Annotated in this window: 46 protein-coding genes and 3 pseudogenes (1 of these 49 running past the window's edge); 23 read left to right on the plus strand and 26 right to left on the minus strand. The window is 58.3% G+C overall.

The genetic code is table 11. The annotated features are described in order from the left end of the window. The 4 genes and pseudogenes from BSG20_RS27490 to BSG20_RS27520 all read right to left on the minus strand — a co-directional run. Window positions 1–436 (minus strand): annotated as a pseudogene (locus tag BSG20_RS27490) (IS110 family transposase); the annotation flags it as partial. A gap of 322 nt (window positions 437–758) precedes the next feature. Beyond that, the gene (locus BSG20_RS27495; RefSeq protein ID WP_072380539.1) at window positions 759–1,124 is read right to left on the minus strand and encodes a VOC family protein; all 366 of its coding nucleotides are present in this window, start codon (window positions 1,122–1,124) and stop codon (window positions 759–761) included. 1,571 nt (window positions 1,125–2,695) lie between these two features. Next, a complete protein-coding gene (eco, locus tag BSG20_RS27515) occupies window positions 2,696–3,196 on the minus strand; it encodes a serine protease inhibitor ecotin (protein ID WP_072380531.1) in 501 nt (166 codons plus the stop codon). A 245-nt stretch (window positions 3,197–3,441) separates the two neighbouring features. Next, entirely contained in the window at window positions 3,442–4,233 is a 792-nt protein-coding gene (locus tag BSG20_RS27520) for an SDR family NAD(P)-dependent oxidoreductase (protein ID WP_072380529.1), read from the minus strand. A gap of 187 nt (window positions 4,234–4,420) precedes the next feature. Here BSG20_RS27520 and BSG20_RS27525 point away from each other — a divergent pair. The 3 genes and pseudogenes from BSG20_RS27525 to BSG20_RS27540 form a co-directional block, all read left to right on the plus strand. After that, window positions 4,421–4,688, plus strand: a pseudogene (locus BSG20_RS27525) (transposase); the annotation flags it as partial. Window positions 4,689–4,778: 90 nt separating this feature from the next. Further along, the gene (locus BSG20_RS27530) at window positions 4,779–5,594 is read left to right on the plus strand and encodes a class I SAM-dependent methyltransferase (RefSeq protein ID WP_072380549.1); all 816 of its coding nucleotides are present in this window, start codon (window positions 4,779–4,781) and stop codon (window positions 5,592–5,594) included. A 614-nt stretch (window positions 5,595–6,208) separates the two neighbouring features. Continuing rightward, complete coding sequence (locus BSG20_RS27540) at window positions 6,209–7,072, plus strand: serine hydrolase domain-containing protein (protein ID WP_244541457.1); 864 nt, start codon at window positions 6,209–6,211, stop codon at window positions 7,070–7,072. 394 nt (window positions 7,073–7,466) lie between these two features. Here BSG20_RS27540 and BSG20_RS37810 read toward each other — a convergent pair whose 3' ends face one another. Together BSG20_RS37810 and BSG20_RS27550 are read right to left on the minus strand one after the other, a co-directional pair. Continuing rightward, entirely contained in the window at window positions 7,467–7,733 is a 267-nt protein-coding gene (locus BSG20_RS37810; protein WP_072380526.1) for a hypothetical protein, read from the minus strand. Window positions 7,734–8,084: 351 nt separating this feature from the next. Beyond that, window positions 8,085–8,372, minus strand: a complete 288-nt coding sequence (locus BSG20_RS27550; RefSeq protein WP_072380524.1) for a DUF982 domain-containing protein — start codon at window positions 8,370–8,372, stop codon at window positions 8,085–8,087. A gap of 263 nt (window positions 8,373–8,635) precedes the next feature. Between BSG20_RS27550 and BSG20_RS27555 the strand changes: the two genes are divergently transcribed. From BSG20_RS27555 to BSG20_RS36675, 4 genes are all read left to right on the plus strand, one after another. Then, window positions 8,636–8,908 carry a BON domain-containing protein gene (locus BSG20_RS27555; protein WP_072380522.1) on the plus strand — a complete coding sequence of 91 codons (273 nt, stop codon included), beginning with the start codon at window positions 8,636–8,638 and terminating at the stop codon, window positions 8,906–8,908. A gap of 129 nt (window positions 8,909–9,037) precedes the next feature. After that, window positions 9,038–9,433: a DUF1236 domain-containing protein gene (locus BSG20_RS27560; protein ID WP_072380520.1), complete on the plus strand. Its 396-nt coding sequence runs from the start codon at window positions 9,038–9,040 to the stop codon at window positions 9,431–9,433. A gap of 98 nt (window positions 9,434–9,531) precedes the next feature. Then, a complete protein-coding gene (locus BSG20_RS27565; RefSeq protein ID WP_072380518.1) occupies window positions 9,532–10,359 on the plus strand; it encodes a DUF1236 domain-containing protein in 828 nt (275 codons plus the stop codon). Between the two features lie 51 nt (window positions 10,360–10,410). Next, window positions 10,411–10,563: a hypothetical protein gene (locus BSG20_RS36675; protein ID WP_167371610.1), complete on the plus strand. Its 153-nt coding sequence runs from the start codon at window positions 10,411–10,413 to the stop codon at window positions 10,561–10,563. Window positions 10,564–10,757: 194 nt separating this feature from the next. Here the strand turns inward: BSG20_RS36675 and BSG20_RS27570 are convergent, their stop codons facing one another. From BSG20_RS27570 to BSG20_RS27585, 4 genes are all read right to left on the minus strand, one after another. Beyond that, entirely contained in the window at window positions 10,758–12,062 is a 1,305-nt protein-coding gene (locus BSG20_RS27570) for an HlyD family type I secretion periplasmic adaptor subunit (RefSeq protein WP_072380516.1), read from the minus strand. Window positions 12,063–12,117: 55 nt separating this feature from the next. Next, window positions 12,118–14,760: a calcium-binding protein gene (locus BSG20_RS27575; RefSeq protein WP_072380547.1), complete on the minus strand. Its 2,643-nt coding sequence runs from the start codon at window positions 14,758–14,760 to the stop codon at window positions 12,118–12,120. 24 nt (window positions 14,761–14,784) lie between these two features. After that, a complete protein-coding gene (locus BSG20_RS27580) occupies window positions 14,785–16,524 on the minus strand; it encodes a type I secretion system permease/ATPase (RefSeq protein WP_072380514.1) in 1,740 nt (579 codons plus the stop codon). A gap of 75 nt (window positions 16,525–16,599) precedes the next feature. Then, window positions 16,600–24,759, minus strand: coding sequence for a peroxidase family protein (locus BSG20_RS27585; RefSeq protein WP_072380511.1), 8,160 nt, complete (start codon window positions 24,757–24,759; stop codon window positions 16,600–16,602). 317 nt (window positions 24,760–25,076) lie between these two features. Between BSG20_RS27585 and BSG20_RS27590 the strand changes: the two genes are divergently transcribed. From BSG20_RS27590 to BSG20_RS27600, 3 genes are all read left to right on the plus strand, one after another. Next, a complete protein-coding gene (locus tag BSG20_RS27590; protein WP_072380509.1) occupies window positions 25,077–26,465 on the plus strand; it encodes a sensor histidine kinase in 1,389 nt (462 codons plus the stop codon). Window positions 26,466–26,604: 139 nt separating this feature from the next. Next, window positions 26,605–27,267, plus strand: a complete 663-nt coding sequence (locus BSG20_RS27595) for a LuxR C-terminal-related transcriptional regulator (protein WP_072380507.1) — start codon at window positions 26,605–26,607, stop codon at window positions 27,265–27,267. Window positions 27,268–27,493: 226 nt separating this feature from the next. Continuing rightward, the gene (locus tag BSG20_RS27600) at window positions 27,494–27,988 is read left to right on the plus strand and encodes a YciE/YciF ferroxidase family protein (RefSeq protein WP_072380504.1); all 495 of its coding nucleotides are present in this window, start codon (window positions 27,494–27,496) and stop codon (window positions 27,986–27,988) included. 204 nt (window positions 27,989–28,192) lie between these two features. Here BSG20_RS27600 and BSG20_RS27605 read toward each other — a convergent pair whose 3' ends face one another. The 4 genes from BSG20_RS27605 to BSG20_RS27620 form a co-directional block, all read right to left on the minus strand. After that, window positions 28,193–28,354, minus strand: a complete 162-nt coding sequence (locus tag BSG20_RS27605) for a DUF1328 domain-containing protein (protein WP_072380545.1) — start codon at window positions 28,352–28,354, stop codon at window positions 28,193–28,195. Window positions 28,355–28,528: 174 nt separating this feature from the next. Further along, window positions 28,529–29,815, minus strand: coding sequence for a type II toxin-antitoxin system HipA family toxin (locus tag BSG20_RS27610; RefSeq protein ID WP_072380501.1), 1,287 nt, complete (start codon window positions 29,813–29,815; stop codon window positions 28,529–28,531). Further along, window positions 29,815–30,165 (minus strand): helix-turn-helix domain-containing protein, encoded by a 351-nt coding sequence (locus BSG20_RS27615; protein WP_072380499.1) that lies wholly within the window; start codon window positions 30,163–30,165, stop codon window positions 29,815–29,817. Before BSG20_RS27615 ends, BSG20_RS27610 begins: the two co-directional genes overlap by 1 nt. Before the next feature lie 474 nt (window positions 30,166–30,639). Then, window positions 30,640–31,170: a hypothetical protein gene (locus BSG20_RS27620; RefSeq protein WP_072380497.1), complete on the minus strand. Its 531-nt coding sequence runs from the start codon at window positions 31,168–31,170 to the stop codon at window positions 30,640–30,642. 652 nt (window positions 31,171–31,822) lie between these two features. On the opposite strand from BSG20_RS27620, the gene glgX reads away from it, so the two are divergent. Together glgX and BSG20_RS38960 are read left to right on the plus strand one after the other, a co-directional pair. Next, window positions 31,823–33,895: a glycogen debranching protein GlgX gene (glgX, locus tag BSG20_RS27625; protein WP_072380495.1), complete on the plus strand. Its 2,073-nt coding sequence runs from the start codon at window positions 31,823–31,825 to the stop codon at window positions 33,893–33,895. A 31-nt stretch (window positions 33,896–33,926) separates the two neighbouring features. Beyond that, window positions 33,927–34,109 (plus strand): annotated as a pseudogene (locus BSG20_RS38960) (metallophosphoesterase); the annotation flags it as partial. 53 nt (window positions 34,110–34,162) lie between these two features. Here BSG20_RS38960 and BSG20_RS27630 read toward each other — a convergent pair. Both BSG20_RS27630 and BSG20_RS27635 read right to left on the minus strand, forming a co-directional pair. After that, the gene (locus tag BSG20_RS27630; protein WP_244541455.1) at window positions 34,163–34,585 is read right to left on the minus strand and encodes a cytochrome b; all 423 of its coding nucleotides are present in this window, start codon (window positions 34,583–34,585) and stop codon (window positions 34,163–34,165) included. 90 nt (window positions 34,586–34,675) lie between these two features. Beyond that, on the minus strand, window positions 34,676–35,152 hold the full coding sequence (locus BSG20_RS27635) for a MarR family winged helix-turn-helix transcriptional regulator (protein WP_072380493.1): 477 nt from the start codon (window positions 35,150–35,152) through the stop codon (window positions 34,676–34,678). A 96-nt stretch (window positions 35,153–35,248) separates the two neighbouring features. Between BSG20_RS27635 and BSG20_RS27640 the strand changes: the two genes are divergently transcribed. Together BSG20_RS27640 and BSG20_RS27645 are read left to right on the plus strand one after the other, a co-directional pair. Further along, a complete protein-coding gene (locus BSG20_RS27640; protein WP_072380491.1) occupies window positions 35,249–35,617 on the plus strand; it encodes an antibiotic biosynthesis monooxygenase family protein in 369 nt (122 codons plus the stop codon). 493 nt (window positions 35,618–36,110) lie between these two features. After that, window positions 36,111–37,637: a phospholipase D-like domain-containing protein gene (locus tag BSG20_RS27645; protein WP_072380489.1), complete on the plus strand. Its 1,527-nt coding sequence runs from the start codon at window positions 36,111–36,113 to the stop codon at window positions 37,635–37,637. On the opposite strand, the gene BSG20_RS27650 is transcribed toward BSG20_RS27645, so the two are convergent. Then, complete coding sequence (locus BSG20_RS27650) at window positions 37,587–38,558, minus strand: lysylphosphatidylglycerol synthase domain-containing protein (RefSeq protein WP_072380487.1); 972 nt, start codon at window positions 38,556–38,558, stop codon at window positions 37,587–37,589. The two genes, BSG20_RS27645 and BSG20_RS27650, sit on opposite strands and share 51 nt — an antisense overlap. Before the next feature lie 69 nt (window positions 38,559–38,627). Here BSG20_RS27650 and BSG20_RS27655 point away from each other — a divergent pair, with 69 nt between their 5' ends. Then, entirely contained in the window at window positions 38,628–39,437 is an 810-nt protein-coding gene (locus BSG20_RS27655) for an endonuclease/exonuclease/phosphatase family protein (protein WP_072380485.1), read from the plus strand. 155 nt (window positions 39,438–39,592) lie between these two features. Beyond that, window positions 39,593–39,898, plus strand: a complete 306-nt coding sequence (locus tag BSG20_RS27660) for a hypothetical protein (RefSeq protein ID WP_072380483.1) — start codon at window positions 39,593–39,595, stop codon at window positions 39,896–39,898. A gap of 68 nt (window positions 39,899–39,966) precedes the next feature. On the opposite strand, the gene BSG20_RS27665 is transcribed toward BSG20_RS27660, so the two are convergent. From BSG20_RS27665 to BSG20_RS27675, 3 genes are all read right to left on the minus strand, one after another. After that, window positions 39,967–40,329 (minus strand): hypothetical protein, encoded by a 363-nt coding sequence (locus BSG20_RS27665; protein WP_072380482.1) that lies wholly within the window; start codon window positions 40,327–40,329, stop codon window positions 39,967–39,969. Window positions 40,330–40,517: 188 nt separating this feature from the next. Then, on the minus strand, window positions 40,518–40,940 hold the full coding sequence (locus BSG20_RS27670) for a DUF4174 domain-containing protein (RefSeq protein WP_072380480.1): 423 nt from the start codon (window positions 40,938–40,940) through the stop codon (window positions 40,518–40,520). A 126-nt stretch (window positions 40,941–41,066) separates the two neighbouring features. Beyond that, the gene (locus tag BSG20_RS27675) at window positions 41,067–41,252 is read right to left on the minus strand and encodes a DUF3008 family protein (RefSeq protein ID WP_024316330.1); all 186 of its coding nucleotides are present in this window, start codon (window positions 41,250–41,252) and stop codon (window positions 41,067–41,069) included. Between the two features lie 455 nt (window positions 41,253–41,707). On the opposite strand from BSG20_RS27675, the gene BSG20_RS27680 reads away from it, so the two are divergent. The 4 genes from BSG20_RS27680 (at window position 41,708) to treY (ending at window position 46,195) form a co-directional block, all read left to right on the plus strand. Then, window positions 41,708–42,517, plus strand: coding sequence for a mechanosensitive ion channel family protein (locus tag BSG20_RS27680; RefSeq protein WP_072380477.1), 810 nt, complete (start codon window positions 41,708–41,710; stop codon window positions 42,515–42,517). A gap of 383 nt (window positions 42,518–42,900) precedes the next feature. After that, window positions 42,901–43,158, plus strand: a complete 258-nt coding sequence (locus BSG20_RS27685) for a YMGG-like glycine zipper-containing protein (RefSeq protein ID WP_072380475.1) — start codon at window positions 42,901–42,903, stop codon at window positions 43,156–43,158. An 18-nt stretch (window positions 43,159–43,176) separates the two neighbouring features. Beyond that, window positions 43,177–43,506, plus strand: a complete 330-nt coding sequence (locus tag BSG20_RS27690; protein ID WP_244541454.1) for a helix-turn-helix domain-containing protein — start codon at window positions 43,177–43,179, stop codon at window positions 43,504–43,506. 187 nt (window positions 43,507–43,693) lie between these two features. Further along, entirely contained in the window at window positions 43,694–46,195 is a 2,502-nt protein-coding gene (gene treY / locus BSG20_RS27695; protein WP_072380471.1) for a malto-oligosyltrehalose synthase, read from the plus strand. 15 nt (window positions 46,196–46,210) lie between these two features. Here the strand turns inward: treY and treZ are convergent, their stop codons facing one another. From treZ to BSG20_RS27730, 5 genes are all read right to left on the minus strand, one after another. Then, window positions 46,211–48,013 (minus strand): malto-oligosyltrehalose trehalohydrolase, encoded by a 1,803-nt coding sequence (treZ, locus tag BSG20_RS27700; RefSeq protein WP_072380469.1) that lies wholly within the window; start codon window positions 48,011–48,013, stop codon window positions 46,211–46,213. Window positions 48,014–48,104: 91 nt separating this feature from the next. After that, window positions 48,105–50,036 (minus strand): hybrid sensor histidine kinase/response regulator, encoded by a 1,932-nt coding sequence (locus tag BSG20_RS27705; RefSeq protein WP_072380543.1) that lies wholly within the window; start codon window positions 50,034–50,036, stop codon window positions 48,105–48,107. Between the two features lie 683 nt (window positions 50,037–50,719). Next, window positions 50,720–51,676, minus strand: a complete 957-nt coding sequence (locus BSG20_RS27715) for an SDR family oxidoreductase (RefSeq protein WP_072380465.1) — start codon at window positions 51,674–51,676, stop codon at window positions 50,720–50,722. A gap of 389 nt (window positions 51,677–52,065) precedes the next feature. Beyond that, a complete protein-coding gene (locus BSG20_RS27725; RefSeq protein ID WP_072380461.1) occupies window positions 52,066–52,674 on the minus strand; it encodes a cysteine hydrolase family protein in 609 nt (202 codons plus the stop codon). Next, on the minus strand, window positions 52,674–53,753 hold the full coding sequence (locus tag BSG20_RS27730; protein WP_072380459.1) for a DNA topoisomerase IB: 1,080 nt from the start codon (window positions 53,751–53,753) through the stop codon (window positions 52,674–52,676). The genes BSG20_RS27725 and BSG20_RS27730 overlap by 1 nt, the downstream gene beginning before the upstream one ends. 641 nt (window positions 53,754–54,394) lie before the next feature. On the opposite strand from BSG20_RS27730, the gene BSG20_RS27735 reads away from it, so the two are divergent. Both BSG20_RS27735 and BSG20_RS27745 read left to right on the plus strand, forming a co-directional pair. Next, window positions 54,395–55,060, plus strand: coding sequence for a Crp/Fnr family transcriptional regulator (locus BSG20_RS27735; RefSeq protein WP_167371609.1), 666 nt, complete (start codon window positions 54,395–54,397; stop codon window positions 55,058–55,060). Window positions 55,061–55,524: 464 nt separating this feature from the next. Further along, a complete protein-coding gene (locus BSG20_RS27745; protein ID WP_072380454.1) occupies window positions 55,525–55,809 on the plus strand; it encodes a hypothetical protein in 285 nt (94 codons plus the stop codon). 791 nt (window positions 55,810–56,600) lie between these two features. Here the strand turns inward: BSG20_RS27745 and BSG20_RS27755 are convergent. Beyond that, on the minus strand, window positions 56,601–57,194 hold the full coding sequence (locus tag BSG20_RS27755) for a TetR/AcrR family transcriptional regulator (protein ID WP_072380451.1): 594 nt from the start codon (window positions 57,192–57,194) through the stop codon (window positions 56,601–56,603). 152 nt (window positions 57,195–57,346) lie between these two features. Here BSG20_RS27755 and BSG20_RS27760 point away from each other — a divergent pair, with 152 nt between their 5' ends. Next, window positions 57,347–57,671, plus strand: the 5' portion of a protein-coding gene (locus BSG20_RS27760) for a RidA family protein (RefSeq protein WP_072380449.1). The gene runs 74 nt beyond the window's last position; the window shows 325 of its 399 coding nt (coding positions 1–325); its start codon is at window positions 57,347–57,349; its stop codon lies off the right edge, out of view.

Consider the following 57,671-nt stretch of genomic DNA (forward strand, 5'->3'; position numbering starts at 1 on the left):
CCGCGGATCTGGTTCTCCAGCGTGACCCGCTGACCAACCAGTTTCTTCCTGGCAATCAGCAGTGAACGAACCGCATGCGCAGGCAAAGACTTCACATGCACGACCTTGAAGAAGCCGGTCCGGGCAAGATGGGCGAGACCAGGAGCATCGTTGCGATCGGTCTTGTGTGTCGCAAGCGACTTCAGCGCCTGGTGAGCCTGACGGCTTTCGATGCACACTACGGGAACGCCGCGTTCGACCAAACCATGATAAAGCATCGGCGCCATTCGCCCGGTCTCAAACACGACGCGGCTGCAAATCGGCGCCTTGGCCAGCTCCACTTCGATAGCGGCTGGTGTCGATGCGGCATTGCCTTGATGGGCAATCGCGCCGTCACGGTCCAGAACACAGATGTGCGTCTCGTCCATCGAGACGTCAATCCAGCAAAATACTCCATGGTCAGTCTCCTCTTTCTATGACGGGGCCCGATCTTAACAGGCATCGGGAGAAGAGCTCTTGACCATTACCCGATGTTGAAAAAGTCGAAAATCCGGGCCTACCGAAAAGTCAGCCAATTCGTGATCTGAGCGAATGTTGCCGCACGATGCTGTTTCACTTCCGCTACGCGGCCCCATGCTGCTTGAACGCAAAATTGGCAGGTCCCCCAGCTCAATTTTCTGTGTCGGCCTCTACGGCGGTTAAAAAAATGAAGGTTGCAGAAAACGGACTTTTTCAACGATATCGGCCAAAAGCAGACGAAACCGCTGCGGAGGCCGGACTCAGTCCTTCTTGAACTCGAAGAGCTCGACGATGTTGCCCGACGGATCTTCGAGCAGGATGGCACGGCCAGCACCGCTGGCGCTTACATCGCCGCGGAAACTTGCATCAGCCCGGCGCAACCGCTCAATCAGCGCATCGAGTTCGCTCGTGATGATCATAAACCGGTTCCACCCGCCCGGCTTCGGATTGCCACCCGCCTGACCACCGCTTCCTGCACCTGGGGCGCTGAGATAAAGCGTCAGTTCGTCGCGCACGAGCGCGGCAAATTTGCCCGGATTGTGCTTGTCGAGCTTGAAATTGAGGTTGTCTCGATAGAACGCGACCGCCTCGTCAACGTCGACGACGATATATCGGACGGAGACCATTCAGGCTTCTCCTTTGTCTGATAGCGACACAATTTTATGTCTACTTTCTAATCTATACCAAAAGCCGATAGGTAGACACCGGATTACTCAACGAGGCGACGAAGCGACATTTCCGGGACCACACATTGGCAGAGACCTCCCATCCGACGACTTGACCCGTCGAACAGTTGGCGGATTGGGAGGGCGCTGAGTTTTAGTTCGAAAATCCGGACATTGATAACTGCGCTTCTGACATCGTCCGCCAATGTCGTGAACTCCTCGACATAGTACATGCCACGGGAAACCCTATCGGACCGGGCCTCGATCGCTTCTCGATCATTCCTGATCAGGAACGCACTTCGGACTGGAATTTCCGGGAAACGAGGCGTTGCCCAAGTCGGGATCGTCTATGAAGTAGAAGGTGTAGCAGAGAGCCTCAAGGTTCCCATGAAGCCCCCTCGGCGACATCAGCTACGACAGCAAAGGTGATATAACGCGCCTTGGCCGCGTGCGACATGGCGGAAGAATGACAACGGCAAGATCGGCTTTACGAGGAACTGAACTATGCTTTAGTGAGAGGAAACTGACACCGCTATTCCTCAGCGCGAACGAGCTTCATTTTTCGTAACTCGTCGACAATGATCGGGCTCAGTCTGAGGGATGAATATCGACGGTTGCCAGCCAACTTCGCGCTTCTTGAACGGTCAGCGTTGAGTTTGGATAACTCGGCTCTAGCGCGGATGCCGCGATACGCGATACGCGACAGGCCAAGTTCCATGAATGGCCAGCCAGACTTGGTCGCAACACCGAGCTCCAGGGCAAGTGGAAAGTCGAAGACCTCAGGGATCCGCGCTTCGTTGCCGGTATTTCGAAGGGCTAAGTTCAGCAAATCGATATAGGCTTGCCAAGTTGGACATACCGGAAACGCAACACGTCCTCGATCATGTCGAATTCGCGCCGAACAATGGAGTTTACATTTATCTGAGGCGGTGTCCGAACCTTGGCAGCGGGGTTCTCGGCTTTGGTCGCTTCATTCTCGGCGATCTTGTTTGCTCGTTTCTTTTCCGCCTTATACAGCGATCGCAAGCAAGGCGGGGGTACGGAATCCCCGTCATCCAATCGACTGCCGTGCTCGCCCCTACCGCGCCAAATGCGCTTTCCGTTTGAAAGACGTAGCGCTGGATTCTTAGAAAGATGGACGAGTAATGCTTCTTGGAGCCCGTATTATGCGGATTGGCAGGAATGAGATCATCGACTTCGCCTTTTCTGATCTTTTCCAGCATGTTGTCAAAGAGCCGTCGCAATCCGAAGGGGTCGACAGTCCAATTCGTCGAAAGCAGTCTTGAGGGAAGACCAATGCGCTCATGCGCCTCCTTTGAGGCCGTGACCAGATTGTCGCGCTGATTAACTGACAACTCATTGGTAGTCCGTTGAATAAACGCGTGCACATCTCCCTTAGCGGCGCGAGATATGAGAAGTCCCGCCGCCGACCGCACGCGCTGCCCCTCCTCGTCGCGTAGGCTGATCGGTGGCATTGAACCATCCAACGCATCGCGAACCCGATCGGCGTCTTGCCACCGAACGAAGTGTCGTTAGTCCGTCGGTCTCTCTGGGCCGGCTTTCCAAACCCGGTACCGGATTTCCACGTCGACAGGCGCAAACACCACGAGGGGAAGCCTGCTGTTGTATCGTAAGAGCGGCTCGTCTGAGCTACGCACGAGCGTTTTTTTCTTGGTGTTATCCGGGCAAGCCATTCTCGTACTCGCGACCACGCCAACCCCGGTAACGACGTAGTAGTCGTATCCCCAGCCATCAACCGTACGCTTCTCCAAGCGGGAACTGAAGGTATGCCGATTGCAGTCCACGAACTCGGTTCGACCTACTATCACTCCAACCCGCCGCGCATTTTCGTCGGTACGCTTTGGCAGGAAGATAACGTGTCGTTGCTGGCCCGCGGGTGCCTCGGGAAATGCCTTCAACTCGTCCCGCGCCTTCGACTCCGCCGCAGCAACCCCACTGACCGCGAGCGAAAGGAAAACCAAAACTCGAATCGAGTATTCCGCAGCTTTACCCGCCCAAAATGAAGTCGCCATTTTTCACCCTTTTTCCCTCAGTAGTGGCCGAGGTTGGGTTGCCGATACCGCTATCGCTTTCACTTGACGCCCGTCCAGCTTGCATGCCCAGATCGCGTACCCGTGGATCATCCAGAACGATGATGTTAGCGTCGGGTTGTATTTCAGCGTCTTGAGATGGAAAAAGCAATGTTCGTTTGGGCCGGACTGCCGCTGCTGCCTGAGTAGTGGGGTCTGTGCCGCCATGTCAATGAGTGAGCCTGCGGCTAGAGAGTGTCGATAACCCCACCGTCAACGCGAACGGACGCGCCAGTGGTTGCGGAAGCGAACGGCGAGGCAAGATAGGTCACCAAGTTTGCGACTTCCTCGACACTGGCGGCACGTTGAATGATCGAGCTGCCGCGATGCTGCTTGACGAAGGCGGAAGCGATCTCCTCCAGCGGCAACCCGGTTTTCGCTTGCTCGTCGGCAAGCATCGCTTCCACGCCTTCGGAAAGCGTGGGGCCAGGGAGTACTGAGTTCACGGTGGCACCCGTGCCAGCCATGCGCTTGGCGAGACCGCGGGCAACCGCGATATCGGCAGTCTTGCTGACGCCGTAGTGGATCATCTCGACCGGAATGTTGAAACCGGATTCGGAGGCCAGGAATATCACGCGGCCCCAGTTTAACTTCTGCATGCCTGGGAGATAGGCACGGGAGAGCCTAACGGCGGACATGACGTTGACCTGCCAGTGCCGATCACAGACCTCGTCGCCGGCGTCGAAAAAGTCGATCGGCTGGAAGATGCCCGCGTTGTTGATCAGGATGTCCACCTGAGGAATTTTGGCAACAAGTGCCGCACACCCCTCGGCGGTTGAGAGGTCCGCGGCAGCAGACTTGACGCTGCTCCTTGCACCTTCTCCCTTGAGCCGTTCAGCGGCCTTTGCAGTCTTGTCCTCTGACCGGCCGTTGACCACGACATCCGCTCCAGCCCTTGAAAGCTGGCGGGCAATTGCGTAGCCGATGCCTTCCGTTGATCCTGTGACCAAGGCCCTCTTACCAGTGAGATCAATTTGCATTTTCTGCTCCTGTCGAGGTTGGATGACGAAACCTATAGTCAGTTTTGCGGTCTCGCAACGTTCGATCGGCTCGACGCCTGGAACAGGCACATTCTTCTAGTACTCGCTCTACCAACGGCGGCTTTGGGCGGAGGCTGTGTAAAAACTCGGTCCCGATGTACACTCATCTTCGTAGATCGGAGGTGATATGTCGGGCTATATCGAGGGCACCAGTCGTGATCAGGTTACTCTCTTTCCAGATCGTCTTGAGGATTGGATCGACGAAGATCATCCGGCTCGAGTGATCGACGCATTTGTCGATGCGATGGATCTCGCCGGTGCTGGCTTTGGCCGCATCTCGCCCGCGCAAACGGGACGTCCGTCTTATCACCCCTCCGTTCTGCTGAAGCTTTTTCATCTATGGCTACTTGAACCGCATCCCTTCGAGCCGGCGGCTTGAACGCGAAGCCGGGCGCCTGGGTCGACCCGGTTCCCGCTTGGCAGGCGACCTGAATCTTATCTTGATTTCACTGAAAAACGTTTCGACGCATTTGGAGGGAAAGATAATGGCGCAAGACTATGCTCTGGGACATACAGATGCCGAGATGCGGCGGCTGGCGACGCAGGCAAGGCTGATCGACCCCATAACGCGTCGGTTTTTCGAAGCCGCAGGCCTCAAGGCTGGGATGCGCGTACTTGATGTCGGCAGCGGTGCAGGTGACGTCGCCATCCTCGTCGCCGACATTGTCGGCCCCGGCGGAGAGGTGCTCGGTACCGATGTATCCGCAGTTGCCGTCAAAGCTGCCGAAGAGCGAACGAAGTCGGCGGGCCTGAAACAGATCGAATTCCGGCAAGGCGATCCCGCTGCGATGGCTTTCGGAGCGCCGTTTGATGCCGTGGTTGGCCGCTATGTTCTGCAATTTATCCCCGACCCCCACACGGCGCTGGAAAAGATCGCACTGCATGTGAAGCCCGGCGGCATCGTCGTCTTCCACGAGTTGGACTGGGGCGGCGCGCGATCCTCTCCGTTGGTGCCGACCTATGAACTCGTCTGTAACTGGATCAGCCGCACGATCGAGGCGGCCGGAGCAAGAACAAGGCTCGGCACTGGACTGGCACCCGTCTTCGAGGCCGCAGGTCTTCCCCCGCCTTCACTGAGGCTCGAGTCTGTCCTTGCCTCGGGCCCTGCGGCCATCGACGTTGTTCACCTGGTGACCGACCTGGTAGCAACGCTTATGCCGTCGATGGAGCAGTTCGGCGTGGCCACGAAAGACGAAATTGGTCATGCCGATCTCGTGGGCCGCATCATGGCCGAGATCGGCACGGTTGGTACGTTGATCGGTCGGGCTGAAGTGGGTGCGTGGACCGTAAGAGCGGGGTGAGCATTCTCGGCAACCAGTCGGCCGGACGTATGCCACCACCGGGAGAGATCACTGAGAAGATCGATGAAGATCCCCGATCAAAAAGGCGTCCGATCGACTTCATAGACTCGCCAGCCTGCCATCGGCCCCAGATCTCCGATCGGTGAGCAGCAGAAAAATACATGCGACGTCGACGCTTCATGTCCACACTCCTCTTTGACAAAAGAATAGCGTGTTGCATTCATCCCGTGAGCCCACCGCCGGATGCGGACACCGTTGTACCTAACACCTGCCAACACAAGATCATTCTTCGAACCTGCTTGCCACGGCAAGTGTTCGATCAGCGTTGCTGACGAGATCGACGCTGCCGCCGTATTTGAAGCTTTCTGGTTCGGCGCCTCCTAGTCGTGGGAGCATGCTTTGCGCTTATGAAACTTCAAAATCGATATGGGGTCTTTTGACGAAGCGATTCGATTGGTGAAGTCATGACCAGCAGCCAACTTTCTCTCGCTGAGAAGGACAGGATCGTTCCTGGTGCCGGATGGGACGAACTGATGCCGGGAGACACTGGCTGGTCATCATCGCACCTTGCCAGCCTTGCGCAAGATTTGGCGGACGGCCGCTCGACAGCGCTCATGCTCATCGAGGCGGGCCGCATCGTCTTTCAATGGGGTGACGTTGCCTGCAAATCCAGCGTGGCATCCGTGCGGAAGAGCCTGATCAACATCCTGTACGGAATTTACATTGCTGAAGGCAGGATAAACCCGGACGATACGCTGGCAGATTTGGAGATCGATGACGTTACGCCTCTGACGGAAGTGGAGAAGACCGCGACGGTGCTGGACCTCTTGAAGGCTAAATCAGGTGTCTATTTGCCCTCGGTGTATGATACCGACAAAGGACGCCCGCCAAGAGGAAGCCACAAGCCCGGGACCCATTGGTTCTACAATAACTGGGACTTCAATGTTCTTGGAACCATCCTGGAGCGTCAAACGGGGCAAACGGTGTTCGAGGCGTTCGCATCGCGCGTTGCGGCATCTCTTTCGATGCAAGATTTCGGCTTGGACGATGGCCATTTTCTCCACGGCCCGGAATCTCGGCACCCCGTCTACAAGATTCGCATGTCGACCCGCGACCTTGCTCGTGTCGGATTACTCTATCTCCGAGGCGGTCGATGGGGCGAAACGCAACTCGTGCCCGAGAAGTGGGTTCAAGAAAGCACTCAACCCCATTCGGAAATCGGAGAAGGAAAGGGATACGGCTATCTCTGGGTGACTGCCGCAGCAAACGCTCCTGGCGACTGCATCAGCACCGATGTGCCCATGTTTTACGCCAGCGGATTCGGAGGGCAGTACATCATCGTCTTGCCCGCGCTTGATCTCGTCGTCGTGCATAAATCGGCACGGGTCGATCATGGCGTCAACCATGCGAGAATGGGAGAGATCATACGTCAAGCGCTCGCGGCCGCGCCGGATCGTAGGTTAGCTCCAACGAGGTAGGTCGTTGTGACACTACAAGTCTCGTTTGTCTCTTGTGGCGCTTGCTCCACAATGCTGGTTCTTTGCATAGATTGTATGTGGCGGCATGCTCGACGAAGCTCCTCATGGACGAGACCCCTCGCTGAGCAAAGCGAGGGCAATCCCGCGGCCGATACCGCGGCTTGCGCCTGTTACCAACACGACGACATCTTTCATGCTGGCCAGTCTCCAATCGATCGATGTTTACAGGCGCGGCTGGTGAGCGTGCATTTGGGCTGCGGTATATCGCCCTGGAGGCGAGAAAGAGAGGCGTCGGACCCTAGCGCAGGCGCTCGACAGCCAAGCCGGTCATTCCGATCTGGACATCGACATTCTGAAGGCGAAGAGGACTCTCTCGTTGCTAGAATTCTGCTGACTACTCGCGAACCTCAAGCCGGTCACCGTATTTCAAGGCAAGCCGCCGACACTCGTCGCAGTCAAGCGTTATACCTTCCAACTCTATTGTCGCATTTGCGGTGCTACAAACGGAGGGGTCGAGCCTCGCGACGTGCAGGATCGCGTTGCCAAGCAGCAACTTGCATGGAGCAGTCTCAACTTCGGGCCCGCTGACGCTATGCGCAACAATGCCTCGCACGGTAGCGAGCCAATTACGCTTTCGGAAGATGCTCCTGTCCTCAACCATCAATGCCACCGCGGTCTGGGTTTCTCCGAGTAAACCCTTTCGAAAATCGGTTGTTCCGAAAGAACCGCAGCGTCGCGGACTACTCGGCCCTAAGTCCCAAACCCGAACTTTCTTAACGTTCGCAGATTTCTTCACGAAGGTAAGTAAAAGGATGATCGCTATGCTTTTCGGCACAGACTCTTCCGCGGACGAAGACTAGCTACAGCGATGTCCGCCGAGCCTGATCTCGATAGCTCGATGCTGGGCCGTGTGGTGTTGCTTGAGGCGTATATCGAGTAAGATCGCAAGGCCGGACCCAACTGGCAGCTGGTGGTCCATGCCAGGATCAAAGACGAACCGATTGCTGCAAGCTCAGTTCTCAGTGAATGATCCGATCACGAGTATGCCTGCCTCTTCCGCGGCTCGAATGAGGGCAGCACGCGCATCCTTGACCGAAACGTCACCGTAAAGAGCATCCAGGCAAGTCTTTACGGCGATCATGTATTCCTCACCGTCATCAGAGGGCCAGGCGAGGATCAGCGCCTTTGCCATATCGCGGAGCGATTTGACGGGCCTGTTCTCTTTCTGTCCGCTCATAACAAGTATCAGAGGAGCGAACTCTTCGCTTCTGTGCCGTTTCATTACACCGACCTTTTGCATGGCTTAGCAATTCATTAACCGTGCAAGAACCGTTCCTGACAGGAACGGCGCTCGGCCGCCCGACGCGGGTCTAGGCGACGGTCTCGCAACGACTAAACCTCCCTATGTCCTTTTCGAATAAGGAGGAGGTCGATTTAAGCCAGATGACAACGGGGGAAGTCGGACCTAAGTCTGACTGGTTCGCTTAGGTCCGACTACGCATATTAGATTTAGATAAAATAGATGAGGTTCCGTGGAGGGGGCGGAACAGGAGGAGTGAAACTATGAAGTTCGGTTCTGATAGCTACAGCCATGAAGAGTGCTGTTCGCAAGGCCATAGTTCGGCGTCGACCATCGCGACAATCGAAGCAGCGCTGTCCGCTGATCCGGATCTCGACAGCAGCGCCATCACGATTAGGATGCTCGGCCCTGTCGTCCTGCTCGAAGGCTATATAACAAAGATCGTAGACCGCGAGAGAGCCATCTCCCTTGCTGCGATGATCGTAGGCCCGCAGAACGTCCAGGACCGGATGCTGGGCCGCTTCCCCACGCAGTGACGAACGGTACTCCTGAAGATTAGGACGAAGGTCCTATAAGCCACGGACTGAAGTCCTAGCTTGGGAACAGTCGCTCCATCAGACAGTTTTTCTGCAGCGGACAAACCGCGCCAAAATGGAGGAAAACCAATGAATATCAAATCAATAGGAATCGCGGCAAGCATCCTGTTGGCATCGACCTCTGCCTTTGCGCAGTCGTCGACGGTAACAGGAGCAGCAGGTGGTGCGGCAACCGGTGCTATCGTCGGTGGCCCTGCTGGTGCTGCTGTCGGTGGCATCGTCGGCGGCGTTGCAGGCAGCCTCCTTGAGCCGCCGCCGCCAAAGGTCGTGACCTATGTTCAGCAGGTTCCTGCCCCGACCGAACGTGTCGTGGTGAAGGAGAAGATTGTCGTCGGACAGCCGCTGCCGACGACCGTGGTCGTGACGCCAGTTCCCGATGAACCGAAGTATGCATACGCAATCGTCAACGAACAGCGTGTGATCGTCGAACCTTCCTCCCGGAAGGTCATCCAGGTCATCCAGTGACGGACGGGCGGCTTCGGCCGCCCTCTTCCACCAATGAGGGCACGCATGCCACGCATGATGCGGGCGGCATCGGGTGTCCCAAACCTCGGAGATTGATCATGAAAAGCAGTCATCTGACGATGATGCTGACAGCGCTGACGCTGAGCGTGTCGCCGCTTGCAACCCTTCCAGCCACGGCCCAGCAGGACACGCAGAGCAGCGGCCAGGCTAAGTCTGGTTCTCAGATGGTTACTCCATCCGGCGCGGGTGCGCAGACGGGCACGCAATCCGACTGTACCCCCGACGCTTCGGGAGCCTGCCCGCAGGGCAAGGCTCAGTCGTCGCAGCAGAAGTCCGGCCAGAGTCCAGACACGCAAAAGAGTGCCAAGCAGCCTTCGAACGACAACTCTTCGACAAGCGGAAGCGCGTCCGGCAAGTCTTCGACACAGACAACGTTCGGTTCACAGGACGCCTCAGGTAGTACCACGACAGAGCAGAAGTCCAACACCAAAGCGGGAACCACGGACGGCAGCGGCTCGGCCCCCTCGGCCTCGAGGAGTAGCACCACGCAGAGTGGCGATGCGGCGAAGCAGTCGAACCAGAACTCCTCGACGACCAACAACAGCTCTATTGAAACCAACGTCAACAACACCACGACGAACAAACAGACGTCGAACAGCAAGACCAATGTCAATGTCACCGTCGAGCAGCAGACCGAAATTCACCAGGTAGTGCAGGAGGTCCATGTCGCGCGCGTCGAGGAAGTGAACTTCACCGTCTCCGTCGGAACGAAACTCCCGAAGAAGGTCCGGCTTGAACAGCTGCCGCCGCGCATTGTGAAGATCGTGCCGGAGTATGAAGGCTACCGCTTCTTCATCCTTGCGGATGGCCGGATCGTTATCGTCGATCCCGATGCTCTCACGATTGTCTACATCATCGAGGCCTAGCAGGCGTTTCCCGGCGGCGTCTCTTGCGCCGCCGTGGCGCAGGAGGAATCAATGATCTACCATGAAGATAAGCCGTCCAGCATGGCCTTCCCCATCATCGTCATCCTGATTGCCATGATCGCGATTGTCGGCAGTCTGGCACTGTCATCAGACCATCAGACAACAACACGGGTTTGGGTTCCTTCGAGTTCGGCAGGGCCGTGATCCCATCTCATGTCATGACCGCTTCGGGGCCGGAAGCGGTCATGAATATTCAGCTTGGGAAGCTTGACCTTTTGCAGAGATTGCAGGGGTTTACCCACCTCCCGATAGTCACGAACTCCTGGATTGCGGCCGCGAGAGCGTTGTTGCACTTTGAGAAAATTCCCATCAAAAATCCTGGCCGGTGCGACTGCCTTCTACTCCTCCCTGAATGCCTTCATCATCTGGTCGGTGAAGGGTTTGGCGAAATAGGAAAGCGCAGTCCTGTCATCGGTCTGGACGAAGACCTCGACCGGCATACCGGGCATGAGCTTGTTGCCTTTGAGCATGCCGAGATCGTGAAGGGCGATCGATGCCATGTAGTAGGGCTGGCCGGTCGCGCGATCGACGGTGGTTGCTGCGGCTACGATTTCCACATTGCCAGGAAGTTCAGGAGTCGTTCTCTGGTTGAATGAGGTGAAGCGGAGCCGAGCCGGCTGGCCAACGGCAATCCTATCAATGTCGACGGGCGGGATACGGATTTCGACCTTGAGCTTATCGGTTTGAGGAACGATGGACATGACCGTGGCCCCCGATGCAATGATGCCACCCAACGTATGGATCTGCAGGTCGTAGACGAAACCGTCAACCGGGGCGCGAACGTCCATTCGCGCAAGCCGGTCGGCCGCTGCAATGCTTCGCTCGCGCAGCTCTGCAAGTTTGGCATCGACCTGCAGAATACCTGTCTGCGCTTCCTTGCGAACTTCATGATCGATCGTAAGCAGCTTGACATTGATTTCGCTGACCCGTCCGAGCGCTTCTGCAATCTTGGCGGCCAATTCGCCTCGCGCACCCTGCAAGCGGGCTTTTTGCCGCAACAGGTCGCGTTTCTTCTCGATCGGCACCAGCCCCTGCTTGAGCAGGCGATCCAACTTCGTCAGTTCCTGATCGATGATGGCACCTTCCTGGTCGTTGGATTCGCGCTGCGCTGAAAATCCCCGCACCTGCTCATCGAGCTGCACAGCCTGCAGCCGCAACTGGTCCTTCTGACTGGACAGCATCCGCCGGTTTTGCTCAAACAGCTTGACTTCGCCTGAGGTAATCGACTTGGGCAGCTCCTCGCCGAAGTCAATCTGAGCGCCGTCGTCACGTTCTGCTATCAACCGCGCCTGCATTGCCGTCAGTTGCTGCAATTGGCTTTTGATGATGGCAAGTTCCACGCGGGTCTGGGTATCGTCGAGCCGCAGCAAAACGCTGCCCTTTTTCACCGCGTCGCCATTGGCGACCGCAATTTCCGAAACGATACCACCGTCTCGGTGCTGGATAGCCTTGACTTGCTCGGGCACGACGACACTGCCCGAAGCGATGACTGCGCCTGACAATTTGGCGTGCGCTGCCCAGCCGCCGACGCCGATAACGAGCAGTCCCGCCAGCGTCGCCGATAGGATGATGCGGGCTGAAACTCCGAACGCATTGGCACTATTGCTGGACTCTGGCCGCTCAGTTTCATCAGTCTTACCCATAAAGCCTCCCCATATTTCTGTGTCTGCTGTGTGCGCCAATCTGGGCGCAACTCGATCAAGCCTGGTTTTCCTGCGTCGTCAGATCCAAGACGGCCAGCACGAAATCGCGCTCGGTCAGGTCGTGGTGACCGTGGAGAAGAATCTCGATGTCGTCGTCGTGCTCGAGATCGATGATGGTTCTCACCACGGTCTGTTCTGCATCTTCGAAGTTGCGGTAATGGAAGGTGATTGATCCGGATCGCGGATCGTCGTCAATGCTCAGGCCGCCGAAGAAGAGATGGCTTCCGAGAGCGGAGAAATCGATCTTATCGCCTGTGGCGAAATCTCGGATCTCGTCGCGGATATTTCCCGACACAGATCCGATGGCGAATATGAAGACGTCGCTGCCATCGCCACCTGCCAACACCGTCACTCCACCGGCATCGACAAGAACATCATTACCACTGCCGCCGATTGCAATCTCGACGTTGGCCAGGTGATCGGTACCAATCTCTTCCCCGCTGGCTGTGCCGGATACGAGATCAATCGTCACCCCGTTCCTCGTGGAGGTGGCATCATAGCTGTCCAGGCCACTGCCACCGTCGAATGTGTCGTCTCCATCTGAGCCAGACAGCAAATCAGCGGATAGCACGACGACATAGATGTCGTCGCCATCATTGCCTTCAATGTGGTCATGACCGTCGCCGCCAACGAGGATATCATCATCGCCACGGCCTACGAGGCGATCATTGCCGGCCGCTCCATGCAAGATGTCGCTGCCTTGCCCGCCTTTCAGATGGTCGTTGCCGCCGCCGCCGCGAATGATCTCGAAGTCGACGATCGTGTCGCGACCGACCTCTTCACCTTCGACATATCGCTCCTCGATATCGGCAAGGACGGCCTGCAGCAAGGCGCCTAAATCCAGCGTGTCAACACCATCCCCGCCATCATATTCATCATCGCCATCATCGGAGCCTGGCGCTGCCGGCGCCATTTGGACGATATCGTCACCCTCGCCTGCGTCGATCAGGTCGTCACTTTCACCGCCGATCAGAACGTCATCGCCAGCACCACCGTGAAGCAGGTTGGCGGCATCGTCACCGGTTATGACATCATCATAGGCGGTTGCAGATACATTCTCGAAGCCGTCGATCCGATCAGAACCGGTCGCTGTTCCGGTCGCCGATCCGGTCATCAGGTCGATCGCAATGCCTGAACGACCAGCGCTCGCGTCGATCGTATCGACGCCTTCCCCACCAAAATAGGCGTCGTCACCATCCGTGACATCAGGATCCTGAGACGCACTTTCGTCGCGCTCGAGGCCCATGTGAACAATGTCATTGCCGGCATTGCCAAACACTGTGTCAGCGCCGCCACCACCGGAAAGGTCGTCGTTACCAGCACCGCCTTCAAGCAGATCGTTGCCAATCCCGCCGACAAGCACATCGTCGCCGCCGTCGCCGAACAGCCGGTCGTCGCCGGCCCCGCCCACAAGCCGGTCATGGCCCTCGCGCCCGACCAGAGTGTCGCTGCCATCCTCGCCATAGAGATCGTCGTCGCCATCCTCACCGAACATGACATCGTCGCCGCCGCCACCGAAGATGATGTCGCGCCCTGCGCCTGCGTAGATTATGTCAGCGCCGTCCCCACCCAGAACTGTGTCCTGGCCCCTGCCACCAGAGATAACGTCGTCACTCTCGCGGCCATAGATGACGTCATTTCCGTCCTTGCCATCGATGATGTCCTCGTGCGGCGTACCGAGCAGCCGGTCGTCGCCGTCCGTACCGGAAATCTCAACTGGCGGATGCCTGACCAAGTCCATCGACGCTTTTGCGACGGCATCACCGGTGCGGTCGCTGACCCGATAGGTGAAAGTGACCTCGCCGAGGGCTCCGCGATTAGGCGTATAGAGCCACCGACCCGGCCCGTAAGCCTCGATCTTTCCTGCTGAAACGCCGATATCGGTTATGGACAGCGGATCGCCGTCCGGGTCGTGAACCAATGCAAGCAGATCATCGAGAAGGATCAATGCCGAGAGGTTCATCATCGTATCGGGAAGTCTCGAGCGGCCGGCGGAGATCGGCAGCCTGTTGATCCGGTCGTCGTCGACATCATCTGCGGGCGGGTCGTCTGTCCGGGGATCGGGGTTGGCATCGGAGCCGAAATCACTCCACCAATCAGGCAGCCCTCCTTGGCCACCGTTGGGGTGATCAGGAGATGGCCATGGGCCAGGTCGATAAGAGACATTGGCCGGAAAACGGTAACTGTCGCCGTCGCCTGGAATACGCCCGTCATTGTCGTTGAAGGCCCGCACCAGCCGGTTCATGTGAATGCTTGAGGAGTAAGGTTCGCCGCCACCGGCAAAGCTTAGTTTCACCGATACCATGCTGCTGGAGGTGGGAGCAGGATTTCCCTGTGCCGCGATCTCTGCCGCTAGCTGGCGCAGGAAGGCTGCCGCATCCTCGATTGCACTAAGGCTTACCTCGGCCGGCGGAGCGTGATCAGCGGTCACGTCATCTTGAAGCAAAGGTAACTGCTGTCCGGCGTTATTTTCGTCAGATCCGGCCAGTTCAGCACCGACCACCCCCACGACGAGCGCCGGCAGCATCCCATACTTTACGCGGCCATGCGGCTCCTTCTCGCTCAGACGAAAAGCATTGGCCGGTGCGACGATGGACTTTCCGTCGTTCGGGAGGCCGAGGACAAGTTTTTCTTCCATGGCCATGGCCATCCACCTCTCTGGCTACTCTCCCACATGCGATCGAGGAGACCGCTCGGATGGCGCGGTTCGCTCGACGACGAGCGGGCGAACCTTACTTGGTTGTACGATCTCGTCCTTGGGGCCGAAGGCGACGAGACGACCATTCTGGACAACACCCACCATGTCGACCGCCTGGAGGGAACTCGGTCGATGCGCGACGATGACGAGGATGCCGCCGCGCTGCCTGACGGATGCGATCGCTTGCGTGAGGGCCTCCTCACCCTCGGCGTCGAGATTGGAGTTGGGCTCATCGAGCACCACCAGGAAGGGATCGCCGTAGAGCGCCCTTGCAAGCCCAATGCGCTGGCGCTGGCCGGCCGAGAGCGCGGTGCCATGTGGTCCCAGTTCCGTTTGATAGCCTTCGCGCAGATGCACGATCATTTCATGAATGCCGGCGGCTTTGGCGGCACTGATGATCTTGCGAGCATCCGGAACCTTGGCGAAGCGCGAGATGTTGTCGGCGATGGTGCCTTCCATCAGCGCGACATCCTGCGGAAGATACCCGACATGACGGTCAAAGAAATTTTCATTCCACTGGTTCAGGTCAGCCCCGTCGATCCGGATCGATCCGCGCAGTATTGGCCAGATTCCAAGGATCGACCGTGCAAGCGTGGTCTTGCCGCCACCCGAAGGGCCGATCAGTCCGAGCGCCTGGCCAGCCTTTAGCGCAAAACTCACGTCGCTGACCAACACGGCGCCCGAATGCGGGGCAACGGTGGTGACGTTGTCGACAACGAGACTCTGATGCGGCGATGGGAGTTCGATTTGTCCGCTCTTGTCCCTGAGGACCGCTAGAGTCTCTGTCAACCGGTGATGACTGCGGCGCGCACTGACGATACCCTTCCACTGAGCGATGACCTGGTCGACCGGCGCCAAGGCGCGAGCCGTGACGATCGATGATGCGATGATCGCACCCGGCGACAGATCACCCCTGATGGCCAGGAAGGCGCCAAGGCCAAGCACGGCTGACTGCAGGATCATCCGCAGCACTTTCGAAAGCCCCGACAGTGTCCCGCTGATATCTGATGTCCGTGTCTGACAATCGAGGTGGCTGCGATTGGCCCTTTCGAACCTTTCCACCGCCCGACCGGTCATTCCCATGGCGTGCAGGATGTCGGCATTGCGCGCATTTGAATCCGCCACCGAACTGCGTGTCACCGACGTCCTGATCATCGACTGGGCACTGCGTCTCGTCATGAGCTCCGTCGTCGCAGCGATCAACCCCAGCACGATTGCACCGCCGATCGTCAACAGACCGAGCATCGGATGGAGCAGCCAGACGAAGGCAAGATAGAGCGGCATCCAGGGAAGATCGAAGAGGGCGATCGGCCCCTGACCGGCCAGAAATCCGCGTAGAGTGTCGACGTCGCGCCCCCGTTCCATCGCCTCTGCGGTTGAATAGCCGTAGCGTGGCATTTCAATCGCGACCGTGTGGGCAAACGGTGCAAGGCGATTGTCGAGACGGGCACCCAGTCTGATGAGAATCTGAGATCGCAGGATGTCGAAGACGCCCTGGAATAGATAAAGCCCGATTGCCAGAACCGATAAAGCCACCAGCGTGGAGACGCTGCCGCTCGTCAAGGCTCGGTCGTAGATCTGCAGCATATAGAAGGCCCCAGTCAGGGCCAGTATGTTGATGATGCCCGAAAGACAGAAGAGATAGGCGAAGATCCCTCGGACTTTCAAAAACCCGTATTGCGGTTTGGCCGTTCCGACAGTCATGACGATTTCCCCCCGACGCGTTTTTTTATTGTCGATGTCCCGGCCGGCTCACCGGCCGGGACTTGAACGGCTCAATCAGGAGACCCCGTTGAAGTCGTTGGCCGTGAGGTTATGTCGACCGATGAGAACCAGCTCCAAGTCCGCATCGGGGTCGGCATCAGTCGTCGCGCGGATGAGGGTAACCTCCTCGCCATCGCGTACCTCGTGTGAGATCGCCACCTGGCCGGCCGCCGTCAGCGTTGAGCCGGCGTTCAGGGTGAAGGACTGTTTTCCATTCGTCCCCTCGTTGGCATCGATGGCTGAGAAGGAGATCTTGTCGCCGGGTTGGAAGCCGTAGATTGTATCTCCGTGCGCCGCTGCGACCGATTGGAACTGGAACGTGTCGTTGCCCGCTCCACCATCCATGACGTTGACTGCCGTCGTCGCAGTGATCACGTCGTGGCCGGATCCGCCGACAAAGTTCTCGAACCCGTAGATCACATCGGTGCCGCTATTGCCGCCGCTGACCTGGCCGCGACCCATGAAGCCATTGCCAAGATCGACCGTGAGGTTTGCAGTGGCAACCGAGTAATCGAGCGTATCGGAGCCGGCCTCTCCCCAGTAGCGATCGTTGCCATCACCGCTGGTAGCGATCACCGTGTCGTCGCCGGCCCCACCCCAGGCGCTGTCGTCGCCGGCACCGGTTTCGATGAAGTCGTCACCCTCATCGCCGTAGGCGAAGTCCGCATTGCCATTGCCAAACAGCATGTCGTCGCCAGCGCCCCCATGCATCTCATCGTCACCTGCGCCGCCACCCATCGTGTCGTTGCCGGCTCCGCCAAGGAGCACATCGTCGCCATCCTCACCGCGCAGGATGTCATTGCCACCCTCCCCAGCCAGCGTGTCGCCTGCCCCGCCACCGAGCAGAGTGTCGGCCGCCGCGGCCCCTATCAGGACGTCCGCAGCTGTCGTGCCAACAAGCATTCTGGCTGCAACCGGCACCGACGGAGCGTCACTATCGTCCTCCTCTTCGTTATCGTCATCGTCATCGTCGTGGTCCGTGACCTGCGGGCTACCATCAGCTCGGTAGCTGATGGAATTGGTACCGTCGCTAAGCGTGGTGACACCATTTTCGTCGGTTACCTCGTCATAGTCGGCAGCGACCGTTCCCGCGGGCAGTTCAATGACGTCCTGAGGTCGCAAGGTGCCGACGATCGTGTCGTTGCCGCCGTTCGAGCGGAACACAATGCGATGCGCCGAGGTGAGGGCCGAGATGTCTATCGTGTCATCGCCCGCATTGCCATCGATGGTGATGGTGTTAAGGCGCAGGCTGGTTCCGGAGAAGTCACCGATCACCTCGAACGTATCTCCCCCGGCGCTGCCATTGCCGGCCGGATCGGTGCCATTGATGCGGATTTCCTCGATTTCGCGCAACTCGGCGATAACCGAGTTGGCGAAATCGGTGTTCGGGCCGCGCGTGATCACGATCTCGGTCGCGGCATTCAGGTTGGCGCCGTTATTGCCGGCGAGAGCGTCCCATGCGGCGCGGGTGTAGATGCGGTAGGTCTCGGCGACGGCGCCATTGCCGGTGATCACGAAGGTGTCTCCTGCGCCGCCTTCGGTGCCACCATTGACTATGTCGCGGCCGTCGGAATTTGCCAGCGAATTGGCCGCCGCATTATTGGCATTCCAGTTGAGGGTATCATCGCCGGCGTCGCCGTTGAGCGTGTCGTTGCCGGTGCCGCCGTTGACGATGTCGTTGCCTGCCCCGGCATTGACCGTATCGTTGCCGCCGAGGGCATTGATCGTGTCGGCATTGGCCGTGCCGTTATGCGTCGCTCCAGTGGCGGTGCCGTTGATCACGTTTCCGGCTGTCGCCAGGGTGAAGTCCGACACCGTGATGTCGAGCCCATCCACCTCCTCGATGAAGATCGTGCCGATCGTCGCGCCGCCGGCGTCCCGCACCGTGACGCGCGTGTCGTCGGTGCCGGCGTCGATGACGTCCTCGATCGTCACCCGCGTTGCGAAGTTCGCAGCAGTGATCCCGAACCCGCTGAGATCGATGCGGTCCTGGGTGGCCGGCGTGCCGCCGGTGGCATCGAAGCTGTTGATGATGTCGTTGCCGAAGCCTGCGGCATTGTAGACGATGGTGTTGACGCCGCCACCGACGTCGATGATGTCGTTGCCGGCACCGCCGATGATGGTGTCGTTGTCGTCACCGCCGTTGAGTGTGTCATTGTCGGCGCCACCGTCGAGCACGTCATTTCCGTCATTGCCGTTCAGGGTGTCGTTGCCAGCTCCGCCGAACAACTGGTTAGTCGCGCCATTACCGTTGATGGTGTTTGCGACCGAATTGCCGCGGCCGGTGACCGCATTGTTGTTGAGGTCGAGATTCTCGACTTCGGCCCCGAGCGTGTAGTCGATGTCGGATTCGACGCGGTCGGTACCGCCGAGCGTCAGCTCGGTTACCACGTCGCCGGCATCGTCGACGAAGTAGACGTCGTTATCGGCGCCGCCGACCATAGTGTCGGCGCCGAGCCCGCCATTGAGCGTGTCGGCACCGGCAAGGCCTGTCAGCGTATCGGCCAGGTCGCCGCCGGTGATGACGTTGCCGAGCGCGTTGCCGGTGCCGATGAACTGGTCGGCATCGACGCCCGTGTAGGTCAGGTTCTCGACATTGGCCATAGTCTCCAGGGAGAGCGTGGCCAGCAGCGTCTGGACCTCATCAGTGCCGGCATTCAGGGCCTCGACCACCACATCGCCTACATCGTCGACGATATAGGTGTCGCTGCCCCCGAGACCGACCATGGTGTCGAGATCGGCGCCGCCGTCGAGTATATCGTTGTCGCCGGCGCCAGAGCCGCCGATGAGCAGGTCGTCGCCGAGGCCGCCGGCGAGAGCGTTGTCGCCGGTGCCACCGATGATGATGTCATTGCCGGCGCCGCCTGTAATCTCGTCGTTGGTTCCCTGCTCGCCGACGATGAAGTTGTTGACGAGGGAAGCCGACAGGTTGACGCCGCCCGCATCGCGGTTGCCGGGGTCGGCGCGGCTGACGAGGTAGTCGTCCGCACCGAGCAGGTAGCCTTCATAGGTCGCGTTGTTGAAGTTGATCCGTTCGATACCGGTCTGCGCATTGCCTCCGGTGAAGTGCCCGGCGACATTGATCGTGCCGCCGTTGGCACTGATGACCAGGTTGCCGTTGGCGGTGCCGCCATTGTCGTCCTGGGCATTGAGCCCGGTCAGCACCGGCAGCAATGTCAGCGGATCGATGGTGGTCGACACGATCGAGAGCCGGTCGGCCGCGCCGCCGTTGGCGACCTCGTTGATGATGTCGCTGCCGTCGCCGGGATTGTAGATATAGGTGTCGTCCCCGGTTCCTCCGTTGAGCACCTCGCTGGAAGAATAGTTGATCACGAGGCCGTCGATGTTGACGACGTCGCCCGGATTAGCACCGCTGTTGGCATTGGTGCCGCTGACGGTGAACCGCAGGAGAGCATTGGCGGTGAACGGCCCGGTCAGAGCGAAGTTCATGACCGAGCCATTGTTGGAATTGTTGTTGATAGTCTGGATCAGCTGGAATGGCGCCACCCCGTTGGGCGAGAATTCGACGACCACCGTCTCGCCGGCATCGAAGCTGTTCTCGCTGTAGGTGAAGCTGATCGTGGCGGTGGTTGCTGCGGCCAGGTTGATCGTGCGCTGGATGGTCGCCGTGCCGTTGCCCGTATCGTTGTCATCGTCGCGCAACTGCAGCGCATTGCTGTTGTTGTTGTCGATCCGGATCTGACCCTGCGACGCGCTGTTGGTGCCGCTGTTGTCGCCGACCTCGACCCAGGCTGATGCCCAGCCACTTCCGCCGCTCAGGGTCTGGTTGTTGAAGTCGTCGCTGGCGCTGCCCGACGTATTGGTGTTCGGCCCGCCGACCAGGATGTCGTTGCCGCCATTGCCGTTGAGTACGTCGGCGCCGTCCAGGCCCAGGATAAGGTCATCCTGCTCCGAGCCGTTGAGCACGTCCGGCCCGTTGGTGCCGACCAAGATGCCCATGGTGCCATCGAGGAATTGCAGCTTCTCGACGTTCCTGATCTTGTCCGAGCCGTCGAGTTGATCTTCGATGGTGTGGGTGATTTGGATCGACCCGTCCGCATTGCCGGCGAAGGCATATTCGGAACGGTTGCCCTGGTACCTCGCCGTGTCGATGTCGTTGCCTGGCGTGTCGTCCGTCTTGATCTCGCGGATGATCCTGAGCTGGCCGGGATTATAGGTCCCGTTGAACATCTTGGCCGCCAGCGTTGTCATCGACTTGTGGACCTCGAGCACCGTGCCGATGCCGCCATCGGGCCCGATTCCGGACATGACCGCGATGTTCACGTCCAACCACTTGTCGCCGTCGATGATGTCGTCGCCGCCGCGGCCCATGATCGCGTCGCTGCCGTCGCCGCCGAGGATGATGTCTCCGCCATCGAAAGTGGTGACGCCGGCGCCGAGCACTTCCTGCAGTCCGTTGATGAGAGCAATCCCTTCGGCACTAAGGACGCTGCCGAGATAGCCTGTGGTGCCGCCGGCAGACAGCGGTGCTCGATCGACGGCCACGTCCTCGGTTCCGGAAAGCACATCGTTGAAGCGCGTTCCTGACAGCCCTTCCATCGACTCGTACTCGTCCAGCGCCGCATTCGTTGGCAGCGTGGGCGCTTCGTCGAAGATGATCGGTATCGAGAGATCGGCGTTTACGCCGAACGTATTGTCCTTGTAGGTTGCCCAATCGAAACCGGACATACCCACCATTTTTCCTCGGCCGGCACTGCCCACCATGATGTCATCGCCGCCCTCGCCGATGAACTCGTCGAAGCCGCCGTCGCCCAGGAACACGTCGTGTCCCGCGATGCCATCATGGGCGAAGATCTCGTCGAAATTGTCTCCCGGCGCGCCATCGAAGGTGCCCGTTTCGATCCAGTCGTTGCCTTCGTTACCGAGAATGCGTTCGGCGTTCTTGTTGCCATAGATGAAGTCGTTACCTGTTCCGGCAAACACTTCAGATCCCATGTCCGTGCCGAGGAAGATGAAGTCCTGGCCATCGTTGCCCATGACGAGGTCAAGGCCCGGGCCTGCATGAACGACGTCGTTGCCTGCTCCAGCCTTGATGTTATCGTCACCGCCCGAGTCGAGGATGATGTCGTCGCCGTCTCCCGCATTGATGATGTCGTTGCCAAAGCCGCCCTCGAGCCGGTCGTTGCCGCCATCTCCGTAGAGCGTATCGTCGCCAATGCCGGCAATCAGAATATCGGCATTGTTGGTCCCGCCCAACACCACATGGTCGCCACCGGTGTACTTGAGGTAGTTCGTGTCGGCGCCAGCCGTTGCCGGATTGTTGCGCACCACAAGCGGGGTGAGGATGCCGCCACCAACAGGGTCTGCACTTTCGAGACTGCCGTTCCCGTCGAGATCGTTGAACTGCTTTGTCTGATCCACCTCAAGAATGAGGCCGGGGGTTGAAAAGACGTCCGACGGCAGGTGCGTGGCATCGGTATTGCGCATGATCATCGCTGCAAAGGAATTGTTCTCCATCTCGCCGAAGAGGTGAAGTCCATCGAGCCGTTGCAGGTAATAGAAGCGGTCGCCGTTTTGCAGCTTCTCCATCTGAAGCTCAAACACGAAGTTGAACGTCGATCCGAGCATGCCGCCGAATGGCATGATCTGCTCGGCCAGACCGCCGATCCACAGATCCACATTGTTGAGGCCGCCGAGACTACCGCCTGCATAGGCGCCGGTGGCATTGAGGAAATCAAGGCGGTCGGCATGAAAGGCCGCCAACGCGGTGGGATCGGTTGGTACGACGACGCTGCCAAAGGACGTACCAAAGATGAGTGCCATTGCTGCGTCGCGCTTGCCCTCGATCGTGGTCTCACCAGTGATCAAGGAATGCGTTCCGTAGGCTGCGACGAAGTTGATGATGGACGCCTCATGCTTGAGATGGCCAGCAAAGTCGACCCAGCTCTCATAAGGTTTGAGGAGCGAATCCTGGTTGCTGGCGTTATAGAACTGCTCGCGCGCGGCATTGAGCGAGGGAACGCCAACATCACGACCACGTGCAAGATTGATCGTCGCGAGATCGAGGGGCAGGCCAAGCAGGTTGTTGCGCAATGCGCTGGTAACGAACTCGTCGATCTCGTTGCCAACCTGGCGGGTCATCCCGCGGATAACGGCTCCTGCGGAAATATCGTCGTCCACTGCAGCATCCGTCCCGTTGTTGCGGAACTGTATCGGGTTGAGGAAGCCTTCGATGAGACCGATCTGATCCTCAGTGAAGGTGGGATCAAACCGATCGATGGTTTCTGTCAGCATCGAGTGACCGAAGCGGTAAACGACGTGAGCGAACTCGGCCACAATCGAAGGATCGATGGTGACATCGAACCCGTCGGGCACGAGGAAGACGTTAATGTTCGGCTGGATCTTGCGGGCGAACTCTTCGAATACAAGGTGCTGGTACTGCATCTCGGTGCCAAACTTGGCGGCCTGGAAAAGGCGCTCACCGTCCCAGGATAGTCCGGCTAACGAGGTGGGAACCTCCGTGACGTCGACGGAAAGCCATTCGTTCAGAAACGCCACGGCCTCGGCCTGCGAGGCTCCATCATTGAGCATCGCAATTGCATCGGCAAGAACGACCTCTTTGGTGTGCTGTGCGAGGCGGTTGTGTTCGGAATGAAAGACATGATGGACAGCAGTCAATCCGATGTTCTCATTCACCCGGCCGTCGCCGGCGATATAGTGCGCATCGAGGAGCTCGTTGTCGTACTCGGTGGCGCCGTTTCCGGGATTGCCGAGGCCGATCTCTGTGTCGCCGTCGTCGATCTTGCCCTCAGGCACCGCATTGTGGGCGATATCGGCAAGGAAAGCGTGACCGGTGCGCACCGCAAGGTGGGTAATATCCGGTGCGGTACCTTGATCCGGGCCATCCGGTGCTATTGTGACCATGCCCAGTGGCGAGGCGGGCGAGCCGGAGGCCAGTGTCGATGGAGGGCCTACCATCACGACCTGGGGAAAGCCGGTGGGCCCAGGTATGAAGTTGCCATAGGCATCGGTCGCAAGCAACGGCAGGTTGCCGACATGGTAGTCGGTGAGATCAATGCCAAGGATGTCGCGGGCCTGGGCTTTGACGTCGCCCCAGGTCGCCATTCCGCCATCCGCGCCTTGAATGAGATTGCCCGTGGCGACCGGTCGACCGTCGACGAGAACGTATTGGCGCAAGAAGACCTGATGCGAAGGATGAGACGTGTAGGTCTGGTTCTGGTCGACGAAGGACGTCGTGTTGTTCATCGGCCGCACGTCGTCGGCTGTATTCATGATTCCGTCTTGGCCGGCCCCAACCGTGGCGCGTGTGAGCACCATGAAATTCGTGGGACTCGTGGGGTCATACAGCGGATCGTCGGGCTGCAGTGGGATAAACACCGTGCCGCTGCCACCTTTTGCAACAAGATCCAGACCATGGTCGAAGAACTGACCAAACAGTGTGAACCAGGAGTTGAAAGGAGCCGAAAGCCCCTCGTCCGGCGCCGAATTGGTGATTCTCACGTTGGCGCCTTCGAGCTCGATGCCATTTGCCTCCAGAAGCGCCATCAGTGCATCGTCTTCTGCATCGAGAGCTTCGCGCGCCGCGGTCAAGTCGACCAAAGCGTCGGCGGCGGCCTGCTGCAGGGCGGCATTCGTGGGACTGGCGGACGCGGCTGCAGATGCTTCGGCGTAATCGCGTTCGGCAACGCCGACAGCATTGAAGAGAGGTTTGAGCGGCTCGTATGCTGCCGAGATTTCCGCTGTCACCGCCATCTGCTCCGACGGGGCCACAATTCCTGCGCGTTGGAGACCGGTCAGGATCGCAGAGGGGTTACCAAGTGTCTGGTCGACGATCAGGTTCGAGATGGTTCGCACGCTACCGTCGACCACAATCGAGCCGGGATTGCTTGACGGATTGTAATTGGCAGCGGTCGGTACCGCTGGGGCTGGCCCGGGGCCATCCATATCAAGCGGCGTTCCCGAAGCCGGACGATAGTCGGTGCCGAGGTGTTCCGGGAAGGGGTTGTCTGCTGCACCCCACTCCGGGTTAAGCAGGTTGTTATAGCTTCCGTCCACTGTGCGGAGACCCCAGGCAAGGTTGTATGTGGGGATCAGTCCTCCTGGACCATATAGCGGCTGGCCGGCAGCGTGAGCCTCAGCAATCTTGATTTGCTTCAAGATGAATTCAAGGTCAGAACGAATGTAGGAAACCATCTCTTCTCTCCCCTTTAATTTAGGTTGCCGCGCTGCAGCATCACCAGCCGAATTACATTCACCAACGGCCCGGCATTTCTTGTCAGCCGACCAAAATCAGAAAGATCGACGACAGAAACGTCCGGTTAATCTTGTTTTTGAATAATCAGCGATTGCCAGGTCCCTTGAACAGTTGCCTTGGTCCGGGCATTTCTAAAGACTTTGTACCGAGGGAGGACGGGACCTTGGGCTCTGGAGACAATGGGACCAAGGTCCCCTCAGCAGGATGGCGTGAGCCTCAGGACTGGTCACTCGGTCGGTCATGGCGACGTCTTGCCTTGACGTCGCAGTTCCTGATCGTCGCTTCCCTGTTTGTTGGCTGCTCGATGACTTTTCTGGGCGTTTGGTTGAGCTCACAGATTGCCGCAAACCAGCTTTACAGCCGCGCCAACTCGGGCGCCTTGTACATGGAGGGTTTTCTTTCGCGCCACGTTCAGTCCGGCGAAACCGGGCCGACGGTGTCGACAGAGTCGATGAGAGAGCTCGACCAGCTGCTGATGACCTCCGACCTGGCATACAGGATCGAGAGTTTCAGAATTTGGCGAAGCGATGGTTTGATTCTCTACAGTACTGACAAGAGTGTGATCGGAAAAACATTCTCTTCCTCCAATCTGGTGGATGCATTTTCGGGCAGGGTCGTGGCCCAGCTCGAATACGGTCACAACGACGAAGGACAAACCGAACCCACAAGCGCAAAGCCGCTCCTCGAAATTTATGCGCCCATCTTCGCGGCTGGAACGCGAAACCCGATAGCTGTGGGAGAGATTTACGAGGATGCGACCGATTTCGTTGAACGCAGAAACGTTGCTCAACGCAGGACCTGGTATCTGATCGCAGCTGCCACGGTTTCAATCATCGGCGCGCTTTACGTTGTCGTGCACGGCGCCAGCAATCTCATCTTGACCCAGAGAAGCACACTTGAACGGCAACTGATTGCTGCAAACGCTCTGGCGGAGCAAAACAAAGAACTTCGGCAGATCGCCGACGAAACTCGTCTTCAGTCCGCCGAGTCAAACGAAACACTGCTCAACCGGATCGGATCGGACCTCCACGATGGTCCGTTGCAGCTTCTTGGGTTGCTCATCCTGCGGCTCGGTGACCCTTCGCTTGATAAGGGCACGGGAGAAACGTCAGCCACGCGGACAAACGCGACGCTGGAAGCCCTCTCCCCCCAACGAATAGCGACTGACTGTCTCAATCAGTTGCGAGATCTCTCCTCCGGTCTTGTTATGCCGGAAATCGAAGAGCTCTCGCTTGAAGCCGCGCTGAAACTTGCTGTGGATCGTCATAGGACCACCACAGGCTCGCACGTCGACGTCGATTTTGACCGGCTTCCCCTGACGGTGGCGAGTTCTTTGAAAATCTGCCTTTACCGCATCGTGCAGGAAGGCCTTAATAATTCCTTTCGCCATGGGAATGGAATTGGCCAGCATGTTCGCGCGACAGCGGAGGATGGTGCGATAACGGTCGTTGTAAGTGACCAGGGTCCGGGTTTTTCCGCCTCAGCATCCGGCGATGGACGGCAATCCCTGGGTCTCTTGGGTATCCGCAACCGAGCGGCCGTTCTCCAAGGCACATTCACAATCGGACAGCGTAAGGGTGGGGGCACCGAGCTTGTTGTCACGATTCCGATGGAGGGCAACAGTGAGTATGAAGCAGGCACGTAACGCCAAAGAAGCCTGAAGCAGGAACTGTCTTCCACTGTCTGATCTACCCTGCCGTGCATACTCTTTAAGTATTATTTTTCCAAGGTGGACAGTTAGTTTCGATTTACCTAATGTTTCTCCTGGGGAATGAGGGGGAACTATGACGCAAATTTCGCTTGCTCTGGCAGACGATCATCCCTTGATGCTGGCCGCTCTAGTAGAACTGTTTCGAAATACGGACGAGTTTTCCGTCGTTGCTACTGGAACGAACGCGGATGATATCTTCGAAATTGGGCTGCGGTCCGGCCCAGACGTTTTTATCGTCGATCTTATGATGCAAGGAAACGTCCTTGAAACAATCCCCAAGCTTGTAAGGTGTGGCGGAAAGACCAAAATTCTAGCCTTCAGCGCCATGTCGAAATGTGACCTGGCGATCAAGACGCTCGACGCCGGCGCAAGCGGTTATGTCCTTAAGGGGAGCAGCCCGCACGAGCTTATCGAGGCGGTCAAGGCTGTACACCGGGGCGAGATATTCATCACGCGTGAGCTTGCCTGCAAACTGGTCGAGGAACAGCGCATAGCGCCACTGCGAAGGCTTGCCGGAGCACCCATCAAATTCACCAGCCGTGAAGATCAGATCATCAGCATGCTGACGCGAGGAAGTACCAATCGACAGATCGCGAGCGAGCTGAAAATTGGCGAGAAGACTGTCAAGAATTACATGACAATCCTCATGCAGAAGTTGAACGCCCGCAATCGTCTGGAAGTGCTGATCGCGGCTCAAAAGCTCGCGAACGAGAGAGAGCAATTTTCGCGCCACTAGCTGGCCGACAATCAATATGGGGCAGCAGCTCTAATGGCTGAAATCAAGCCCCCCGAAAGCCTGCGTTGAAACCCGCTGCTCAAGCGGCATGGCTTGTCGCGCCGGCGGCTCGCCTCGAACGTCCTCAACATCTGCCCTGAGAGACGAATGATGTTTCATTCTTAGTTTTGGAACATATGGCTTCCGGGAGAGTTCTCGCACGGCATAACCCCCAAAGGAGGACGACATGGCAACCCAAAAGACGCTGGACGATCTTTTCCTCGATACGCTCAAAGATATGTACTACGCCGAGAAGCAAATTCTTCGGGCTCTTCCGAAGATGGCACGCGCTGCGCAATCGGAGGAAGGAAAGGCTGGCTTCCAGAAGCATCGCGATGAGACACAAGCCCAGGTCGAGCGTCTGGAGCAGGTGTTCGACATGCTTGGCAAACCCCCCAGGGGCAAGACCTGCGAGGCTATTCAGGGCATAATCGCGGAAGGCGAGGAGATTATGGAAGAGTTCAAAGGCTCTCCGGCCCTGGACGCAGGCCTGATCTCTTCCGCACAGGCGGTCGAGCACTATGAGATCGCCCGCTATGGCACGCTGATTGCTTGGGCAAATCAACTCGGGCTCAAGAATGCGATTCCGCTCCTCAAGCAAAGCCTCGCCGAGGAGGAGGCGACCGACAAGAAGCTGACGCAGCTCGCCGTTGCGGTCGCCAATGCGAAGGCGGCGGCATAGTTCGCGAATTGACAAGCAACGGCCGCCAGCCCGGCGGCCGCCGCTCCCTCAACCGTCAGACCGACGCCTTCCCCGATGCATGCATCGCCTTGCAGCAAGCATAGACGCACCGAAGACGCGTGGCGACCGCAACGCGTCTTCGAATACGCCGTCACATGACCGGCTCGGTTCTACGTCGATACAATCGCTAAACCCGTCCAAGCGTCAGCGTCGAGCCACGCGCATGACAAGCGAAACTACAAAGAGGACGAGGAACACGAAAAACAGTACCTGGGCGATCGACGCGGATGCTCCTGCTATTCCGCCAAATCCCAGAACACCGGCAATCAGAGCTACCACTAGGAACACCAACGCATAGTAAAGCATTTTCACCTCCATCATTTTCGTGGAACCACAACGATGGACCGGCCAATTGGTTCCAGATGCGTCCTGCCGCGACCGAAGGTCGATATTTGCGACAGAGACCAATTTCGGCGGGGTTATATGTCTATTGTCTCGCGGGGCCGAACACACGTAGCAACGCGACCGGCAGCTGTCGCATCAGCCTCTGACCTCGCCGACGAGCTTCAGCGTATCGAGGCGATCGATGATCTGCTTTGCTCGCTCCTCCCCGAGCAGTTCGGGCACCGCTGACGGCCATAATTTAAGTGCGCGTTTCACTGCCGTCGTCACCTCGCGGGTGATCCATTTGGAGTCGAGCCGGAGAAAACTTGCGACGCGTTCGAAACGATGAAGATTCACGTTTTCGAAGTTTTGCGTTTTGACAAACCTGAGAGCCATTTTGTCTGACGGCATGTAGAAGATTGTCGGCACGATATCGTAGGCCGGCGAGAGCCGGATCTCGCCTGGCTGCGGAAAGCAAAAAGACCAGTTTTTCAGATGGTTGTCGCCGTTTCCAAGCAGGACATCGGCAACGACACGGCGAACAGCCTCCATGATGTCGTCGCGATGATCGGAGCTGAAGCGTCGAACCATATTTATGACGGTTTCTGTGGTTGCCAGCGTGTACTTCCGATCACCGATCGCGCCGAGGATCTGTCCCGCATCCTCGATGTGAATACGGCCGCTGCCATCCTCAGTGCGATCAAAGCGATCGACGACGAGTACATTTTTACCATGCGCCAAGAGTTCAACCGGGGCGCCTTTAATTGCCTCGCGAGGAACGAGACGGCAGTTGGCTGTCCTGACCCCGATCATTCCAGCCAGTTGCATAGCCGCATGTTCGGCTTCGGGGAGGCCAGGGAACCTGTCGCTCCCCACTTTTATGATACAACGACCGGTATCGCCGCGGCCGGGAACGGTCAGCCGCTCGCCCTCTGGGTTGGCCGTGAACTTCAGTTGAACGCCGGCGAGCGAGAATTTTATGGTCCCTTCTGGCAGCGGTGCCTTAAAGCCCTGGACATTCTGGAGCGTGAGCGGGCCTGCAGAGGGCGGCACGCCGGTTTCCGGAACAATCAGGACGGCACCCGGCAGATCAGCGCCCAGTCGGGTCAGGACATCGAACTCGTCGTGATCACCCGGCCCCATCTCGGTCAGAACCAGTTCTCGCAAAGCGCCTTCAGGCAACAATCCGGAAAACCACGGGGGCAAGGTGCCATGCAGTCCGATTTTATCTGCTCTGCTTGCGAGCCGATCGCGCGTGCGTTCATCATCATTAGGGTCGCACCAACCGAGGCTTAGAATCGGCCGTTTTGCGTCACGCAAATAGGTCTCCGCTATGACGAACGCGACGCCGCCGTCGGCATCGCGCGTCAAGGTTCCTGCCCTGATCGTACCGAGCGCGTGATCAAGAACATAGACTCCGAGTATTGCGGGAATCTTCGCCATTACCTCTCCTCTTCATCGTCTTCACCAAGATCAACGAAAAGCTCATCGAATGCCGTTGGGACCTGTCTGGAGCGCCGGCTCTCCGAGGTCTCGTCGTCGATTAGCTGGCGCACTTCGCTCACGCGCGACCTTGGCACCAGCACCGGCACGAGGTCGAGGGCATCGCAAATTTCGGCAAAAAGGGTTAGGCGATCGCGTCCCAAGCGATTGTTCGCTAGGTCACGTTCGAGCTCGGATATACGGGCTCGGTCGCGCCCGAGTCGCGTTCCGAGGTCAGGCTGACTCATGCCGCGTCGCTTCCGAACTGAACGAAGTTGCGTGCCCAGGGTTGTGAAAATTGTGTCCATCATGCAAAATTCCGCTCATATGGATGATCCGTGCGGAATATCGCACTTACAGCTTTTATAGTTGATCAGGCGGAATTCCGCAATATTGCAGCGGTATATGCGGAATTCCGTTTGCACGTCCCAGGAGGTCATGGACAAAGCGATGGTAAATTCGCGCGTTACGTCCCTCCCTCAGGAAAGCTTTGTCAGTCGGCACAATTGAATTGGAAAGCCATCCCCCCGGCATAGGCCAGAGGATCGCTACTTCCCGGCCGCGCAGGTTTGCGTCGAGAAGGCACGCTTATGCTGCCTTCGATCCGCACGAGACGGCGTATCGCCGATTGAGACGAATTGGGTTTGGGAGGATTGGAAATTGCGGCTCGGTTTTCGGCTTCTTTCTGCCGGTGCATCAAGCGGCGCTATTTGATGGTGTCGCGTTTGACCTCGCGGGCAGCCGGATATGACCTCGAACAAACGGACGCGCTAGGTACGCGCCATTTACGAGCCGAATTGCAACGATCTCTCTGATCTGAAGCTTGGCTCCCCATCGCTCGGCTGTGGAGGCTCGGCGGCCTGCAGATATGTGTTTGCGGGCGCTGTCAGGACGAACCAAAGGCTGGCGCCGAGGAGAAACCAGCTGCCCGCAGCGTCACTGGATCGGCTGAGAATTGGCAGGCAGGCGGAGATCAGCAGGATCATCAAGCGTAGCGCCCACTCGGTTTCGCGTTTTCTCAATGCCAGTGTGGCAAGCGCGAGATAGGCACGGGCGTTGTAGAGTTGGCTGGGGCGATTAGACATGAGTTTTAACGCTGAAGGCAGGGACAGCATAACCAAAGTGGCAGCACCCAGCAGGAGCCCGGTGCCAGAAAGAAATCGGACGCTCAGTGCCAGCAGCCCAAACAGCACGGCAATATTCCAGCTAGGACCAAGTCTCTCCGGAGATTGACCGGTGCGGACGTGCCAAGCGCGCAGCGCACTCGATGCTGCATCAAGCAACGGTCGATCAACGTAGCGATTGATGAATTCCATGTGGCGCCCCCGTGGTTCAGGAAAGAAGCCAACAGCAGTAAAATTTCGGCACGAGCATGGCAGATATGGATAGAGAGAAATCGTCAGCCTCCCAAAGAGGGATATTTCCACCCTTGTCCAGGCGCCGCAATCACGAGGCACATCTCCGACATTCACGTACGATGCTGGGCCTGGACGATCTGTCACGGTGCCGCAAGTGACTGTGTTCATTCCTTTGGCTTGAAGGCATGTTCAAGTGTGGAACCTTGGCCCTGCCTGTTGGTTTTTCATCGTGACTGAGGATCGAACGATGACAATATTCATTTTGACTGCGCTGTTAGTGATCATCGCCGTCAGCGGCAAAAGGTGGCTTTTTCTTTGCGTCGGTTATCTCGACTACTGGCTGGAAGCGCGACGGAACCTGGACGTTTTAAGGAACGCTACAAAGCGGCGCCGAGATGGCCTCTAGGCATCGGAGGCGCCTGGTAAGTGGTGCCAACACGGGCATTGACGGAATTGCCCCGCGCAGAGAGCATTGATCCGGACTATCCCCTTTTGCTTCGGATCAGGGGGCCCGCCTTCTGGCGCTCCGGTACTCGGCCTTGCCGCATGCCTCTCGGAACAAACGCAGAAGATCTGTGTTCCTGTCCCGCCGATTAAATGCGGGGCTTCTATGGCACATAAACCTGTACACGACATTGAACCCGGTGACTTCACGATGCTCGGCGCAACGCCGACCGAAGGCGGCGTTAACTTTGCGTTGTTTTCCGCCCATGCCGAGCGGGTGGAGCTTTGCCTCTTCGACGTCGAGGGTCGCAATGAAACCCGAATCTCCCTTCCCGAATACACCAATGAGATCTGGCATGGCCATATTCCAGGTTTGAAGCCGGGCGTGCTTTATGGCTACCGGGTCCACGGGCCCTACGAACCCGAGAACGGCCATCGCTTCAATCCCAACAAGCTGCTGCTCGATCCCTACGCGCGGGAGATCGTCGGCGAGGTGAATTGGGGTCAGACCACCTTCGCTTATGATCTCGAGAGCGAAGAGAAGGATCTTTCCTTCAACGACGCAGACAGCGCTCCTAACATGCCGAAGTGTCGGGTCGTGGATCCGACCGACTTCAGTGAAAGGGACGCGCGACCGGGAACGCCCTGGTCACGCACTATTTTCTACGAGGCCCATGTCAAAGGGATGACCAAGCTTCATCCGGCCATTCCTGAGGACCTGCGTGGAACATTCGAGGGTCTCGCGGAACAGGAGATCGTGCAGTATGTGAAGAGCCTTGGCGTGAGCTCGATCGAACTGCTGCCCGTCCACTATTTTCCGGACGACCCTCATCTTCTCGACAAGGGATTGAGGAATTACTGGGGCTACAACACCATTGGTTTCTTCGCACTCGCATCGAGATACTATGGTCCACGCGGGCTTGCGGGATTTCGCGATATGGTCCGCGCCTTTCACGACGCCGGCATCGAAGTCATCCTCGACGTCGTCTACAATCACACAGCCGAGGGCAACGAACTTGGTCCTATCCTCTCCTTCAAGGGCATCGACAACTTCTCCTATTATCGGACTTTGGCCGGCGAGCCGCGCTACTACATCAATGACACCGGCACCGGCAATACGGTGAACACGTCGCATCCGCGCGTTCTGCAGATGATCACGGACTCCCTGCGCTATTGGGCGGAGGTGATGAATGTTGACGGCTTTCGTTTCGACCTCGGCACCATACTCGGACGCGAACCCGGGGGATTTGATCAGCGCGGCGGCTTCTTTGATGCTGTTGGTCAAGATCCCGTCCTTTCCCGCCTCAAGCTCATAGGCGAGCCCTGGGATATCGGTCCGGGCGGCTATCAGGTCGGAGGCTTCCCACCCGGCTGGTCGGAATGGAACGATAAATACCGTGACACGATGCGCGATTATTGGAAGGACGAGGACGGCATGGCCCGCGATTTTGCCGCCCGAATTCTTGGCTCCGGCGACATTTATGACTTTCGCGGGCGCAGGCCGTGGGCGAGCGTCAACTTTGTCACGGCCCATGATGGTTTTACGCTGAATGATTTGGTTTCGTATAACGACAAACACAATGAGGTAAACGGCGAGGACAACCAGGACGGCCACGACCATAATCGGAGCTTCAATTACGGCGCCGAGGGACCAACCGATGACGCTGGCATAAATCTGGTCCGTGAGCGCCAGAAACGGAACTTTCTTGCCACGCTCTTTTTCTCCCATGGCGTGCCTATGCTGCTGGCCGGAGACGAGTTCGGCCGCAGCCAGATGGGCAACAACAACGGTTACTGCCAGGATAGCGAGGTTAGCTGGTTTCACTGGCAAGACCTCCCAAACAGTGCAAACGAACTTCGGGAATTCACCGCAAGGCTGATCGCACTTCGCCAAAGCCAACCACTCCTGCGTCGAGAAAGCTGGCGTAGTTCGATCGCCATTACCTGGCTGAACCCGACCGGCGGGGAGCAGACCGACGAGCACTGGGACGACGAGGGAAGCACCACACTCGGACTGCGCCTGTCGTGTGATGAACCGGGTGATGAGGAGGACTGGAATGAGCTGCTATTCCTTTTCAACCCACACGATGGCCAGGTGATCTTTAATTTGCCGCCTGTTGGAACTGGCTGGGTTCTTGAGCTGACGACCGCCGATCCCAGCGTTGCGGCTGCCGACCTGTCTCAGGCAGAAGACTATCCGCTGGAACCCCGCAGTCTCGTCCTCCTAAGGCCGAAGTAAGTACTGGTCTGGCGCAGGTGAATGATGCATCGAGACCGTGGAGGGCGAATCCGCGAAATCCATCCCTTTTGGGCTTGTCCAGGCTGGCCGAAACCAATTACCGCTTCAATGTCGTGGCCGTCGTTCACGGTCATGCGCATGGCAGACGCTTCGGTGGGAAGACGCCGCGGGCGCGCCGGTCTACAAACGAGCCGCACACGTCGAACAGCCAACGCAGCCGGTCGTGCTGGTGCGGAGCGTGATTTCAGGACATTCAAGCGGATATTATCAACCGCCATACCACATCCGCCGGAGCAGCCTGTCACGGCGAACGAACTCGTGGTAGAGGGCTGCCCCGGCGTGGAATATCAACAGCCCGACAATCAAGAGCGCGCCCAGGCCATGGGGTACCCGTGGCGGATATTCAGCGAAGTTTGGCAACACCGCACCTGACTCGCCGAAGACCGCAGGTGCTGCACCGCTCAGGACCATCAGCCCGATGCCGCTGGCGACCATGCCGAGAATGACAATGTAGAAGGCGGCGTGAACCCCGCGCGCGATGCGCTCCTGCCAGCGAGGTGACCCGTCCAGGGGTAGCGGCTTCCGATCGAAACGCCACCACCAGACAATGCGAAGAGCCGTCAGAAGAAGGACGACGATCGCCACCGGAATGTGAAAACGCAGGAACCCTGCCTTGGCGGCGGCGTCCATGGCATTGGCTGCGCGGAAGCCGGAGCCGAGGAGAGCGAGGATCAGAAGGCGCTCAGCCAGTGGATCGAGACCGCTATTGCGCCGTAGCGATCAGGCCTGCTCTTCACCATCTCCGTTTCCTTCCAGTTTGTTCCGCAGGGCCTTCATGACGGTGTGCGTCGTCTTAATGTCCTCGACCGAAAGCCCTTCCGAAAGCCCGTTGACCCACGGGGCTTGCAAGCGCATGGCGCCGTCGAATGCCTGTTTTCCCTTGTCCGTCAGTACGACGAGTTGCGCCCGCCGGTGGTGCGGGTTGGAGTGGAACGCGACAAGCCCTTCCTTCTCCAGATCGTTGACGATGCGCTGGACGTTCTGGCGGTTGGCTCCCATATCGCGCGCAAGCCATGCCACCGGCTGCGGTCGATCCGCTGCGATTACGGTGCCCAAAACCTGCCAGCGGGCGCTGGTCAGGCCAAGGCCGTCAACGAGTTTGTCGCCCGCGTTGATCATTCGGTTGTTGAGTCTGAATAGGTCCAGAATGAGCTCGTTCAAGGCTGTTCCGGCCGGGGTTCTGTTGGGCTCGTGCATTTGTCACCGTATATCTTTATTGACATCATGGTGTCAAAGGAAATATGTATCCTTGTTACCAGATTGACACCATACTGCCAACTCAAGGAGCAAGCCATGTCGCTTATGCGCCCAATGGACCCCGCCTTTCCGATCGAACGTCAGATCGGGCTCGATGCATCCTCCATCGTCCTCATCAATCTCTTTACACTCGACAATGCCGACGAGCAGACCTTCCTCGATGCATGGCAGGCCGATGCGGGCTTCATGAAACGGCAGCCGGGCTTCATCTCGACGCAGCTTCACCGCGCGATCGGCGAGAGCCCGGCCTACCTCAACTATGCCGTCTGGGAATCGACCGCTGACTTTCGGGCTGCGTTCACCCATCCAGAGTTCAGAGCCAAGCTCTCGGCCTATCCGTCCTCGGCCGTCGCCTCCCCACATCTCTTCCAGAAGGTGGCTGTGCCCGGCATCTGCGTCGCTTAGTCAAAGTCCACGAGAGTCAGGATGAAAGATCGGCTCGGTCCTGACCCCGAACAGCGACGATTACAAAGAGCCGATGTTCCCGACCTGACGGGAAAGTGTTTCATCGTCACGGGGGCAATTCCGGCATTGGCCTCGAAATACCGCGCGTTCTCGGCCCCGTGGGCGCGGGTGCTCCTCGCCTGCCATGACCAACGGAAGGCGAAAGCAGCTACGGCTCAAATCGGGCAGTTGACACCCAACGCCGCGCACTGGCATTCCTGCCGCCCGGTCAAGCCGATCTTGCGAGCGTACGAGCCGCAGCCGAACGCGCGTTCGAGGAGCCGCACATCAGTTTGCCACCGATCAGAGGTCCGAAAAGCGCATAGTCGCATCTTAGGAGCGAACATTTCAAGTTCCGCCTCTGTCGCACAATGCTCGTCATTTGCCCTTGGAACACGCGCGGTCCTTCGCGCGTTAGGCGAGACAACCAAAGGCACAGGAAAAACAAGGCAAAATGCTGGATTATCAATCCACGGGCGACACATCCAAAGCGGCTGATACGCTCCAAGTCGTCACCTCCGTCTTTCGGCGTCTGCCTAGGAGGACATCGTCCCATCAGGTCATTCAACCCGGGCGCAATGCCTGGCGCGCCGGCGTCGCTGACAAGGCAGCGTTTCTTGTCGACGGGGCGGCCTATTTTTCCGCACTTGATCAGGCGCTGAGACAGGCACGGCAAGAGATCTGGATCGTTGGTTGGGATTTCAATCCCGATATCCGGCTAAGGCCATATGTGAGCTCGCAAACGCTCGGGGAGCTGCTCTTGTCCTTGGTGGCGGAACAGCCGCAGCTGCAGGTCAGGATTTTGGTCTGGGGCATGGGCCCGATTTATTCCGGCAAGTCGCTGCGGCTGTTTCGCCGGAGCGCAGTTTCCATCCACCCGCGGATTTCGATGCGTTTCGACTTCCGACATCCGCTTCGCGGTTGTCACCACCAGAAGCTCGTCTCGATAGACGGCAATCTTGCCTTCTTAGGCGGGATCGACCTTACGGCCAGGCGATGGGACGAGCCGGACCACCGCGCTGTAAATCCCCTGAGGTGTTCGCCGGACGGCACGCCTTACGAACCCGTCCACGATATCCAGTGCGCTGTTTCTGGTGAGGTGGCACTCATGATCGGGGACGTTGCGCGCAGGCGCTGGAAAAAGGCGACCGGTGAAATAATCGCGCCGATGGCAGAACCGTGCGCCAGCTGGCCTGCTTTGGTTCCCGACATGGTGGCGACGCCTGCTGCGATTGCTTTGACGGAACCGGGCCTGATCGGCAAGCGTGGGCGCTACGAAGCCTTCCGGCTTACGCGCGACGCAATCGCTGCGGCGCGCATGCACATCTATATCGAAACGCAATACCTTGCATCCTCCGGTGTCGCCAGGGCAATCGCGAAGCGCTTGAAGGATCCAGACGGACCTGAGATAGCCGTGGTGGTGACGAAGAGTTCGCACGGCTTCATCGAGAAGCTTGCTATGGGAAACACCCGCGACAGGCTGATCCGACGCTTGAAGCGCGTCGACCGATATGATCGGCTGAGAGTGATGTACGCGGTTGTGCCCGGCGCAGACGGCGGCGAGCAGGAACTTGTCGTTCATTCGAAGCTTGTTATCGTCGACGACCGTCTCGTGCGCATTGGATCGTCCAACCTCAACAACCGGTCGGAAGGCTTGGACACCGAATGTGATCTCGCCCTGGAGGCTGATTGTGACGCTCATCAGCACGCGATCAGCTGCCTGCGTCACCGGCTGATCGCGGAACATTTGGGCACCAGTCCAGCACTTATGGGCGAGACTGAGCGGTCACTGCAATCGATGCTTGCTGCAATCGCAGCGCTCAACACCGGCGCACGCGGCCTGAGACAGTTCGAGATTAACATCCATCGCGGCGATACACCCCCTTTCGTGGGAACCGCGCTTGTCGATCCCCGGCGTCCGTATTGGCCATTACAAAAGCTGCGTCTGCGTTTGGGGCGACTTTTGAGCGCGCTTTTTTGAGCGAGCGGTGCTGCGCTTGCGAATGATCAATTCGCTTGCCGCAAAGACCGTCAGGCCGATCAAGAGCGGCAGTAGGAAGTAGATGACCCGGAACGCGACGAGCGCCCCGATCGAGGCTGTACCCGGCAGGACATGGCTGACCGTAACTTCCAGCACACCAAGGCCGCCGGGCACATGAGTTACGAGGACGGCGATATTCGCAAGCACGTAGGCCGTCGCCGTTTGAACGAAGCTTGAATCCACGCCGGCCGTCAGCACCTGATGCAGGCAGGCGGCAACACAGATGAAATTGAGCGTGCCGATGATGATCTGTCCAATCGCAAGCTTGAGGTCCGGCATCTCAAAGCGCCACTTCCACACGTGCAGCGGAGCACGTAAAGTACCGGCAAGGACGACGTAAACCACCGGAAACGCTAGACAAAGAATGCCGAGCCGAAAGAGAGCGTCAGCGCCGACGTTGAGCAAATTGCTTGCATTCCTGGGATTGCTCAGAAGCGCGATGCCAGCCAGGGTCAACAGCCCCATCCCGACCGTCACACCGCAAAACAGAATAACCTTGGCAACCTCTTCCGCGTTCAATCCCCACCGCGCATAGTAGCGATAGCGCACTGCACCGCTGCTCAGAGCCGCAACACCGAGGTTATGCCCGATCGAAAGACTGGTAAACGAGGCAAGCGCTGCCTTCGGGTAGCTTAGCGGTTTGCCGGCGTAGCGCAAAGCCATCCAGTCAAAGCCGCTGAGGCACAGGTAGGAAAGAGCGCAAAAGCCGACAGCTAAAATCAATCGGGACGCGGAGATAGCCCCGAGCGACTGCATGATCTCACCAAGCGAATACCGGCTGAAGACTTTGTAGAGCAAGTAGGCGGCGAGCAGCAGGCCTAGAATGAGGGCTGTGTTGATGAAAACTCGCCTGGCCGACATGAAGGTTCCGCTTAGCGTTGATCCCTTTGCTAGTGGGAACGAAATAAGCTCACGCGGGTTCCCCGCTGCATGAGCACAATCGCATCTGCCCTCTCGCCATCTGACCGGCGCGAGCTCAAGGTTCTCACCTATAATGTTCACAGCTGCGTTGGCACGGATCGGCGGATTGATCCGCATCGGATCGCGGCGGTCATCGCACGATCAGAGGCCGACATCATCGCGCTCCAGGAGCTCGATGTTGGACGAAAGCGGACAGGCGGGATCGATCAGGCGGAGATGATCGCGACACTGCTGAAGATGGAAGCCCATTTTCACCCGGCGCTGCACGTTGAGGAGGAACGCTATGGCGATGCGATCGTCACCGCGCTTCCGACGCGCCTGATGAGGGCTGCTCCCCTGCCGTCGATCGGCGAGACCCGCGGGGCAATCTGGGTGCAGGTTGACGTCCACGGATGGCCCCTTAATGTGCTCAACACACACCTTGGGCTCAGAAACCGGGACCGCAACCGGCAAGTGACAGCGCTCCTCAGCGACGACTGGATCGGAAATGCGCAATTCCAGGCCCTCCCGGCCGTCGTCTGTGGGGACCTGAACGCCATTCCATCCTCGCCGGCTTATAAACGCTTGGCGACGCATTTTCGCGACGCCCAGCTGTTGGCAGGAACCAGGCCGCGGCCGACATTTCCATCGCGATATCCGCTGCTGCGCATCGATCATATTTTCGTATCAAAGGAACTGCATGTCGCTTCCGTGGCGATCACGGCTGACCCACTGACGCGGCGAGCGTCGGACCATTTGCCGCTTCTGGTGAGGCTGGATTTGGGGCGGCATGTCTCAAACGACGTATCTATCGGGAACGTGGCAAGCTTTGAGCGCTAGCACCCAGGTTATAAACGGCGACGCAGCAACCCTCGCCCGCGAGATCCTCAAAAGACCGCCTGATGCTTCCCAGCGCTTTGTTTTATTTCTCAGACTGGAACTTTTGCCGGGAGTCGGCAGTTGGCCTTTGAATACAATGGTGCGGAGGATGCTTGATGCAGCTCATGCGCAACATCGTCGCTGCCGGTCTGGTTCTGCTTGTCGCGACGAACGCCTTTGGTCAAAGGACGACAAAGCCGTTTCCAAAAGGATGTCAGGCTCCGTCGCAACAGCAATTGCAGAAAGGTTCACCTTCTCGCGGCGGCAGTGACGTAGATTTATCCCGTTGCAATGGCGTGCTCATACCGCCGGCATCGGGCGACGAGGGTCTGGAGCAGGAAGTTCCTTCCACCGGTACGCTGCGCGTCATCCCTCCGAGCAAGGCTCCGGGTCAACAGTATAATCTGCCTGAACCGCAGTAGGTTTCTGAACGGAATACCGAACAGGCGGTCAGACGACAAATTGAGGCCAGACCTCGTTGGCCAACGTCTTATTGCCATCCCTGCGCGCGCCACTGCTCGGCGCGTTCATCGATATCAATGCTCCCTTTGTCAGCCAGGACCTTCAGGACCGCGTCATGTTGAGCTTGGTCCTTGACCTGCACGCTGACAAGAAATCCTCCGCGCCTAAGCGCTTCGGCGTAGACGTTTCGTTGCTCTTGGGTGAAAAAGAACTTTTCGACTGCGTCTAGAAAGCCTCCATGATCCTTGGGAAGCGTATCTGTGCCATGTCCGCGCGTGATGGTTACGGCATCGTTTGCAATTCCCGAGGCAATCACTTCCTCGGCGGCGTGCTCTGCATCCCGCTCGTCATCGAAAATCGCGCTGATTGTTTGTCCTGTTGGATCGACCATCGAAGTGCTCCTCTTGCGTAAAAATCCTAACTGAGGAGACGATGATCTGTTCCTTCTGCTGGCCCGAACTGGCCGCACCTATGCGGAAGCGACAACGAATTTCGCTGTCCCTTGGTCGATCAAGAGCCGCGTCAATCGCGTTCGCCAGCACCACCTACTGTGTCATACCTTGGACAGCGCATCAGCAATCACGCGTGTGCGACCGGGTCGCTATGAGGTAATCTGTCGATCAACTCTACGACATTCTGAACGCTGACTGGTCGCCCCGAGCGAAACTTTATGGCACCGTCAGGGCCGACGAGTATGGCTTCGAATTCCTCAGGCGAAGGACCGTTAAGATCCGCGCGGATCTGGTCCGCGCTAATATCAGCGCAGGCTTCGAAACTGGAGAAAACGCCGCCGCCGGCGACACGCAAAAGCGCAATGTCCCGCGATGCCAGCGCTTCTTGCTGGTTGGCAAGATATTCCTCCTGCAATTCGCAGCGGTCATCAGCCGAGCCCTCGAATAAAACAAGGACGTGGCACTTGTTGCGAAACGAGAGAAGACTTGGGCATGGATCGTAGAGCGCCGGAGAAGCCCCTATGATCTCTTTGAGGAACGATTTGAGCATGGCTCTGCTCCTGCTTCCTTCCCATGTGGAAAGACGGAAGCTCTCGCTGCTACCGGCCCGCGCCGAATGTCGGGCACTGGGAGTGATCTCGATTGGCGAAAGCCAGCGCAGCACGGTTGGGTGGCGTTAGTGCGAGACGCGCTCTGGCTTTCCGCGGCGTTTTGTCGAAGCGAACTCCTCGAGTTGTTTCTCGCTCATGGAGTCCACCATTTCCTTGGATGCCCCTTTGAGCCTGCTCTTTGGTGTTTGACCACGCTTTGCCGCAAGGGCGGCACCTGCTGCCTTCTGCTGCGCTTTGGATTTTGCGGGCATTTTTCTTCTCCTTTGTCTTAAGCAAAGTAACTGTCCGCGGCCGACAAAGTTCCTGCCTCATATGCCAGTGTATCGCGAATGAGGACAGCGTCTGGTAGCGTTTCCTTGGATCGCTGAAGGCAGACGCGCTCTCATCAATTTTCCGGGCATTTTTCAACCGTTACAGCTCCGGGCTATGCATTAAACGCGCAGCTTGCGACCAACCGCGAAGCCCTAAGACGTCCCACCGCAAAGCATTGCGAAGAGCATCGGCTTGAACTCGAGCGCTCCGTCTGTCGGTCAGAGCTTCGTGCGATGGCCTTTAGAGCTACCTGGGAACCATCTTGAAACGACAACCGTTTCACTCACGCGACGCCGCCGCACGAGCCACCAGTGGCGCAGCCGGCGACCGCGCTTGATCCACCTCTTGGCGGTTATGCCACTTGTAACGCTATTCGACAGTCACAGGTAATCTCATGGAAAATCAGTCTGCCAATGTGGTACTTGCCACGCAAACCGCCTTTGATCAGGCTACTGCCCTTGCGGTAACATACGGCTTCTCCATCCTGGGCGCGATTGTGCTTCTCGTCGGCGGTTGGATTCTTTCAGGCGTGATCAGCCGCTCGGCTTTTCGCGTCATTTCAAGGATCCATGGAATCGATGAGACGCTCGCGCGCTTCTTCCAGAACCTTTTCCACTATGGACTGCTCAGTTTGGTCTTCGTGACCGTGCTTGGGCAGTTTGGCGTTCAGACCGCCTCGATCATCGCTGCTCTGGGTGCCGCTGGTCTCGCCCTTGGCCTTGCACTGCAAGGCACGCTGCAAAACATTGCTGCAGGTATTATGCTTCTCGTCTTGCGGCCCTTCCGCGTTGGAGAATATATCGAGACGGCAAACGTTAAAGGGTTCATCCGCGAGATAGGCCTTTTCGCCACCGAGATGAAGACGACCGATGGGTTATATCTCATGGCGCCCAATTCGACACTTTGGAACACCCCGATTGTCAATCACAGCCGCGAGGCAAATCGGCGCCAGGAACTGTCCATTGCCATCGGCAATGAAGCGGACCTTGGAGCGGCAAAGCAGGCGGTTCTGGGGATCGTTTCATCTGACGAAAGAGTGAGAGCAGAGCCTGCTCCGCGGGTTTTCGCTGACGATCTGACAGCCGATCAGACCGTACTCAAGGTTGAGTACTGGGTAAAGACGCGCGAATGGACCGAAACACGCCACGATGTCATCGATCGGCTGAAGTCGGGCCTCGTCGCCGACGCAATTGCGATCAAGTAACCGATCGATTGCAAAAAGAGCTGCCCGGGCGTCGGAGTTTCATCATGCGGTACCGACGAGGCGCGGCATGGGGCCGGCTCGCGCACTGACTTCGGCCGTACGCGCTTGGTCTGTCAACAGCCAACAAGGCGTTGATATTGCGGCCTCGATCCGAACGAGGCATTCGGTGTGCCTTCACAGCCAGTTCACGTGCTGCCCGATCAAAATGCCCGGTCCGGTCGGCGCCTGACGAGAGCTGGAGATCAATTCAAACGAGAACCATCAGTGACCGCCTCGTTCCCTCCATCGTTCGGTCTGGGGCGCGATCAGTTGCTTTCTCACCCCGGCCCCTATCTCTGTCTTTTGGGGCTGATGATATGCGACGTCAGGGAAGGAACATAAGGATGAGGCAGATTGTAATTTCGCTTCTTGCTGCAGCCGCGGTTGTTGGATGCACTCCCACAGAACAGGGCGCTGGAATCGGCGCTGCGACGGGCGCTGTCGTTGGAGGCGTCGCGACCGGTAATGTGCGAGGGGCCGCAATAGGTGCTGCCGTCGGAGGCGCCGCAGGTGCCGTTATCGGCAACGTCGCCGGTCGGCCTGGCCAGTGCTATTACCGCGACGCGTATGGCCGCAGATATGTCGCTGCCTGCCCGCGTTGATCCATCAAGGATGGTCTGATGGTGTCAAGCGAGCAGCTTAAAGCGGCAAGGGCTTTGCTGCGATGGGAGCCAAGCCAACTGGCCGAGGCGTCTGGCCTGTCTTTATCAGTCATCGACCGGCTGGAGAGCCAGCCGGGGGAACTGGTCAGCCCTTCCCAGGAAACCGAAGCGCTCGTTGGGGTCCTCAGGACAGCTGGTGTCATGTTCTTCGATGAAGGACCGGTCGACGGCGGGCCTGGTGTCCGATTGCTCATCAAGCCCTCCGCGGCCATCGACACGAACGAGGACGAAACTGTCCAATATAAGGAGTACCTTGAAAATGACACTCCTCCAGGCGCTGGCGGTTGAGAGACGATAAGCCCGCGTTTGTCCCGCCGCGTCATGGAAGCGTCGATTGAGGATTTCTGAGCCCCGGTGCCGGCTGCCGCCGTCGTGATCTTCGGAACAAAGAAAGTTCAGGGCTGTTTCGCCTGGACCGCTTTGCGGCATTTTGACCACGAGCGCTTCATAGGAATGCGGGTTACGCGAGGGCTTCATGCAGGCGCCAACATCAACGTATCGGCTGCAATTCCGGAACGGAATGACGTTCACAAATGCTTGTTCGATCATCCCCTATCTCAAGAGGATCGGGGTCAGTCACCTATACGCGTCCCCTCTCTTCATGGCGACGGAAGGGTCGACGCATGGCTACGACATTGTGGACCCAAATCAAATTGATCCGGCGATCGGAGGAGCCGGCGGTTTTGAACGCCTGGTAGCCGCACTCAAAGCAGCTGAAATGCAGCTTATCCTCGACATTGTGCCCAATCACATGGCTGCCTCGCTTGAAAACCCTTGGTGGCGCAGCCTGCTTGAGCTCGGCCCCGATAGTCCTTACGCAACCTATTTCGATGTCGATTGGACGAGACCAATCACTCTTCCCGTTCTCGACGATCCATTTTCGCAAGCCCTGGCGTCGGGCTCTATCGGACTCTCTGGCCAGTCCGCGACTGGGAAGTCTGGCCTTACGCATGGCACGCTCTTGTACCCGCTTCGGCAGGAGAGCGCTGCGCGCCTCATGGCTCTCGTAAGCTCGGGGCGTGCCTCCCTTGACGAACTTGCCGCCGATCACGCATTCATGGAAGCTCTACACCAGGAGCAGCACTGGCACTTCATCCCGTGGAAGGAAGCTCGACACCGCCTCAGTTACAGGCGGTTCTTTGAAGTCGCCGGCCTGGTCGGGCTTCGCGTTGAAGATCAAGACGTTTTCAACGAGACACATCGATTGATCATTGAACTTGTCCACGCAGGGCAGGTCCAGGGCCTGCGCGTTGATCACGTAGACGGCCTTTCCGATCCGGCGGACTATCTTGCAAAACTTCGGAAGGCTGTTGATCCGAGCCCATACATCATTGTCGAGAAGATTCTCGCGCAAAACGAGACGATGCCACCGGGTTGGCCCGTGTCCGGCACAACCGGATACGAAGTCATTGCAAGCTTCGCAGAGCTGTTCGTGGAACGAGAAGGCCTTGAGTTGCTCGATAAGGCTTATCGAGCAGTGGCGCCGACACGCGCGGACTTTGACCTTGGCAGAAGAGAGGCAAAGCGCGCCATGGTGGAGCGCAACTTTGCCGGTGAGCGCGCCAGGCTGACCGATCTTGCTATGGCAGTGGTGCCTCAATTGCAGCGCGGCGCCGTCGACGAGGCGATCGCCGGGATCCTGGTGGCGTTTCCAGTCTACCGAACCTACGGCGCGACAGGCCCGCTCGAGGGCCCCGACCGGGTCCTGTTCGAAAGCGTGCTCGCCGATGCGGCTAGGAACGCCGAACAACCTGAAGCTGTTTGGATGATCGGCCGCGCGATCCTCGACCCTGATGACAACCCCAATGCTCTCGAACTTCGCAGGCGTTTGCAGCAGCTGAGCGGCCCGGTGATGGCAAAGGCGATGGAGGACACGCTATTTTATCGCTACAATCGCTTGCTTGGGCTGAATGAAGTCGGCGGTGACCCGGCCACGGTCGGCAGTGAGCCGGACGATTTTCACAGGACGATGTGCGAACGTGCGATACTGCAGCTGGGGCTGTCGGCAACCTCGACACATGACACCAAGCGTGGGGAAGATGCGCGCGCGCGCCTCTATGCCCTGACCGAACATGCTGCGGAGTGGTTAGCCGGTTTTAACCGATGGCAACAGCTCAATCGAGCTTTTATTGTCAATACTCCGGACGGACCATGGCCCGAACCCAATACACAATGGATGCTCTACCAGGCTCTGGTGGGCATCTGGCCCCAGGATATCGAAGACATCGATGGCGTGTTGAGCGACCGTTTCAAAGACTATGCACAAAAAGCCATCCGGGAGGCCAAGACATACACGGACTGGGGCGAACCAAATGAGCGCTACGAGACCGCGGTCCTCGACTTTGCAGGCGGGCTGTTGGGCAAGGAGAACCAAGCGTTCCGCAATGACTTCGATCGCGCGATAAGGCGTATCATTGCTGCCGGACAATTGAACAGCCTGGCCCAGACATTGCTCAAGCTGACGATCCCCGGCGTGCCTGACATCTACCAGGGATCGGAGGGACCGGAACTCAGCCTCGTCGATCCCGACAATCGCCGGCCTGTCGACTTCCGACGCTTGGAGGCCATGTTATCATTGAAAGCCGCGGACGGTGGAGATGTCTGGCAGAGAAAGCAGACGTTGATCGCAACAGGTCTGAAGCTTCGTCACGCGCGGCCCGAACTTTATGATCGCGGCGACTACTTGCCCCTTAACGTACGAGGGCAAAGGCACCGGCATATCGTGGCGTTCGCCCGTCATGACAAGCGGCAGTTTTCCATAACGATCGTTCCCCGACTGATTTCGCGGCACATCGATGCGATCACATTGCGCACGAAACCTGGCTATTGGGGCGATACCCGGATTGAGCTGCCCGCTCGGCTCAGCACGCCGCGCCGAGATATCCTGGCCGACAGCGCGGTTGACGGCGGGCCGGCAATCGAGATCGAGACAGCATTTCGAACACAGCCCTTCGCCCTCTTGATATCGGCGGACTGAAGATTGTGGCAACCGTCAGTGCGCGATCTGACGTTCCGGCGCCAATGGCTCGTCTTCGAGGGTCCAGCATACATACCACGGCGGAAGGCGGTCGGCTGTCTGATGTGTTTTCCAGATCACCGAACCAGACTGTGGCAGATCCATCGCGACGGGCTGGTGCGATAGATTGGCAATAAGGTGCAGCTTTCTCCCCTCCCCGAGATCCCAATGAACGTCGATCAATTGCCTTGAGGAACCGATGTGTCCGCCCGAGCGCATCGTTTCCAACAGCGGGACGATGTGAGCGCGCCGCAGCGTGATGAGATGGCGATAGAGTTCGAGATGCTCTCTATGTCCCGGTTGCTCGCGCCTATTCCAATCGAGCTTGGCGGATGAAAATGTCGTTTCATCCGTCGGATCAGGAAGTGTGTCGGCACCTTCCTCGTCAAAGCCAGGCAGGCGGTACAGCTCCTCGCGCCGCCCCTTGCGCACGGTCGCATTCAGCTCCTCGCTGAAATCGCAGAAATAGGGAAAATTGGCCTCGCTTTTCCATTCTTCTCCCATGAAAATCATCGGCACCTGAGGGCAAAGAAGGTAGACGCTGGCGATCGCTTCGAGGGCCGGCTGCGGCGTGATTTTATGAAGGCGGTCGCCATGGGCGCGGTTGCCGACCTGGTCATGGTTCTGAATGAAAGCGACGAAGGCGGTCGGAGGCAGGTGATCGCTCGGCTGGCCACGGGCGGTCCCCTTATAAGGCATCGTTTCGCCCTGGTAGATGAAGCCTTCAGCGATCGCCCGTGCGACGACAGACGGGGACGTTGAATAATCGGCGTAATATCCGAACGCCTCACCGCTCGCAGCGCGATGGAGCGCGTGATGGATATCGTCGTTCCACTGGGCAGTGTAGAGAGGCGGCTTGCCATCCTCATCGCGTTCGAGCAGCGAAGCGGCATTGTCTTCATTTTCGACGATCAAATGGCAATAACGTCCTCGCATTGCCAGCCTGATCGTCCGGGCCAGGTGGGAAAGCAAATGCTCGTCGCTTTCATCCCTGATCGCATGCACAGCGTCAAACCTCAGCCCATCAGCTCGGAATTCCTCTAGCCAGTAAAGGGCATTCTCGACGACGAACTTGCGGATCAGGTCGGAATGCTCATCGTCGTAGTTGATGGCTGGCCCCCATGGCGTCTTGTGGTGGCGGTTAAACAGGGGGACATAAGAGGGCAGATAGTTTCCCTCCGGTCCGAAGTGGTTGTAGACGACGTCGAGAAAAACAGAGATCCGCCGCTGATGAGCCGCATCGATAAAGGCCTTTAGATCCTCCGGGCGCCCGTAGCTGCTGTCAAGCGCGTAGGGAAGCACGCCGTCATAGCCCCAACCGCGGCGTCCGGGAAAGTCGTTGACTGGCATGAGTTGGATCGCCGTGACGCCAAGTCGTTCGAGATGATCAAGCCGCTGCGTCGCAGCCGCCAGCGTCCCGGCTTGCGTGAAGGTTCCGATATGCATTTCATAGAGGATCGTTTCGCTCCATGGACGGCCACGCCAGGCACCGTCCACCCAGCTGTAGCGGCTCCCATCGACGACTTCACTCGGCCCGTGCACGTCATCAGGCTGATAGCGAGAGGCGGGATCGGGGATTTCCTGCCCATCAGCAAGGACGAATCGATAGCGCGAGCCATGGCTCGCCTGCTCGGATAGGAACGTGAACCAGCCGCTAGGCTGAGCCACCATCTCGCAAGGTGGACGATCGCCGATAATGATCCCGACGGCCGTCTGCAGGGGAGCCCAGAGGCGGAAGCGCACACCTTCATCCAGCGTCTGCGGGCCGAAGCTGAACATTGCGGACCCTCCAAAGGTTTTGGGTTTGGTCAAAACCTTCCTTTGTGCAACAAGTTCCCTGCGGCTACCATGCGGTTCCGGTTGAGTGCGCTCACTTTCGGTCAAGAACAGCGGCGAGAATGGACGAGTTCAGCTGCGCCTGTGAAAACGGCTTTGGAAGTCTGACAAGATCGCGGTCCGATGCATTGGGCAGATCCGCATAGCCGGTTGCTAGAATAACCGGCAAATGAGGATGGCTCGCCCGAAGAAGGGCTGCAAGCTCCGCACCTGTCATCTTGGGCATGGCGTGGTCGGTGACGACAAGATCGAAGTCGTTTTCCTCTGAAAGCAGCTTCAACGCTTCCTCGGCCGACTGGGCCTCCACGGCCGCGTGGCCGAGATCCTCGATCATCAGCGCGGCATTCGTCAGCACAAGCGGATCGTCGTCCACGACAAGGACGCGCAACGACGTCTCCAGTTTGGGCGCTACTTCCGCTTTCGTCTGGTCTGGCTCACGGTGCTCGGCGACAGGCAACCAGAGTTCGGCTGTGGTGCCGGCGCCCGTCGAAGATCGAAGTACGAGGCTGCCGCCAGACTGAGCCATCAACCCTTGCACCATGGGCAAGCCCAAGCCTGTTCCCTTACCGGCTCCTTTGGTGGTGAAGAACGGGCTCGTCGCACTTTCCAACGTTGCCACGTCCATGCCCTCGCCATCGTCGGTTACCGAAAGACAGACGTAGTGACCCGGTTTCAGGCCGCCGACGTCGCCAACGGCTAGCCAATGTTCCTTTGCTGCAATAACGACAGAACCTCCCTTGGGCATGGCATCACGGGCGTTTAAAGCCAGGTTCAACAGCGCACTTTCTAGCTGATTGGGATCCGAATGAACCCGCGAAAGCGCCAGAGGAAAGCTGGTGTTGATTTCGATTGTCGGTCCAATCGACCGCCGGAGCATCTCAGCCATCCCTCGAACAAGAGTGGGTATGTCGACAGCTTCCAGCGTCAGCTCCTGCTTGCGAGAGAATGCGAGCAATCGCTGCGTTAGCGAAGCTCCCCGTCGTGCGCCTTGGATTGCATTCTTGATAAGTTCGGTGACATCCTTTCCGACCGCCGCTCGCTTTTGTGCAATTTCCAGGCTTCCCAAAATCGCCGTCAGCAGGTTGTTGAAGTCGTGCGCCACGCCTCCCGTGAGTTGGCCGAGGGCTTCCATCTTCTGCGCCTGGAAGAGTTCCTGCTGAGCCCGCTGAAGCGTTTCCTCGGCCTGTCGCTTCTCGGTGATGTCGCGCGTGATTTTGGCAAAGCCTATCAGACGTCCATCGTCGGCGTGGATGGCATCGATGATGACATTCGCCCAAAATCTGGTTCCATCCTTTCGGATCCGCCAGCCTTCCCTTTCGAAGCGCCCCTCCCGTTCGGCATTCTCCAATGCGATCTTCGGCAGATTTTGCGCCTTATCCTCGTCAGTATAGAACTTCGAGAAGTGCTGGCCGATGATCTCCTCGGGCGCATATCCTTTGATGCGTTGAGCGCCAAGGTTCCAGCTGGATACGTAGCCTTGGGGATCGAGCATGTAGATCGCGTAGTCTACGACGCCTTGGACCAGAAGCCGGAACTGCTCTTCGCTGCTTTTCAGCACCTCCTCGGTCCGCTTACGCTCGGTCAGGTCCCTGGTGATTTTGGCGAAACCGATGAGCTGTCCTTTCGGATCGCGGATCGCGTCGATGATGACATGCGCCCAGAAGCGCGAGCTATCCTTGCGGACCCGCCACCCTTCCGCTTCGAACCGCCCTTCCGTTGCGGCCGTATGGAGGGCGCGCTGGGGCAGGCCGGCGTCGCGGTCGGCAGATGTATAGAAACGAGAGAAATGTTGGCCGAGAATTTCCTCTTCCGTGTATCCCTTGAAGCGATGTGCGCCCGCATTCCAGCTGCTGATGTAACCGTCGGGGTCTAGCATATAGATCGCGTAGTCGCTGATTGCGTCGACCAGCAAGCGATATCGCTCCTCGACAGTGTGACCGCGCAACGCAACAGATTCGACAGTCATGAAAGTCCTTCCGGCCTGCATCGCAGTGTGCGATGCGTTTCGAGCTATTTGGACTTCCCATTGCGAAGTGCAAGGGATCCGGTGGGTTGGTTCAATTGATCCCCCACATTTGGCCGCTCCGGCGCCATTGCTTGCAAACGAGCCTGGCGGAGGCGTTCAGTCTTCTGCTGTCGCTTTCGACGCTCCTGTTCCACCGCCTCCCTGGCGATGCGCTCAGTTTCCTCGAAAGCCGCCCGGCGTTGCTCGCCGGTTGGCTTGTTATGTTTCCATCCCATCGATCTTTCCCCGACCTCATGTTGCTATGCCTTGTCGATCTCGTCGAGAAACAGCCTGATTTCGCGCGATCAGGGGTCGGCTCTCGTCGAGCAAGGTCTATCGATACGTTCAACGGCTCGCTCGGAAGACGGTCTGCCCCATCTCGCCGAGAGCGATCCAATTTCCTACGATCAATAACGCACAGCGATTCAAACGGTTCACGACGGGCGCGCGTTGTACGATAGTGAACAAACCGACCCGGTTCCGCATGCGAGAAAAGCTCGTAGTGCTGCAGCAACCAGCGATAGCAGTGCAGCACTGAAAAGATCAGGGCGCCGCTCAGCTTCGACCCAAGGTGGAAAATCCGAAATCCCTGAGCGGCGGGACACATACACCAAGGTGCTTCGAAAGTTCTGGGCGCGGTGGCCTCAATATCCGCCGACGATTGGCAGGATCTCGCCGGTGATGTAGCTCGACATTTGCGGCGATGCGAGGAAGACGTATGCTGGGGCGATTTCTTCAGGCTGTGCGGCTCGCTTCATCGGCGTCTGAGATCCGAATGTTTCCACATCCTCCGCTTCCTTGTCCGAAGGATTGAGCGGGGTCCAGACCGGGCCTGGCGCGACGGCGTTCACGCGGATGCCCCTAGGCACGAGCTGGCCGGCAAGCGCTCGTGTAAAGGCGTGTATGCCACCTTTTGTCATTGAGTAGTCGAGCAACTGCTTCGATCCCTCGAGACCGGTGACCGATCCCGTGTTGATGATCGCCGCGCCATTCTTGAGATGCGGGATCGCCGCTTTCGCCATGTAGAAATAGCCATACAGATTCGTCTTCAGCGTCTCGTCGAAATGTTCATCGCTGAGGTCTTCGATGTTCTGCGTATGAACCTGGAAGGCAGCGTTGTTGACAAGGATGTCGAGATGTCCGAGTTGCAGGACGGTCTTCTCTACGGCCGTCCTGCAAAAGCTGGCATTCTTGACGTCACCGCGAATGACAAAGCACTTCCGGCCCTCCTTCTCGACCGCCGCCTTGGTTTCTTCGGCATCTTTGGTTTCCTCGAGGTGGACGATGACAATGTCGGCGCCTTCGCGGGCGAACAGCACCGCCACCGATCGTCCGATGCCGGAATCGCCGCCGGTGATCAGCGCGACTTTGTCCTTCAGCTTTTCCGATCCCTTGTAGAAGGGCGCGTCGTACATCGGAGCCAGTGGAAGATCGGCTTCCGAGCCTGGTTTGTCTTGATGGACCTTCGGAAATGGGGGTTCCGGATAGCGCCGGGCTCCGGCTTGCATGGCGCCGGACGGCTTTGATTTTCCCTTCTTGTCGGCCTGTTCGACTTCCTTCTGGATCTCTCGCTGTTTCTGGGCAGTGTGTTTCGGCGACATGTCATCCTCCTTGGTTAAGAAGGTAGAACTCTGATCGGCCCGAAAAGTTTGCCGTGGTTTTCGCACCAATGAAGCGCGCAGCCTCGAAGCGACGGCTTTCTTGGCGAGGCACCTGGTGTGGTGTCGCGCAATCAGCTCGAATGGGTCCTGTCTTTCGAGCTTGGAGGTCGCTTTCGGCAACTGAAGAAGAGCTTCGCTGCGTGTCAGGGCCTGAAAGCAAGCCACATTCCGATACGGGTCAAGCGTCTCCTTGCAATAACGACACAGCCAGCAGTCAGGGCAACTGAGAAAGCCGGGATGGCTCTCACGAGCAGCACGAAAAGGCCGGTCAGCAAAGCCAAGAACAGCTATTAAAAGCTCGCCGCCGAAAGCTGGCTTTTCTCGTACCATCAACGACGTCGGGAACCGTATTCCGATTGACCTGCTTCGCTCAGCCATCTCTCCGTCTCCATAATCTGGACCTGCACCGAAAAGCGATCTCCGAGCAGTTCCAAGGAGGCGTCATGCGTCTGGTCGGCACTGCTGCAGACGGCATCTTTCAGCAGGATGACCCGATAGCCTAAATCGACGGCTCCGAGCGCGGCGGCGAGAACGCAAACATCGGTCTCTCCTCCGGAGATGACAACAGAACCGACGTTGTCTCCAGAAAGCGCCGCCTTAAGGCGCCCATCGATCCATGGTGAATAGGTACGCTTGTCGAAAACGCGTGCGGGTGGAATTAGCTTTCGCAGAGAAGGCACGATATCAACAAGTTCCGAGGGCAGATGCTTGCTCGTCATCACGTCCCACTTCTCGTAATAGGTCTTCCACATGCCCGGCATCGCATCTGCCGACGCGGGCGGGACGAACCTCGTAAAAATTGTGCGTTCGGGAAAGCGAGATGACAGCTCGATGATCTGAGGCGACACTTCAGCCATCCAAGGTACATGCCACGGCGTGTGATCCGCGAACATCCGCTGCATGTCGACGCAGAGGTGGATCCAATTTTCCACGTGCATCAGGCACCCCCGACAGGACGGGATTTGAGCCAGCGCAGTGTCCTGATCTCCTCGTCGTCCATCCAGTTTAACAGACGCTCGCTCGTGGTCTTTCTCATTTTGAGAATATCGCCGAGACGGCCGGCCCGATAGTCATCGAAAACCGCCGGATGAATGTAGGAGGATCTGCAGACGGATCTCGTGTTTACAAGCTTGGCCGCGACAGTATCGATTACTTCGTTCAGCTGGCGAGCGATGGCACGTTCTGACGTTGCAACGTCGAGCAGCGCGAGCGCCGATGCTGCCATGCAGGTGGCACCCCATGTACGAAATTGGCATGAGCTGAAATCGTCACCTGCAACTTCGCGAATGTAGGCGTTCACGTCTTGCGAGGAAATCTGCCGACAACCGCCGTCGTCGCAAATGTATTTGAAGAGCTGCTGGCCTGGCAGTTCCTGAAGCTTACGCACGACGTTGGCGATACGCCTGTCGGAATGCACGAGATTCCATTCTTTTCCGGATTTGCCCCTGAACCGAAACCTTACGCTGGGGCCGTCGATCTTGACGTGGCGATTGCGGAGGGTCGTCAGGCCGTAGGAACCGTTGGTATCGGCGTAGTTGGAGTTGCCGATGCGGATGTACAAGTTGTCTAGCATCCAGACGATGGTCGCCAGCGCTTTGTCCATTGTCAGCCCCCGCGATCGCAGATCGGTGTCGACCCGCTCGCGAATAGCGGGTAGCTGCGAGCCGAAGTCGGCGAGACGCTCAAACTTGGCGCGTCCGCGTTCGGCATGCCAGTCGGTATGATAGCGGTATTGTTTGCGATCACGCGCATCGATACCGACTGCCTGCAGATGCGACAGAGGATTGGTAGAAATCACCACGTCGCGATAGGCAGGCGGGATCGCAAGGGCGCTTAGACGTGCGATTTCGTTCTTGTCGGTGATCCGACGTCCATCCGGCATGTAGTAGAGGAAGCCTCGCTTGCCTTGCTTGCGGGTGATGCCGCGCTCCAGACACGGCACGTACACGAGGCTGGCGCAGAGTTTCACTTCCTTTCCCGCTGCGTCGATGAGGCGTTTGTCGAGGGCTTGGTTCATGCGCGCAAAACACAAAAAACGCTTTAAGGTTCCACGCAGGCAAGTGCTTCGCCCCTCCTGTGCGCCGGTCGAGCCAGTTCAACGGTTTTCACGGCTTCATATCGTCCGATCACTTCGCACTGTAGAGCGAGGATCTCGGACAACGGCGCGGTCGAGCTGTGGCCGCTGGCCCGATGCTCGCCGGCGACAGTGCAGATTCCTTTCACTTTTCTAAAGCGAAAGGGTGGGGTTGCGGCTTCTCGGAGGCCTGGATGCTCGGCAGAATGTAGGCCGCGGCGACGGCTAGCAGGATGACCGCAACTGATGTACTGATCAGAGCCAACCTCATACAAGCCTCCTCCTTCCCGCGCCGCGTCGGCGACTAAATGCCCGGGTCGCTGAATCCACGCTCACCATTTCGCTTCCCTCGCGGTCGTCGCATGACCCCGCCTCCAGCGCTCACATATCGGAAGAAGAAACGCATCCCGAACCCCCTAGCATTGAACGAACCTCCGGATCGGTTGGCTGTTCTCTGGGAGGCGAAACCTTCCGGTTAAAGAAGCGTTACCATTTATCTCCATTTGCGAGAACTCGAGACGTCCGTGATGCATGAAGGCTTTCAAAACCGTGTCCTGCGCTCTCTTCCGGAACGCGAGCTAAACATGCTCTCTCCGAACCTGATTTCTTGGAAGTGGAGTGACGGGGACGTCATATTCCGTGCAGGGCAAACAACCGACGTAGTGTTCCTACCGGACAACGGCGTTCTCGCTCTTTTTGCTCGCGCGGGCGTCAAGAGCCTGGCGGTTGGCGCCGTCGGCAAGGAGGGCATGCTCGATGCGGCCGCGGTCGTGCTGGACACAAGACCGCGTTTCGACGTCGTCGCACTGACGCCGGGAAGCGGCCACCAGATCGAAATGGGACCGTTCCGGGAGCTTGCCGAGAGCAGCCAGGCTCTTCAGAAGTCCCTGCTTGCAATCGCCGCGACGATGCAGGCCGTGATTGCGTCTACTGCCGTCGCTAACGGTCATGGTTCCATCGAGCAGAGACTGGCTCGCTGGATCCTGATGTGCCAAGACCGCGTTGGCGACGTCTTCAGGATTTCCCACCGGGTTCTGGCGGAAGCTTTGGGCAGCCGGCGACCTGGAGTGACCGTTGCGCTTCACGCGCTGGAAGGAGATGGTCTAATCCGGTCCCGTCGGTTGGAGATCGAAGTTCGCGATCGGCGCGGACTCGAGATGGCGGCGGGCGCATTCTACGACGGCGCCGAGGCCGCGAGCGCGCATCCGAGGCAGGCTGGCAGCGAGGTAACTTCGCACGTTCAATCATAAAGGGGAGCAACCTCAAGAAGCCCGCTATTCTGTGGCTGCCACCAGCTTCGGCTTCTGGCGCATTTGAGACTCCCCTTGGGTCGTGTCATGGCCCAAGGGTGACCTTCAACCGTCGACTTCGCTGCTGAACAGCGGACCTTGCTGCCTACCCCTTCGGGTCGAGCCGAGTCTGCCCTTGCGGGTGCGGCCACACCGGAATGGGCGTCACGCGCAAAATGGTAGAGCTCGTTGTTGAACCTAATAGGGTTCTCCAGAAAAGGTGCGTGCCCAGTCGCGGAATACCACGATGCCGTGGCTCCAGGACATAATGCCAGAAGGTGCCGCCCCATCGCCGGAAGGACTGGGCGATTCCGCAAATAGATGCTTGATCCTCTCGGACAGACTCCTGCCTCGGCCTGCGGGAAACCGCACGACGCCCGGAACACCAGAGCTTCTGGTTCGTTTTGCCTTGAGAGGAGGATTGAATGTCGACGCACAAAACTCGACCTAACGGACACAAAAGGCCGCTGAATGAGCTAGGTATCGTTTTGCCCAAAAATGTCGACGCCCCTCCCCTCAATGAGGAACAGCAGACATTGATTGAGGCATATCGATTGGGGAGAGTCGACGAGAAGGAGTTTCAGCTTCACCTCGCAAGGGACCGGGCGTTGGCCAACTACGTCCAGCAGCTATGCCAAGCTCCATACGACATCCTGCAGAACGACCGCACCAAATTTAGCGTAAAGGCCGACGTTCCGAACGGAAACTAATGGCCCGACGTCCAGCGGCGACGCTGAAGCGGCCCATTCCACTCGCATGACTTTTGCAGAGATTGCAACGGCTTACCTGCAAGACTGCACGATCGTGGCTCTTGCGAGCCCTCTCATCTATCCGGCGTCTGCCTTTCACGGGTTTAACTTGACACCCTTGGCCCTCAACTCTCGGCCGTTCATGAGGTTAACCAAGTCTTTGGCCTCAACAGCCGTCAAACAGTCCAAGGGCACGCCTTCGACAATTTCAGCACAACCTGTGAAGGTATCTATGACGGACCATTTCCCGTCGTAGACCAGACTTTTCTCAACCTGATACCTCAGGCGGGTTGTCTCGCAAGGCATCATAACGTCGCCTCCCCACGTCCGAGCTGGAGACCCCAAGCGCGGTCCGAGGGCACGCTTGAAGGTCTCCTGCCGGGGAAGCTTCCGGCGGGTCTTGGCTTGCAACGCAGCCCGCGTGGTCGGAAGCCTTCCTTTGGTCCCCTCACTTCTAAAGATTACGCTCTCCACCGAGGATGGCTAGTCGGACCAAAGTCCGAGGTGCCAACTGATCTCAAAAAGCAGCAGCCTAACGCAGCCGTCGTCGGAAGCTTCGCGCAGCTTCGCATCGTGCGTCCAAGCACGATACTCGATCTCACCAATCAATGTCGGCTGCACCAAACGAGGTTATTGCGCTGGCCACTACTGACGGGTGGCGAAATGGTCTTGGGCTGTGCGTCGGCAACAGACATGGGTGTTCCGCGGTGCCAACGTCGCGACCTGACAGCTCGATTTCAGCTATCGGCAGTTCACAAAGGCTCCGCAAGCAGCCCCGTTGCAAGGGAGCGGAAAGCCTCCACGGCCTTCGGCAGCACATCGTGCGCGTTTTCGCTTGCGGCGACCCACAGAGCGGCATTGAGTGCCGCCCCACTGAGAAGCCGAGCAACGGCCTCCGCGTCCAGCGGCTTGACGATGCCCTGTGCAATCAGGCCGTCCACCGCTCTCTTGGTGACTTGCAGGCAGCTGTTCTGGCTGGGCCATTTCGAAGGATCACCCAACACCGCAGGTCCATCAAGCAGAACAATGCGTTGGACTTCGGGATCAAGCGCCATCTCAATATAGGCGGCGCCCTCGGCCAACAATCCTAACCAGTCGTTGCCCCTACGAGCGCCGATCTGCTGTGCGCGCGCGGCCATTTCCGTGTCGATTTGCTCGACAACCGCGGCCAGGAGCCCCCGCTTGTCACCGAAGTTATGGTAAAGCGCACCGCGCGTCAGACCGGCTTCGGCGGTCAACTCGTCCATGGACGCCGCGGAATATCCCTTTTCGGCAAAGGCCTTTCTTGCCGCCGCGATCAACTTGCCTCGGTTTTCTTCCTTAGTTTCGCTGCGTCGTTTCGCCATTCCATCTCCTATTTCACATACGAGGCGTATATTAATTTGACATACGGCCCGTATGCGGATATTTCACATACATACCGTATACCAAATGCGGCGCAGGCTTGTGAAGCATCACACCGCGCCCATCGGTCCTCTATTCTAAGAAGGAACCCCGAATGACCCAGCGCGAAGCAATCTTTCCTGCAGACAGGCACGCACTTTATGAGGAGCATGGTTATTCCGCAGCGATCCGATCCGGTGATCTGCTGTTCGTGTCCGGGCAGGTCGGCAGCCGTGCCGATGGAACGCCCGAACCCGATTTCGAACGCCAGGTTCGCCTGGCATTCGACAACCTCATGTCGACACTGAGCGCAGCCGGCTGCACGATGGACGATATTGTGGACGTGACCACCTTCCACACTGATCCTGAAAACCAGTTCGGAACCATTATGGCTGTCAAGCAACAGGTTTTCAGCAGACCACCCTATCCCAATTGGACTG

This window comes from Rhizobium tibeticum, assembly GCF_900110205.1.
GTDB lineage: Bacteria > Pseudomonadota > Alphaproteobacteria > Rhizobiales > Rhizobiaceae > Rhizobium > Rhizobium tibeticum.

Coding starts and splice junctions, on each gene's coding strand:
- BSG20_RS27495 (WP_072380539.1), bottom strand. CDS start 1,124: ATGGTCTCCGTCCGATATATCGTCGTCGACGTTGACGAGGCGGTCGCG.
- eco (WP_072380531.1), bottom strand. CDS start 3,196: ATGGCGACTTCATTTTGGGCGGGTAAAGCTGCGGAATACTCGATTCGA.
- BSG20_RS27520 (WP_072380529.1), bottom strand. CDS start 4,233: ATGCAAATTGATCTCACTGGTAAGAGGGCCTTGGTCACAGGATCAACG.
- BSG20_RS27530 (WP_072380549.1), top strand. CDS start 4,779: ATGGCGCAAGACTATGCTCTGGGACATACAGATGCCGAGATGCGGCGG.
- BSG20_RS27540 (WP_244541457.1), top strand. CDS start 6,209: ATGCTCATCGAGGCGGGCCGCATCGTCTTTCAATGGGGTGACGTTGCC.
- BSG20_RS37810 (WP_072380526.1), bottom strand. CDS start 7,733: ATGGTTGAGGACAGGAGCATCTTCCGAAAGCGTAATTGGCTCGCTACC.
- BSG20_RS27550 (WP_072380524.1), bottom strand. CDS start 8,372: ATGCAAAAGGTCGGTGTAATGAAACGGCACAGAAGCGAAGAGTTCGCT.
- BSG20_RS27555 (WP_072380522.1), top strand. CDS start 8,636: ATGAAGTTCGGTTCTGATAGCTACAGCCATGAAGAGTGCTGTTCGCAA.
- BSG20_RS27560 (WP_072380520.1), top strand. CDS start 9,038: ATGAATATCAAATCAATAGGAATCGCGGCAAGCATCCTGTTGGCATCG.
- BSG20_RS27565 (WP_072380518.1), top strand. CDS start 9,532: ATGAAAAGCAGTCATCTGACGATGATGCTGACAGCGCTGACGCTGAGC.
- BSG20_RS36675 (WP_167371610.1), top strand. CDS start 10,411: ATGATCTACCATGAAGATAAGCCGTCCAGCATGGCCTTCCCCATCATC.
- BSG20_RS27570 (WP_072380516.1), bottom strand. CDS start 12,062: ATGGGTAAGACTGATGAAACTGAGCGGCCAGAGTCCAGCAATAGTGCC.
- BSG20_RS27575 (WP_072380547.1), bottom strand. CDS start 14,760: ATGGAAGAAAAACTTGTCCTCGGCCTCCCGAACGACGGAAAGTCCATC.
- BSG20_RS27580 (WP_072380514.1), bottom strand. CDS start 16,524: ATGACTGTCGGAACGGCCAAACCGCAATACGGGTTTTTGAAAGTCCGA.
- BSG20_RS27585 (WP_072380511.1), bottom strand. CDS start 24,759: ATGGTTTCCTACATTCGTTCTGACCTTGAATTCATCTTGAAGCAAATC.
- BSG20_RS27595 (WP_072380507.1), top strand. CDS start 26,605: ATGACGCAAATTTCGCTTGCTCTGGCAGACGATCATCCCTTGATGCTG.
- BSG20_RS27600 (WP_072380504.1), top strand. CDS start 27,494: ATGGCAACCCAAAAGACGCTGGACGATCTTTTCCTCGATACGCTCAAA.
- BSG20_RS27605 (WP_072380545.1), bottom strand. CDS start 28,354: ATGCTTTACTATGCGTTGGTGTTCCTAGTGGTAGCTCTGATTGCCGGT.
- BSG20_RS27610 (WP_072380501.1), bottom strand. CDS start 29,815: ATGGCGAAGATTCCCGCAATACTCGGAGTCTATGTTCTTGATCACGCG.
- BSG20_RS27615 (WP_072380499.1), bottom strand. CDS start 30,165: ATGATGGACACAATTTTCACAACCCTGGGCACGCAACTTCGTTCAGTT.
- BSG20_RS27620 (WP_072380497.1), bottom strand. CDS start 31,170: ATGGAATTCATCAATCGCTACGTTGATCGACCGTTGCTTGATGCAGCA.
- glgX (WP_072380495.1), top strand. CDS start 31,823: ATGGCACATAAACCTGTACACGACATTGAACCCGGTGACTTCACGATG.
- BSG20_RS27630 (WP_244541455.1), bottom strand. CDS start 34,585: ATGGACGCCGCCGCCAAGGCAGGGTTCCTGCGTTTTCACATTCCGGTG.
- BSG20_RS27635 (WP_072380493.1), bottom strand. CDS start 35,152: ATGCACGAGCCCAACAGAACCCCGGCCGGAACAGCCTTGAACGAGCTC.
- BSG20_RS27640 (WP_072380491.1), top strand. CDS start 35,249: ATGTCGCTTATGCGCCCAATGGACCCCGCCTTTCCGATCGAACGTCAG.
- BSG20_RS27645 (WP_072380489.1), top strand. CDS start 36,111: ATGCTGGATTATCAATCCACGGGCGACACATCCAAAGCGGCTGATACG.
- BSG20_RS27650 (WP_072380487.1), bottom strand. CDS start 38,558: ATGTCGGCCAGGCGAGTTTTCATCAACACAGCCCTCATTCTAGGCCTG.
- BSG20_RS27655 (WP_072380485.1), top strand. CDS start 38,628: ATGAGCACAATCGCATCTGCCCTCTCGCCATCTGACCGGCGCGAGCTC.
- BSG20_RS27660 (WP_072380483.1), top strand. CDS start 39,593: ATGCAGCTCATGCGCAACATCGTCGCTGCCGGTCTGGTTCTGCTTGTC.
- BSG20_RS27665 (WP_072380482.1), bottom strand. CDS start 40,329: ATGGTCGATCCAACAGGACAAACAATCAGCGCGATTTTCGATGACGAG.
- BSG20_RS27670 (WP_072380480.1), bottom strand. CDS start 40,940: ATGCTCAAATCGTTCCTCAAAGAGATCATAGGGGCTTCTCCGGCGCTC.
- BSG20_RS27675 (WP_024316330.1), bottom strand. CDS start 41,252: ATGCCCGCAAAATCCAAAGCGCAGCAGAAGGCAGCAGGTGCCGCCCTT.
- BSG20_RS27680 (WP_072380477.1), top strand. CDS start 41,708: ATGGAAAATCAGTCTGCCAATGTGGTACTTGCCACGCAAACCGCCTTT.
- BSG20_RS27685 (WP_072380475.1), top strand. CDS start 42,901: ATGAGGCAGATTGTAATTTCGCTTCTTGCTGCAGCCGCGGTTGTTGGA.
- BSG20_RS27690 (WP_244541454.1), top strand. CDS start 43,177: ATGGTGTCAAGCGAGCAGCTTAAAGCGGCAAGGGCTTTGCTGCGATGG.
- treY (WP_072380471.1), top strand. CDS start 43,694: ATGCAGGCGCCAACATCAACGTATCGGCTGCAATTCCGGAACGGAATG.
- treZ (WP_072380469.1), bottom strand. CDS start 48,013: ATGTTCAGCTTCGGCCCGCAGACGCTGGATGAAGGTGTGCGCTTCCGC.
- BSG20_RS27705 (WP_072380543.1), bottom strand. CDS start 50,036: ATGACTGTCGAATCTGTTGCGTTGCGCGGTCACACTGTCGAGGAGCGA.
- BSG20_RS27715 (WP_072380465.1), bottom strand. CDS start 51,676: ATGTCGCCGAAACACACTGCCCAGAAACAGCGAGAGATCCAGAAGGAA.
- BSG20_RS27725 (WP_072380461.1), bottom strand. CDS start 52,674: ATGCACGTGGAAAATTGGATCCACCTCTGCGTCGACATGCAGCGGATG.
- BSG20_RS27730 (WP_072380459.1), bottom strand. CDS start 53,753: ATGAACCAAGCCCTCGACAAACGCCTCATCGACGCAGCGGGAAAGGAA.
- BSG20_RS27735 (WP_167371609.1), top strand. CDS start 54,395: ATGCTCTCTCCGAACCTGATTTCTTGGAAGTGGAGTGACGGGGACGTC.
- BSG20_RS27745 (WP_072380454.1), top strand. CDS start 55,525: ATGTCGACGCACAAAACTCGACCTAACGGACACAAAAGGCCGCTGAAT.
- BSG20_RS27755 (WP_072380451.1), bottom strand. CDS start 57,194: ATGGCGAAACGACGCAGCGAAACTAAGGAAGAAAACCGAGGCAAGTTG.